Source organism: Clostridium muellerianum, from assembly GCF_012926525.1.
Taxonomy (GTDB): Bacteria; Bacillota; Clostridia; order Clostridiales; family Clostridiaceae; genus Clostridium_AM; species Clostridium_AM muellerianum.
Map to the genome: position 1 here is coordinate 346,028 of NZ_JABBNI010000014.1, position 43,187 is coordinate 389,214.

At 28.5% G+C, this 43,187-nt stretch carries 34 protein-coding genes (1 of these 34 cut by a window edge); 7 read left to right on the top strand and 27 right to left on the bottom strand.

Translation table 11 applies throughout. The annotated features are described in order from the left end of the window. The 5 genes from HBE96_RS08910 to HBE96_RS08930 all read right to left on the bottom strand — a co-directional run. Positions 1 to 647 carry the 5' portion of a lantibiotic immunity ABC transporter MutG family permease subunit gene (locus tag HBE96_RS08910; protein ID WP_169297409.1) on the bottom strand. It extends 124 nt beyond the left edge of the window, so the window shows 647 of its 771 coding nt (coding positions 1-647); its start codon is at positions 645 to 647; the stop codon falls past the left edge of the window. Between the two features lies 1 nt (position 648). Next, positions 649 to 1,410 (bottom strand): lantibiotic immunity ABC transporter MutE/EpiE family permease subunit, encoded by a 762-nt coding sequence (locus HBE96_RS08915; RefSeq protein WP_169297410.1) that lies wholly within the window; start codon positions 1,408 to 1,410, stop codon positions 649 to 651. Between the two features lie 5 nt (positions 1,411 to 1,415). Further along, positions 1,416 to 2,123: a lantibiotic protection ABC transporter ATP-binding protein gene (locus tag HBE96_RS08920; RefSeq protein ID WP_169297411.1), complete on the bottom strand. Its 708-nt coding sequence runs from the start codon at positions 2,121 to 2,123 to the stop codon at positions 1,416 to 1,418. A 158-nt stretch (positions 2,124 to 2,281) separates the two neighbouring features. Next, complete coding sequence (locus tag HBE96_RS08925) at positions 2,282 to 3,430, bottom strand: DEAD/DEAH box helicase (RefSeq protein WP_169297412.1); 1,149 nt, start codon at positions 3,428 to 3,430, stop codon at positions 2,282 to 2,284. Positions 3,431 to 3,447: 17 nt separating this feature from the next. Then, positions 3,448 to 4,890: a DEAD/DEAH box helicase gene (locus tag HBE96_RS08930; protein ID WP_169297413.1), complete on the bottom strand. Its 1,443-nt coding sequence runs from the start codon at positions 4,888 to 4,890 to the stop codon at positions 3,448 to 3,450. A 253-nt stretch (positions 4,891 to 5,143) separates the two neighbouring features. Between HBE96_RS08930 and cooS the strand changes: the two genes are divergently transcribed. From cooS to HBE96_RS08945, 3 genes are read left to right on the top strand one after another with little or no spacing between them, the layout of a single operon-like run. After that, entirely contained in the window at positions 5,144 to 7,021 is a 1,878-nt protein-coding gene (gene cooS / locus HBE96_RS08935) for an anaerobic carbon-monoxide dehydrogenase catalytic subunit (RefSeq protein WP_169297414.1), read from the top strand. A 22-nt stretch (positions 7,022 to 7,043) separates the two neighbouring features. After that, positions 7,044 to 7,508, top strand: coding sequence for a 4Fe-4S dicluster domain-containing protein (locus HBE96_RS08940; RefSeq protein ID WP_169297415.1), 465 nt, complete (start codon positions 7,044 to 7,046; stop codon positions 7,506 to 7,508). After that, positions 7,496 to 8,731 carry an NAD(P)/FAD-dependent oxidoreductase gene (locus tag HBE96_RS08945; protein WP_169297416.1) on the top strand — a complete coding sequence of 412 codons (1,236 nt, stop codon included), beginning with the start codon at positions 7,496 to 7,498 and terminating at the stop codon, positions 8,729 to 8,731. The genes HBE96_RS08940 and HBE96_RS08945 overlap by 13 nt, the downstream gene beginning before the upstream one ends. A gap of 374 nt (positions 8,732 to 9,105) precedes the next feature. Here HBE96_RS08945 and HBE96_RS08950 read toward each other — a convergent pair whose 3' ends face one another. After that, positions 9,106 to 9,303: an alpha/beta-type small acid-soluble spore protein gene (locus tag HBE96_RS08950; protein ID WP_169297417.1), complete on the bottom strand. Its 198-nt coding sequence runs from the start codon at positions 9,301 to 9,303 to the stop codon at positions 9,106 to 9,108. A gap of 600 nt (positions 9,304 to 9,903) precedes the next feature. On the opposite strand from HBE96_RS08950, the gene HBE96_RS08955 reads away from it, so the two are divergent. Continuing rightward, on the top strand, positions 9,904 to 10,368 hold the full coding sequence (locus tag HBE96_RS08955; RefSeq protein WP_169297418.1) for a CBS domain-containing protein: 465 nt from the start codon (positions 9,904 to 9,906) through the stop codon (positions 10,366 to 10,368). Positions 10,369 to 10,476: 108 nt separating this feature from the next. Here the strand turns inward: HBE96_RS08955 and pglX are convergent, their stop codons facing one another. From pglX to HBE96_RS08980, 5 genes are all read right to left on the bottom strand, one after another. Further along, entirely contained in the window at positions 10,477 to 14,382 is a 3,906-nt protein-coding gene (pglX, locus tag HBE96_RS08960; protein WP_169297419.1) for a BREX-1 system adenine-specific DNA-methyltransferase PglX, read from the bottom strand. 46 nt (positions 14,383 to 14,428) lie between these two features. Then, positions 14,429 to 15,328: a hypothetical protein gene (locus tag HBE96_RS08965; protein ID WP_243186871.1), complete on the bottom strand. Its 900-nt coding sequence runs from the start codon at positions 15,326 to 15,328 to the stop codon at positions 14,429 to 14,431. Then, positions 15,315 to 16,541, bottom strand: coding sequence for an AAA family ATPase (locus tag HBE96_RS08970; protein WP_169297420.1), 1,227 nt, complete (start codon positions 16,539 to 16,541; stop codon positions 15,315 to 15,317). Before HBE96_RS08970 ends, HBE96_RS08965 begins: the two co-directional genes overlap by 14 nt. Positions 16,542 to 16,543: 2 nt before the next feature. Continuing rightward, positions 16,544 to 17,572, bottom strand: a complete 1,029-nt coding sequence (locus HBE96_RS08975; RefSeq protein WP_169297421.1) for a DUF262 domain-containing protein — start codon at positions 17,570 to 17,572, stop codon at positions 16,544 to 16,546. 112 nt (positions 17,573 to 17,684) lie between these two features. Next, positions 17,685 to 18,236: an NUDIX hydrolase gene (locus tag HBE96_RS08980; RefSeq protein WP_169297455.1), complete on the bottom strand. Its 552-nt coding sequence runs from the start codon at positions 18,234 to 18,236 to the stop codon at positions 17,685 to 17,687. 264 nt (positions 18,237 to 18,500) lie between these two features. Here HBE96_RS08980 and HBE96_RS08985 point away from each other — a divergent pair, with 264 nt between their 5' ends. Continuing rightward, positions 18,501 to 19,229 carry a YetF domain-containing protein gene (locus HBE96_RS08985; protein WP_169297422.1) on the top strand — a complete coding sequence of 243 codons (729 nt, stop codon included), beginning with the start codon at positions 18,501 to 18,503 and terminating at the stop codon, positions 19,227 to 19,229. Positions 19,230 to 19,280: 51 nt separating this feature from the next. Here the strand turns inward: HBE96_RS08985 and mnmA are convergent, their stop codons facing one another. The 8 genes from mnmA to pepF all read right to left on the bottom strand — a co-directional run bounded on the left by mnmA (position 19,281) and on the right by pepF (position 30,944). Beyond that, positions 19,281 to 20,357 carry a tRNA 2-thiouridine(34) synthase MnmA gene (gene mnmA, locus HBE96_RS08990; protein WP_169297423.1) on the bottom strand — a complete coding sequence of 359 codons (1,077 nt, stop codon included), beginning with the start codon at positions 20,355 to 20,357 and terminating at the stop codon, positions 19,281 to 19,283. Between the two features lie 228 nt (positions 20,358 to 20,585). Then, entirely contained in the window at positions 20,586 to 21,746 is a 1,161-nt protein-coding gene (gene nifS, locus HBE96_RS08995; RefSeq protein ID WP_169297424.1) for a cysteine desulfurase NifS, read from the bottom strand. Between the two features lie 393 nt (positions 21,747 to 22,139). After that, positions 22,140 to 23,429: an APC family permease gene (locus HBE96_RS09000; RefSeq protein ID WP_169297425.1), complete on the bottom strand. Its 1,290-nt coding sequence runs from the start codon at positions 23,427 to 23,429 to the stop codon at positions 22,140 to 22,142. Between the two features lie 2 nt (positions 23,430 to 23,431). Then, entirely contained in the window at positions 23,432 to 24,163 is a 732-nt protein-coding gene (locus tag HBE96_RS09005; RefSeq protein WP_169297426.1) for a gamma-glutamyl-gamma-aminobutyrate hydrolase family protein, read from the bottom strand. A 332-nt stretch (positions 24,164 to 24,495) separates the two neighbouring features. Continuing rightward, complete coding sequence (locus HBE96_RS09010) at positions 24,496 to 26,517, bottom strand: sigma-54 interaction domain-containing protein (RefSeq protein WP_169297427.1); 2,022 nt, start codon at positions 26,515 to 26,517, stop codon at positions 24,496 to 24,498. 53 nt (positions 26,518 to 26,570) lie between these two features. Further along, positions 26,571 to 27,671 carry a dipeptide epimerase gene (locus tag HBE96_RS09015; protein WP_169297428.1) on the bottom strand — a complete coding sequence of 367 codons (1,101 nt, stop codon included), beginning with the start codon at positions 27,669 to 27,671 and terminating at the stop codon, positions 26,571 to 26,573. 20 nt (positions 27,672 to 27,691) lie between these two features. Further along, on the bottom strand, positions 27,692 to 28,471 hold the full coding sequence (locus HBE96_RS09020; RefSeq protein WP_169297429.1) for a serine hydrolase: 780 nt from the start codon (positions 28,469 to 28,471) through the stop codon (positions 27,692 to 27,694). A 685-nt stretch (positions 28,472 to 29,156) separates the two neighbouring features. Beyond that, positions 29,157 to 30,944, bottom strand: a complete 1,788-nt coding sequence (pepF, locus tag HBE96_RS09025) for an oligoendopeptidase F (RefSeq protein ID WP_169297430.1) — start codon at positions 30,942 to 30,944, stop codon at positions 29,157 to 29,159. Between the two features lie 294 nt (positions 30,945 to 31,238). Between pepF and HBE96_RS09030 the strand changes: the two genes are divergently transcribed. Then, positions 31,239 to 32,975: a DUF4153 domain-containing protein gene (locus tag HBE96_RS09030; protein ID WP_169297431.1), complete on the top strand. Its 1,737-nt coding sequence runs from the start codon at positions 31,239 to 31,241 to the stop codon at positions 32,973 to 32,975. A gap of 549 nt (positions 32,976 to 33,524) precedes the next feature. Here the strand turns inward: HBE96_RS09030 and HBE96_RS09035 are convergent. The 8 genes from HBE96_RS09035 to HBE96_RS09070 all read right to left on the bottom strand — a co-directional run bounded on the left by HBE96_RS09035 (position 33,525) and on the right by HBE96_RS09070 (position 41,593). Continuing rightward, positions 33,525 to 34,943 (bottom strand): cell wall-binding repeat-containing protein, encoded by a 1,419-nt coding sequence (locus HBE96_RS09035; protein ID WP_169297432.1) that lies wholly within the window; start codon positions 34,941 to 34,943, stop codon positions 33,525 to 33,527. Positions 34,944 to 35,229: 286 nt separating this feature from the next. Next, positions 35,230 to 35,997 (bottom strand): GGDEF domain-containing protein, encoded by a 768-nt coding sequence (locus HBE96_RS09040; protein ID WP_243186873.1) that lies wholly within the window; start codon positions 35,995 to 35,997, stop codon positions 35,230 to 35,232. Between the two features lie 216 nt (positions 35,998 to 36,213). Beyond that, positions 36,214 to 36,609 carry a carboxymuconolactone decarboxylase family protein gene (locus HBE96_RS09045; RefSeq protein WP_169297434.1) on the bottom strand — a complete coding sequence of 132 codons (396 nt, stop codon included), beginning with the start codon at positions 36,607 to 36,609 and terminating at the stop codon, positions 36,214 to 36,216. A 40-nt stretch (positions 36,610 to 36,649) separates the two neighbouring features. Next, complete coding sequence (locus tag HBE96_RS09050) at positions 36,650 to 37,297, bottom strand: HD domain-containing protein (RefSeq protein ID WP_169297435.1); 648 nt, start codon at positions 37,295 to 37,297, stop codon at positions 36,650 to 36,652. A gap of 90 nt (positions 37,298 to 37,387) precedes the next feature. Further along, a complete protein-coding gene (locus tag HBE96_RS09055; protein WP_169297436.1) occupies positions 37,388 to 38,626 on the bottom strand; it encodes an MFS transporter in 1,239 nt (412 codons plus the stop codon). Between the two features lie 202 nt (positions 38,627 to 38,828). After that, positions 38,829 to 39,395, bottom strand: a complete 567-nt coding sequence (locus tag HBE96_RS09060) for an HAD-IIIA family hydrolase (RefSeq protein WP_169297437.1) — start codon at positions 39,393 to 39,395, stop codon at positions 38,829 to 38,831. Between the two features lie 29 nt (positions 39,396 to 39,424). Next, entirely contained in the window at positions 39,425 to 39,916 is a 492-nt protein-coding gene (locus tag HBE96_RS09065) for a GNAT family N-acetyltransferase (protein ID WP_169297438.1), read from the bottom strand. A 483-nt stretch (positions 39,917 to 40,399) separates the two neighbouring features. Continuing rightward, entirely contained in the window at positions 40,400 to 41,593 is a 1,194-nt protein-coding gene (locus HBE96_RS09070) for a metallophosphoesterase (RefSeq protein ID WP_169297439.1), read from the bottom strand. A gap of 332 nt (positions 41,594 to 41,925) precedes the next feature. Here HBE96_RS09070 and HBE96_RS09075 point away from each other — a divergent pair, with 332 nt between their 5' ends. After that, positions 41,926 to 43,005 carry an XdhC family protein gene (locus tag HBE96_RS09075; RefSeq protein ID WP_169297440.1) on the top strand — a complete coding sequence of 360 codons (1,080 nt, stop codon included), beginning with the start codon at positions 41,926 to 41,928 and terminating at the stop codon, positions 43,003 to 43,005. The last annotated feature ends 182 nt before the right edge of the window (positions 43,006 to 43,187 follow it).

Sequence of the window (43,187 nt, forward strand, 5' to 3'; positions counted from 1 at the left end):
TCCTTATGCATTGCTGCAGCCATAAAATTTAAAGCAGCAAAATCACAAAATCTTACACTCCATGCCCATGGAAGATACATCCAACATCTATCTCCCAATCCTGTAATCATTAGAGCAGCAATAAGCATTCCTGCAATTCCAAGAAAAATAGATGCACCTCTGCCAAACTTCAAGCTAACCCAAAAACTCAATATATAAATAAATATATTACCAAAAGCAATCCATGCAAATGCTTGAAAATATAATGAATATGGAATATTGGATACATGCAAAAACAATTTTAATCCTAAAAGTACTATACCAAGGGCTAAAAATAGTGAAAACATTCCCATAAGAATCAAAGTAAGCAGCTTACTTAAGCATGTGGTAATCCTTGATTTTGTACTTAGCAATACTTGAAATTGACCTGCTTGTTCTTCCTGAGAAACAACTATACCGCAAATTATTCCAATTAATAGTGGAAACAACATACTAAGAGATTCAAAATAAAGCACATGTTTTTCTATGGTTTCTACATTGTTAAATAAATTGTAACACATTAAAAAAAGCAATGCACCCAATACAGGAATTACAATATGAATCCAAAATGTTTGGGTATGTTTTAACTTTTGAAAGTCAGCCCTTAAAGCTCTAAATAACGATACCATATTATATCACCTCCTGATTTTTAAACCAACGTGATGTAGCAATAAGTATTACAACAAATAGCATAATAGACAACATAATTCCTATAGGAACTACACCCGGATTAAGCATATAATCTTTTGCTGCTGGCATCTGCCCATTGGGAAGTATTCCAAGTATAGGACACATAAGACGGCTAGTCCAGCTGTAAGGACATATCCACCATATAGATTTTACAGCCATCATACTGTTAAGAGTTATACCTACTGCAACATTTAAGATAACTGGTACAAAAAATCCAAATTTCTTAGCTAAAAATAGACAAATAGGAATTTGCCATAATGATGTTATTGCAATGACAATAGCTGCTGTTATTGCATGTACAATTGGAATGACAACTATATATTTTAAAGCAGAACTTGAAATAATCCTTGGTAAAATAAATTTTCCTACTAAGGCTGCTCCTAATGGCAAAATAATGCAACAAAATAAAACATAAATAGCTATGAGCATAACTTTTGAATTCCAAACTTTTTTTAAGTCAATAGGCATAGAAAAAATAGCTCTATATTTAATTTTCTTTTCTTCTTTTTGATTTACAAGTGCACAGAGAAGTGCAATATTTCCTGGCAGCATTATCATGTACCACCAATTAAATGTATTTAACTCATAATAAACTCCTGACATAACACCAAAAAGCAATGTAATAAGTGGAAAAATCAAAACAAGTTTTTTTGTCATTGTCTTTTTTAACTTTAAATTTTCTGCTTTTAAATATGAACTCATTTTAATTACCTCATTTCCCTTTTACTTTTTTTAACTACTTCCATAAAGAGAGTTTCTAAGTCTTCACCTTGATTAATTTTTCCTTCATAGCCTAAAATACCATTGCTTATAATACCAATATGATCTGCAATAAGTTCTACTTCTGACAGTATGTGGCTGGATAAAATAACCGTTATCCCCTGTTCTGGAAATGAACGAATAAGCGTTCTCAAATCTTGAATGCCTATAGGATCTAATCCATTAGTAGGTTCATCTAAAATCAATAATTTAGGATGATTAAGTAGTGCAATGGCAATTCCAAGCCTCTGTTTCATTCCCATAGAAAACTGTCCTGCACGTTTTTTCCCTGTGTTTGTTAAATCAACAGTTTGTAACACTTCATCAATACGGAATTCCTTAAGTCCTAAAAGTGTGGTTCTCACTTTTAAATTCTCTCTTGCAGTTAAATTTTCATATAGCGGAGGTGATTCAATTAGTGTACCAATATCATTTAAATCCTTTCTGCTCCATGGGTGTCCCTGAAAAGTGATTTCTCCTGAAGTTTGGTGAAGCATTCCTGTAATCATCTTTAATGTAGTGGATTTTCCTGCACCATTAGGCCCTAGTAGACCATAAATTGAGTTCTCTTTAATAGCAAGTGAAATATTATTTACTGCTCGCTGCCCTTTAAAATTTTTACATAGATTCTCTGTTTTTAAAATATACTTTTCCATTATTATCAATCCTCTCATTTACTAACAATACATTATTTTCTAAGATATCTTAATTCATGATTTATTATAAACATCAATTTTAAGGATTTTATAAGGATTTAAAAAAATAATCCCAGTGACTTTTTTTCATCACTGAGATTATTTAACCAAAATTATTTTTATCTACGTTCTATTATTTTCCCTTTGTACATGTCTTTTAGATTTATTTTTATATTAAAAGTCTTCTCATATTGCTTAATTAACCCTTTCTCTCTATCTGTAAATATACATATAGATTTACCAGCCTTACCAGCTCTAGCTGTTCTTCCTGCTCTATGTAGATAGTTATCAGTATCTTCTGGTATATCGTAGCTAAAAATGCACTCCACATCCTGTATATCAAGACCTCTAGCTGCTATATCAGAAGCTACAAGTAAATTAATTTTACCTGCCTTGAAGTCTTCTAAAGCTCTTTTACGTACTTCCTTATCTGCAGTTCCATATATAGCTTCTGATTTTATTCCATGATAATTTAACTTTTCCGTAAGTATTTCTATTTCATCAGGTTTATTTACAAATACAATAGCCTTTTTAGGATTTAATATGTGAAAGACCTTTCTTAAAATTAGTATTTTATCTCTTTGCTCACATTTAAAACACATATGCTCTATATTTTCATTCATAGAAGTTTTTCCCTGTGTTCTTATAACTTCATATTCTTTCATTAAAGTTTTTGCTATATCCAAAGTTCTTTCATCTATAGTTGCTGAAAAAAACATTAATTGTCTATCCTTTAATGTAGTTTTTATTATAGCCTTAACATCTTCTACATTGTTTTTATCTAAAAGTTTATCCGCCTCATCAACTACAATGATTTTTATCATATGTGCTTTCATTTTTTTAAGCTTAATAAGTTGAAGTATTCTACCTGTAGATCCAACAACTATATGAGGTTTATTGTTTTTTAAATTTTCTATTTGTTTTTTTATATTTATATTTCCTATTATAGCTGCTGATTTAACTAGTATTTCTGAATCCAAAGCTAAAGTTTTTATCACATCATTTACCTGAATTGCAAGTTCATGTGTAGGTGTAAGTATAAATGCCTGCACTGCCTTACTACTTGTATCTATATTTTGAAATATAGGAGCTAAATAAGCTAAAGTTTTTCCGCTGCCTGTTTCTGCTTCCCCTACTATATCCTTGTTTAAAATAGCCTGTGGAATTGCTTCTACTTGTATTTCTGTTGCATATTCAATGCCTTCTTTTTTTAAACCTTCTATTATTTTTTCATTTATACCTAATTCTTTAAATAAAGTTTTTGTCATGTGTTTTTAACTCCTTTTTATTTACTAGCTAATTCTACTCTAACTTTTTTTCCTTTAATAGTGCCCTCACTAAGAGCCTTTAATACCTTTGGACCTTTTCCATCTAATATATCAATATAAGAATGAGTATCATGAATATCTATAACTCCTATTATTTCCGCACTAAGTCCAGTAGAATTTGAAATAGCTCCTACTATATCTCCTGGTCTAATTTTCTTTTTCTTTCCTGCATTTATGTATATCTTTGTTATCTCACTGTTTAAATCTGCAGTTTTTCCCTTTTTAAGCGGTTTCATTTTGTTTTTACTTAAAAAAGCTTCTTTATTTTGATTTGCGTCTTTTTCTGTTGGAAGTTCACATTTTGGTATTTCCATTTGTATATAATCTTCTATTTCACTTAAAAATCTATCTTCATTAGGAGTAGAAAATGTTATAGCAGTACCTTTATTTCCTGCTCTACCTGTTCTTCCTATTCTGTGAATATAGCTTTCTTTCTCCATAGGCAAATCATAATTTATTACATGAGTAACATTATCTATATCTATACCCCTAGCAGCTACATCTGTAGCTATAAGAAATCTAAATTCTCCTCTTTTAAAACTATTCATTGTATCTAATCTTTCATTTTGAAGCATTCCACCATGTATTTTATCACAGGAGTATTTTTCTGCTTTCATTCTGCTTGCAACGTAATCCACATTATTCTTTGTTCTACAAAATACTATTGCAGTATCTGGATTCTCCATATAAAGCAAATTTCTAAGTAAAGAAAATTTGTTTTTCTCTTCTATAATATAACATTTTTGTTCTATGTTATCTACTGTAAGTTTTTCTGGAGTTATTTCTACTTTAGCTGGATTTTTCATATATTTTTTTGATAAATTTTCTATAGCCTCAGGCATAGTAGCTGAAAAGAGCATATTTTGTCTGCTTACAGGAATGTTTTCTATAATTTCACTTACTTCCTCTATGAATCCCATATTGAGCATTTCATCAGCTTCATCTAAAATTAAAAACTTTATATTTTCTAGATTCATATTTCCTCTTTTTATGTGATCTAAAGTTCTTCCTGGAGTCCCAACTATTATATGTACCCTCTGCTTTAATTCTTTCTTTTGTGTGTCCATAGGCTGTTTACCAAAAATAGCTGCACATCTAATTCTTTTAAATCTTCCTATGTTACTTATGTCTTCTTTTATCTGAACTGCCAGCTCCCTAGTTGGAGTTAGTATTAAAGCTTGAGCTTCATTTTCTTCTATTTCCATATGTTCACATATAGGAATAGCGAAAGCAGCAGTTTTTCCACTTCCAGTTTGAGACTTTACTATAACATCTTTTCCCTGCAGAATTAAAGGTATTACTTGTTGTTGGACCTTCGAAGGTTTCTTATATCCTATATTTTTAATGGATTTTAGTATATCCTGCCCTAATCTAAAATCTTCAAATTTTATTTCACTCATATTAGCATTTTCCTTTCTTATTATATCCACTTTTAAAATTCTTTCACATATAACTTTACTATTATAGCACACAATCATATTATATGTAATTTTATCTAATATTTACGTTATTTAATAATATTATATTGACAAAAATCAGTAAATCGTTTATATTTAATTTATGGATAAAGATTATTTGTAAATTAATCGTATTCTGAAAGAAATTATATTAAAAGATAATAAATGTTAATAATTTATATTTGGAGGTTTTATAATGACAAACAACAAAACTTGTAAATCAGCAGATACTGTCCTAGAAAATTTTATATGCTCTTTAGATGTAGAAACTTCTCATCATAGAGTGGAAAAGCAAAAAGTTAAATGTGGCTTTGGACAACTTGGAGTTTGCTGTAGATTATGCTCTAATGGTCCCTGTAGAATAACTCCTAACTCTCCAAACGGAATTTGTGGTGCTAATGCTGATACAATAGTAGCTAGAAACTTATTAAGAGCTGTAGCTGCAGGTTCTGGATGTTATATCCATGTAGTAGAAACTACGGCTAGAAATGTAAAATCCGTAGGTGAAACTGGCGGAGAAATAAAAGGAATTAATGCACTTAATACTTTAGCAGAACATCTTGGCATAACAGAGACTGATATTTATAAAAAAGCAGTACTTGTAGCTGATGAAGTGCTTAAAGATTTATATAAACCAAAGTTTGAAAAAATGGAAATAGTAAATAAAATAGGATATGAACCTAGACTTAAATATTGGGAGAAGTTAAATATAATGCCAGGAGGAGCTAAATCAGAAGTTTTTGATGCAATTGTAAAAACTTCTACAAATTTAAATAGTGATCCTGTAGATATGCTTTTAAACTGTTTAAAACTTGGAATATCCACTGGTGTATACGGACTTACTTTAACTAATTTATTAAATGATATAGTTTTAGGCGAACCAGCTATAAGATCTGCAAAAGTTGGTTTTAAAGTTGTGGATACAGATTATATAAACTTAATGATAACAGGACATCAACAATCAATAATATCACATTTAGAAGAAGAACTTATAAAACATGAGGTAGTTCAAAAAGCTAAAGAAGTTGGAGCTAAAGGCTTCAAATTAGTTGGCTGCACTTGCGTTGGACAGGATTTACAGCTTAGAGGAAAACATTATGATGATGTCTTTTCAGGACATGCTGGAAATAACTTTACAAGTGAAGCTTTAATAGCTACTGGTGGTATTGATGCAATAGTATCTGAATTTAACTGTACTCTTCCTGGAATTGAACCTATAGCAGATAAATTCATGGTTAAAATGATATGCCTAGATGACGTTGCTAAAAAGGCTAATGCAGATTATTTTGAATACTCTTTTGAAGATAGAGAAGAAATAAGCAATTACATTATAGATAAAGCTCTTGAAAGTTATAAATCAAGAAGATCCCAAATTGAAATGAATGTTCCTGAAAATCATGGTTTTGATGATGTAATAACAGGTGTAAGTGAAAATTCCCTTAAAGCATTTTTAGGAGGAAACTGGAAAGCTTTAGTAGACTTAATTGCTGCTGGTAAAATAAAAGGAGTTGCAGGAATAGTAGGTTGTTCAAATTTAACAACTAAAGGTCATGATATATTTACAGTAGAACTTACAAAAGAACTTATAAAGAGAAATATAATTGTACTTTCTGCAGGATGCTCTAGTGGTGGTCTTGAAAACGTAGGACTTATGTCACCATCAGCAGCTGAACTTGCAGGTGATAGTTTGAAAGAAGTATGCAAAGCTCTTGGCATACCACCTGTTTTAAACTTTGGTCCATGTCTTGCTATAGGAAGATTAGAAATCGTAGCTAAAGAACTAGCAGAATATTTAAAAATAGATATACCTCAACTTCCACTTGTACTTTCTGCACCTCAGTGGCTTGAAGAACAAGCACTAGCAGATGGATGTTTTGGACTTGCTCTTGGACTTCCACTTCACCTTGGTTCATCTCCTTTTATAGGCGGAAGTAAAGTTGTAACAAAAGTACTTACAGAAGATATGGAAAACCTTACAGGTGGAAAATTAATAGTAGAGGATGACATACTAAAAGCTGCAGACGCGCTAGAGGAAATCGTACTTAAGCGCCGCAAAAGTTTAGGCCTTAGTTAAGTAAGATTGGAAGGTGTGCTTTATGAAAAGGATAATGATAAATAAAGACTTATGTACAGGGTGTTTAAATTGTACTTTAGCCTGTATGTCAGAACATAATGAAAATGGGAAATCATTTTTAGATTTGGATTTAGAAGATAACTGTCTTGAAAGTAGAAATCATATATCTTTAGATGAAAAAGGTAATAAATTTCCTATTTTCTGCCGCCATTGTGATGAACCCGAATGTGTTATGACCTGTATGAGCGGAGCCATGACTAAAGATCCCCAAAGTGGTATAGTATCCTATGATGAAAATAAATGTGCCAGCTGCTTTATGTGTGTCATGTCCTGCCCTTATGGAGTACTAAAACCTGATTCTAAGACTAAAAGTAAAGTAATAAAATGTGACCTCTGCCTTAATAGGGATATTCCAAGATGTGTTGAGAATTGTCCAACAGGTGCGATTTATTTAGAAAAGGAGGATGGCAATCTATGCAATATTTAATAATAGGTGCCAGTGCTGCTGGAATAAATGCTGCTAAAACTTTAAGAGAGCTTGATAAGTATAGTGCAATAACTCTTATTTCAAAGGATACAGCTGTTTATTCTAGATGTATCCTCCACAAAGCACTAGATGGAAGTAGAGACTTAAAAGGATTATCCTTTATAGAAGAAGATTTTTTCCAAAAATATAATATTAACTGGATAAAAGATGCTCACGTTTCAAATATTGATATAGAAAATAAAAAAGTGGTAATTGAAGATAACACAAGCTACAAATTTGATAAATTACTAATAGCTTCTGGAGCTTCTTCCTTCATTCCACCTGTTAAAAATTTAAGAGAAGGTAAAGGAGTATATTCTCTTAGAAATTTTGAAGATGTAACTTCTATAGAAAATGGACTTAAAAATGCAAAAAATGTGGTAATACTTGGTGCAGGTCTTGTAGGAGTAGATGCAGTATTAGGTCTTATAGAAAAAAACATTAAAATTTCAATTGTAGAAATGGGAGATAGACTTCTCCCTCTTCAATTAGATAAGAGAGCTTCCTCAATATATGAAAAACTTTTAAAAGAAAAGAATATTGAACTCTTTACTTCTGTTAAATTAGAAGAAGTTATCTTAAATGAAAATGGCAATGTAAGTAAAGCCGTATTATCTGATTTAACTGCTTTAAACTGTGATATGATAATAGTCGCAGCTGGAGTTAGACCTAATGTAAACTTTATAAAAGATACTAGAATAAAAGTAGAAAAAGGAATTGTAATAGATAAATGCTGTAAGACTACTGTAGATGATATATATGCTGCAGGTGATGTAACTTTTACTGCACCAATATGGCCTATAGCTGTAAAGCAAGGAATTACTGCAGCCTTTAATATGTTAGGTAAGAACAAAGAATTAAATGATACTTTCGGTATGAAAAATTCAATGAATTTACTTGGTTTAGAATGTGTATCTCTTGGAAATATAAATGCTTTAGATAACAGCTATAATGTAGATATTCTTGAAAGCGATAGAGTTTATAAAAAAATAATCCACAAAGATGGAGTAATTTATGGTGCACTACTTGTTGGAGATATATCATACTGTGGAGTTCTAGGACAACTAATAAAAAATAAAATAAATATAAAACATATTCATAAAGATATATTTGATATAGATTATTCTGATTTCTACAATGTAGATTCAAAAGGTCAATATAATTATGCAGTAAGTTCCACATAAAATGCAAAAATATATGTCCAAATGGTTATTTAATTTGATTTTCTAGTTTTTACACAATCGAATTAAACTAAATCTTAGCAGAACCTTAAGCATCTGGAAGAAAATAACAAGTCCAAATGTGAAGGATATTTTGCGTCGGCAAAAGGCAGGTTCCCGAGAATAGTAAACCTTATCTAAGGGTTCTGCCGACACCGCATGACACAAAATAGGATAGTAAATGGACTTATTATTCTTTAAGATGTCTTATAGCATATAATAACAAATTTAAGGGTTTAATACTGAAATTTATTTTCAGTATTAAACCCTTTATTGGTATTAACTATTGAAAATCACACCATGAAATTTTTCTTAAATTTTTCATAAAACCTTTTTGCTTACTCTAGTCCTTTTTCGTATGCTTCTACCATTTTCTTAACCATGTTTCCACCTATTGAGCCTGCTTCTCTTGCTGTCAAATCTCCATTGTATCCTTGTTTTAGATCTACGCCTACTTCTCTAGCTGACTCCATTTTAAACTTGTTTAAACCTTCTTTAGCTTCTGGTACTAATACTTTATTACTATTGTTTGACATAGAAAAACATCTCCTTTATAAAAAATTTAATATATTTATGTGTGTAATATAAGTTTGCTCAATTTCAGTATTATTAATCTATTAAACTTTATGCAAATATAGAAAACTTTTTCATAAAAGGACACATTAATATTTTTATGTATAAAAAATATTAACATGGTTAAACTTTACTATATATTCATTATGTAATAACTCCTTTGTAAAGTTGTTCTTAGACTTAGGTGAAGTTTATTTACAAATAAGAATATATTCACCTATTTCTTAGAATAACTTATACAATAGATAAATTTTTAATTTTATTCTTGTATTTAATTTGGATTTTGTTTTGAAATAGTATTCTTAATCATGAATTTTTGAGCAAAATCAGCTGTTGACCTTTCTTAATCAGCAGCATAAAAAATTTACATATTCCTTTCTTGTGTTTCCTGTATTTTATTTTTTTTGTGATCCAATATCAAAATTCTATGCAAATTTAGCATAAATCCTTTTCTCATTTATTGCTTCTATTACAGCTTTGAAAATATTGACTAATTATACTTAAAATATTATTATATAATAAACAATATTTATTCCTTATAAATAAGAAAGGATGATTTAACTATGAAGGTAAAAGATTTTATGATTACTGATGTAATTACTGCAAATGAAAATAGTACTATTAAAGATGTTATGAAAACTTTAGTTATTAATAAAATTGGAGGTGTACCTATAGTAAATGAAGAAAATAAACTTATAGGTATTGTAAGTGACGGAGACTTAATAAGAAATTTAAAGCCTCAAAATGAAATGCTTTACAACATATACACATTTTTGCTTTACGTTGGAAAAGAAGAATTAGAAGATTCTGTACAATCCATAAAGGATCAAAATATTATGACTATAGCCAAAAAGAAAGGTATCTATTCTGTTAACCCAGAAGATTCAATAGAAGATGTCTTATCTATTTTATCAAAATATCACTTTAAAAAAATACCTGTTATCGATAATGATAAAAAAGTGGTAGGTGTTATAAGTAGAGGAGATGTAATTCGATATATTCAGAAAAAAATTATAGACAAGCTATAAAAATTATTAAGAACCAAAGGTTGCTTCTCTCCCTTGGTTCCTCATTGATAAATGTAATTTCTTGGTATGACCTTTAGCCCAAATAAAAAATTAAGATTAAATACAAATCTATTTTATTTTATAAAACAAATCCTTTTTAACTTCTTTTCCATGAAAATTAATAAATTTAACCGCTTGAAATCTTTCATAATTAGATTTAACACCATTATCCAAATTAATAGATATTTTTTTACCTGCTAAGTATTTTAAAACTTTTTCATACTCTATGCATTCTTCCATTTCTTTAGAAACTTTTTCAACATTTTTTTTGAGAATATTTATATCTTTGGCCGAATAATTTTCTAAGCAAGCTGTACTTTTTAAACTATTTATTTGTTCTGCATATTTTTCTATAATCAAATGAAGATAATTTATCCTAACATTTTCTATAGTATGTTCATTATATCTATGCATATATGTTAATGCACTGAAGCCTTCATTTTTACCTGATTTAAACAGCCAGTAGATAGGTTTATTCTTATACATCTTTAAATGATCTTTATAAAAATCTTTTAGAAAGTATCTTCTTATACATTGCCTTGAAGTTTCAAATGACTTCTTTCCAATACAATCTGAAATAAAACTTAAATTTTCCTCTAAGGTTTCTTCACCATATAAAATTTTAACAAAATCAATAAATTTTAAAGTTATATCATTCTCAAAGTACTCATTCTCTGTAATAGGAATGATATTATCTATATTTTGTTCACTTCCTGAAGATTTACATGACTCAAACTTTGTGTAGTTATTGTTTATGTTTCCACTAATTGCTGCTTCTTTTCCTCCTGCATATACAATACCTTTTGAATCAATGGAATATCTTCCAAACATACAACCTACTGCGAAAGATATAAAAGATTTAATATCTCTTTGCTTATCTGCTTTCCTAATGGTTATATCCCTATCACAAACCTGGTAAGTTAATTCATCTTTCATTCCATATATATCAATAAATATTCTATTTAACTCTTCCTCATTATCCTTCAACCGTTGAAATTGTTTATCCATAAATGTTTTCCAAACATTAAATCCATAAGATATATACTTATTGTATAAAATGCTGTTTCCCTTATGGCTGTCCCCTTTAATTTCACCATTCTTCACCAATAAAAATGGATGGCATTTAAAATTCCAGGAAGTTTCCAGTGAATCCCATTCTTTTTTACTTATATCTATATTCTCTTGAACTAAATTCTTAATTTTATAACTTATGTTTTTGGAAAATAATTTTTTACTTACAGGAATATTCTTTATATCTCCTACCTGGATATTATAAGTTGGATTCATTATATCTAAAAACATTTTAGATATCTTGCTGCATAACAGTGCTAAAATTATATTAGATTGTTCTTCATCCTTAAAAAAAATTGATGAGCCTGCTACATCAAATATAAAACCATTTTGGGAATACCTTGCACCCATATCCTCTGATATAAAGGTATATGTTAATCCACTTTTAAAATAGAACTTTTCATTTTTTATAGTTCTGCTGTAAGATTTATATAGCTTGGCAGCATATTCCTTTACTTCTTCACCATTATTTTCCCAATTGATTATAAATTCATTATTTCCATACCACTTTCTGTATTCTCCACCCTTATTATACGGAAACCACTTTCTTCCTGAATTTTCTGCTTCTTCTGAGTTATGAGCATCAAATTTAATTTTGTTAATATTAACTTCAAACCAATGTCTTAAAAATCTTTTATTATCCGAAGTTGCCATACCCTGCCTTGGTTTTGCAATCTCACTTAAGGGCTGAAAAGAAGAAAATATGTTGAGTATGTTTTCATTAACCCAATAAGCAAATGGTTTCCCTGGAATTATAAATAGCTTATTTAATGTTAGTTCATATATTCCTTTATTTGAAGTATTGTTGCATATCTTTTTAAATTCAACTTTTTTTTCTTCACTGCTATTTTCACCTGTAAGATTTATTACTTTAGTCTTATATGAATAATTGCAATAATTTCTGCTCACATAAGCTGCATTTTGAACTATAGTTCCAACATTTTCTTCAAAAGTTCTAGCTCCTAAATGCAGTATATTTATAAAGGTGGATTTATTCAAAAGCCACTGTCTAAATTCTATAAAGCTTGATAGAAACATCCATGAATGCTGGTTAATTAAAGACACCATGCCATATTTTTTACTGTATCTTAAACACACTTCCATATAAACAGAAAACAGATCATATTTGGATATTGGAAAATTACAAATTAAAAAATCTGCTAATTTAGCATTTATTCCTCTAAGTCCCATGTAAGGCGGATTAGTAATAACAACATCATATTTCATACTCATTATTTTTCCCTGCTTAATAAGTAGTGGCATTTTATCTAATATTAACTTTCTATAGTCTGCAAATATAAAATTATCCTCTTTTTTTATTTCCTCTATCCTATCCTCTAATGCTTGAAAATTGATTTTCCTAACTTCAAGTATGGAACCATATTCCTTAGCATCTTTAAATATATTTATTAAATAATGAACATCTTCTGTGAAACTATCATCTTCCACTTTCAATTTGTTTTCGCCTGCTGAAATCTTTGATACTTTTACTATATTTTGTAAAGTTTGCACTTTCTGTTTTTTATCTTTTTTAGCAATCTGAGATCTACAAAAGTAATCTATTGCTTCGCTAGTCATTTCATTACTTTCTTCTATTGAACAAATATTTAATGTTATTTGATCTTTTTCTAAGACTGTAAATAATTCCTTATCATAATATCTTGCTTTCATTTTTAATGCAAATGAAGCTAATTTAGCTACTTTACTATCTATATCTAAACCATATATATTATTTTTAAGTATAAGTCTTGGTATTTCTCTTTCAATATAACCTGCGCTTATGTATATTTCATAAAGTAAATCAAAGGCATAAACTAATATGTGTCCACTTCCCATACAGGGATCTAATACTTTTATATTCTCTGGTGATAAATTATTTTCATATTTTCTTGTTTCACCTAAGTCTTCTACTTCTTGCTCCTCATTAGATTCTTCTAAATAGTATTTCCACTTTTCTTTTAATAACTTTAAATTTACATTACTATTTTTACTACTAGAATTCTCATTTTCATTAACTGAATACTGTATATTACTACCTTTAAACTTATCAAGCCACAATCTTCCTAATGAATTTTCCACCATATACTTTACAATCCATTTTGGAGTAAATAGTTGTGTAGCTGCAGGTATATTTTCTTTTTCTATCTTTATATTTTCCTTCAAGCCTGCAAAAACTTCATCCTTCTTTTCCGATATGTAATATTGATACATCCATCCTATAATTTCTATTTTGCCTATTCCTTTTTCTTCCTTTAAATATTGTTCTTCAATATTCTCTACCAATTTTCTAATTATAGAATCTTCTTGCAAAAGATTGTCTGGAAGTAAAATTTCGCTGTAATCATTGTTAATTTGAAATATTTCAGGAATTATTCTCCCTAATTTATTGCATTCTTTAATTAAAATATATTTATATAACTTTATTATATCTTCCTTATTTTTTATAGAATCTTCTTCTATACTATCTTTAGTATTAGAACCTATTAGTGTATCAACCTTTTCCATATTTAGATGAAGTTCTTCACTTAAATCATATACCTTACTTAAAACATCAGGTTCTATTTTCCCAGGTACTTTTGATGAAAGGACTCTTACTTTTCCAGGAAGATAGTTATTAACTTCCATATATCTTAAAACAACAAATCTAAAAAACCATATACAAGCAACTTCTTCCATTACTTCTTCAAAGCCTTTTTTTTCTATTTCCTCAATTAAAGATTTTCTGTATCTAACCGGAAATTCAATTATTTCTTCTTTTTCTTTTAGTTTGAAACCACCTTTAACTTCTTCTATTTCTTTAATGCTATCTTTTTCTATACCTATTTTAAAAGCTCTATAAACTGTTTCCTTTATTAAGTTTCTTCTAGCCCAAACTGAAAAAGATTTTACTTTAGTTTTGTTCATATAAGTTACCTTTCTCTAAGTGATATTTTTGTAATTAATATATTATCTAATCTGCTGTTTGCAAATGTTCTCCGCTATGTCCAATATAAATACAATCGTCCTTCTTATCATAAATAAAGTAAATTCTGTTATCACTAAGTTTTATGTGATAATCCATTTTTAATTTTCTTCCTTTAACTGTAACTTCTCTCTTTTTTCCATATTTATTCATGGTTGAATCAGATTCATGTGAAAACTCCACTCCATTAGTTTGTTTTTTAAATTCCACCTCTATACTGTCCTCAGAAAATCCCTGTAATTCTCCTTTTAAAAAAGGATATATTAGCTGTTCTAATATTTTAAAAACATTTAAAAGCTTTGTAAAGCCATATTGCTTATATATGTCTTCCCTGGAATTTGCCGTTTTATATGCTTTGTCTGTGAATTTTATATGTGAAAATTCTGATTCTGCCTTTTGAAAAACTTCATCTATATTCTTAGGAGCAGGATTAAAAATTAAATATTCTTCTAATTTACTTTTTCCTAGGATATTTTTTACTATTTCTTCTTTTTCATTAATATTAATCTTATATTCTGGATGTATTATTTCATTTTCATTAGCTGATGATAACATTACATTATTATTATATTTATGACATAAACTAATTAACTCAATGAAATAGTAATTATCTATGAATGGATCAATTTTATCACTTTCTACTGTATTAACTCCATATGTTTCTATAGAATTTAGGTATTTTAAAAACGCTAATAAAATACTAATTGACTTATTAGTATTTAAGTTTTTATAATCTAAATCCAAATTATCTTTAATACATAGTTTGTAATTTTTAGCTTTTAATAAATCATAAAATTGCTTTATTTCTTTCAAATTTTCTACTATATTTTCTTTATCTACAATCAAATGGTTTTCATTAAGATAAAAATCCATGTTATAATAATCCAAAGTTATCCTCTATAGTTACTTTATCTACAAAGTCATCTGGCCATAAATCTAAATTTCCTGTATCTTCTATTTCTATCTTTTGTATACTAGATTTTAAGCCATGATTTTCAAAGAAATAAAGCGATGTTTTATCTTTTAATGTATTATCATTTTTAACAAATAATCTTACTCTATTAACAATTTCCAGGCTTTGAGTTTCAATTAATATATTAACTCCAAACTTAACAGCATAATAAAATAATTCAACTAAATTAGTTTTCCACTTAGGATGCAAATGAACTTCTGGATTTTCGATTATAACTAAATCTCCCTTTTTAGCAGTTAAAATAGTTATCAAAATAGGTAATATCTGACTATTGCCAAATCCTATCTGTAATAAATCAAATTCTATATTATTTTCCAAAGCTATAATTTTTCGTCTGTTATCTTCTATTTTTAATCTAAATTCTGAATTTAATATTTTATTTGTCCATATATAAAATGCATCTATTAACTTTGTTTTACCATCAAAAATTGTACTATCTTTAAAGTTATCAAGAATATCAGCCGTATTTCCATTATTCCTTAATGCAGGTACATATTTTATTGAACTTTCATTAATGTTGCCTAAATGTGAGTTTATTACTAATAATTCTTTAAAGCCCTCTTCTATTGTTTGAGGAATAAAATTAGGATATATTCCTTTAACTAAAATTCCTTTTTGTAATAAAATTCTTTTTTCCTTTACATCATTTAAAATAATTTCATTTAAATCATAAGTTATTGGATTACTTATATCCATATTCATAACAAACTCATAATTTTTTACAAGATCCTTACTATTCTTAAAATAGATATCTATTCTTTTTAATATTGCTGCATCTGTCATGTCATTAAAATTTAATTTGTAATTATATATAGAGTCAAATTCAAGCTCTACATTACAAAATTTCAAGTCTTCTATTTTAAGAGATAATTTATACTTTATACTTTCCCTTCTGCTTACATCCTTATTTAAAGTCCTTCTAAAGTCTCCTAGTTCTGGTACTTGTTCAAATGGTAACTTTGTATAACTAAATGAATTTCTGTTTATTTTTGAAAGCAGTCTTAAACTTTGAGTTAATGATGATTTTCCAGAATTATTAGTTCCAGTTAAAATTATTAATCCATTTAAATTAAATATATAACCTAATTTATGAATTTTAAAATTACTAATTGAATATTTATTAATCATTACTATTCCCCCAAAATTTCTTTCATACAGTTATCCCATATTTTAAATCTTTCATAGGTTTTGACTTTTGTAGTAGTTGATGCACCTGCAATAGATTCCATGAAAGATTCATTATTTTCTAAAAGCTCATCTAGTTTAACTTTTATAGTTTCTCTATTGTTTTTTATATCTTCAAAGCCATATTTTGAAAATGAAATCATAAGTATTTCAAATAGTGCCACACTAAGCTTGCCTTTTTTATTTTTATTCTTTATTAGAAATGCATCTTTTCCAAAAACATTATATATGCTTTTCAGTGTTTTTAAAAAAGTACCCTTAAATTCAGTTTCTCTATTTCTGTACTCATCATAATTATCTAAAGTCTCATTGAGAAATTTTTTTAAATTTCCTTCGTATGATTTAACTCCTCTATAATAAAATGCCATAAATCTCAATACTAATTCTTGATCCTGCATTGAATTCACATTAACTTTCTTATCTTTTATTAGCTTTTTGTAATCAATTTCTTTAACTAATTCTTTTATAAAAGGAATCCCTTTATTTCTATAAATACAATTTCTTAATTCTTGAGAATTTAACCTTACTGCTCCAGTATTAATTCTTTCAAAAATTTCAAACTTTACATTTGGATTATTATCTTTTTTCACAACAAAAATAACAAGCTGAAAATCTTCAATCTTTCTTTGAATGCTTGGTTCTAAATCTTTAAATAACTTATTTTCCTTAAAAAGTATTGTGTTTTGTAATTTAAATTTATTGTTAACAAATTCTGTTATTGTCCTTATTCGTTGCTGTCCATCTATTATTTCATATCTATATTCATTATCCTCTGATAAATAAATTGCTTGAATAGGAATATCTAAAATAATAGATTCTATTAGCTTAGACTTTTTATCTGGTAACCATTTAAAGTTTCTTTGAAACTCCGCTTCTAATTGAATATCTCCTCTTTCAACCTTTCGCACTGTTTCAAAAACTGAAAATGTTAGTTGTGCTATATTTATATTTTGAGGTTTTAAATTTTCTTTCATCTCTGTAATTATAACCTCCATTTCTATGATTTAAACATGACAATATTATATCACAATGGAACTTTAATATGTATTATTCCAGCTTCGTACATATTAAGTAAACTCAATTGTATTATTGGACTTTTGATATTAGTTTTTTATATACCTTCTGCATATGAGGTTCACTGCTGTATGAGTTTACTTCTTCTATAGGAATCCATTTAACAGCACTATTTTCATCTTCTTTAACAATAAGTGACTCATTTTCATCAGCTTCTACTAAATAAGCAATTGATAAATGTAAGTGGGGAGACACATATTTCCTTTTTTTTACATGACCTAATACAGTTAATACATCTATAGAAAATATATTTGAAGACAACGCTTTAAGTTTTTTAACTCCAGTTTCTTCTTTTACTTCTCTAATTGCAACAAATAATAAATCATCTTCACCATCTGCATGACCTCCTGTCCAGGACCATGAATTATATATATTATGATATACCATTAGAACTTTATCTCTATTTTTATTTATCACGAAAGCTGAACTTGTTATATGTGCAATTTCATTTTCTCTAGTTAAAATATCATCAAATTTATTAATACATTTTAAAATCAACTCTTTATCCTTTTCTTCCTGTTCATTATAAGGAACATACTTTTTTACAGCTTCAATCCAATCCATATTTTTATCCTTTCTATAATAGTACATATATTTATACACTATCTGATTTATTTAATAAAACTTAGAGCTACCTAGTCGTTATTTTTATAAAGATGACTCTGATGCTTAATATGTATTATTATATCATAATAAAAATATAATTATTTTTCATTTTTGATTATTAAAAAATGTCTCATTAAATGATAAAATCCCATAATTCTGTACATGAATTTTTGTCTATAACATTGGAATAATAATTAATAACTTTTATTAATATAAAGGGAGATGAGAGTAATTAAATTCTTAAAGCTAGGCTTTGAAATTTTTATTAGAAATGCAATTTCACTAATATTACTTTTTTCACTTACAAGATTTATGGGTAAAAAGCAAGTTTCTCAGCTTACTTTTTTTGACTACTGCGTTGGAATAAGCATAGGTTCTATAGCTGCATCTTTTTCTGTAGATGAAAATATTCCTTATTTCGAAGTAATAGAATCCTTGATTATATGGGGAGTTTTCCCTATACTTGTGTCTTATTTTTCCCTTAAATGTATGTTTATAAGAAGAAAAGTTGAAGATACACCAACTATTCTTATTCAAAATGGTAAAATCATAGAAAGAAATCTTAGAAGGGAACGTTTTAATATAAATGATCTCCTTGAAGAACTCAGGTTAAATGGCGTATTTAATATAAAAGATGTAGAATTTGCCATACTTGAAACCACTGGAAAAGTAAGTGTTCAATTAAAACGAGAAAAACTACCATTAACTCCTTCTGATTTAAATATTAAAGTACAATATGAAGGATTATGTGCTAGTATAATCATAGATGGTAAAGTAATGCATTCAAATTTAAAACTTATGAATCTTAATGAATCATGGCTAAAAAATGAATTAAAAAAGAGAAAAATAAAATCTTTAGAAGAAGTGTTTTTTGCTTCTGTGGATACTAGCAAAAATTTGTATGTAAGTTTAAAAAATAATGATACTAAGGATAAAAATATAATGGATTAGAGCATAATAATTGCACTCTAATCCATTAGTATACTAAAAAATCACTATATTCTATAATATCTCATCAATAACTCCGCCGCCTACTAATAAATCATCATTATAAAATACAACAGATTGACCTTTAGTTATAGCACGTTGTTTATTTTCAAATTCAACTTTTACTCTTCCATTATCTAAAGCAGTTATCCATGCCCTTGAAGGTTTTGCAGAATATCTAACCTTAGCTTGAATCTCCATTGTACCTTGAAGATTGTCAAAAGGTATAAAGTTCATATCTTTTGCAATTAGATCTGTCTTAAATATGTCCTTTTCACTACCTAATACCACTTCATTTCTTAAAGGATTTATGTCTGTTACATACATTGGTACACCAAAAGCTATGCCAAGTCCCTTTCTCTGTCCTATAGTATAATAAACTATTCCTTTATGCCTTCCTAATACATTTCCAGCTTTGTCTACGAAATTTCCTGGTTTAACCTTATTTGGAACTTGTTTTTTTATGTATCTCCCGTGGTCATTATCTGGAATAAAGCAAATTTCTTCACTATCTTTTTTATTATGAACTAATAATCCTATTTCTTTTGCTATTTCTCTTATTTTTTCCTTCTTATAAACACCACAAGGCATAAGAGTATGCTCTAATTGAAATTGAGTGAGGTTATATAAAGCATAAGTTTGATCCTTTTTATCATCTTCAGATCTCCTTAAAACGTATCTATTATCATGTTTTTCTACTACAGCATAATGTCCTGTAGCCACATAATCAGCACCTAACTCCATAGCCTTTTTTAATAACGCATCGAATTTTATAAATTTATTACAAGCTACACATGGGTTAGGCGTTCTTCCATTCATATATTCATCAATAAAATAATCTATAACATTTTTTTTAAATATATCTTTAAAGTTCATAACATAAAAAGGTATATCTAATTTATATGCTACCCTTCTAGCATCTTCTACTGCACTTAAAGAACAGCAGCCTCCTTCTACAGCCTCATATTCTTCATCTTCTTGCCACACCTGCATGGTCACTCCTATAACATCATAACCCTGCTGTTTTAAAAGATATGCTGCAACAGAACTATCTACTCCTCCGCTCATACCAATTACAACTTTTTTATTCATATTTATCACCTTTTTCTAATATAATTACATTGCTAAAAAAACGCTACATTTGAATATTATGTGACTAATATATAATTATAGTAACGTAATACAGTTAAAAGTTGATTCAGTTACTTATGCCACATTATGCATTATTATATAAAAAATTCAAACAGCTATTTAAAATAACACATTTACTTACAATACTACATTTTATACTATAATCTATAGAATTCCAAGTAATTTTTTCTATTGCCACTTTTTCTTGTTATCTCTAATTTTATTTACTGCTTCTTTTATTATATTTACTACATATTCTACATCCTCTTCTGTAGTTTTATAACCTAAAGTAAGTCTTAAAGAACCTTTTGCTAAATCCTTATTTAATCCTATAGCCATTAAAACATGTGAAGGCTCCAAAGCGCCTGCAGAACATGCACTACCACTAGAGGCACATATTCCTTCACTATCTAGCAGCATAAGCAGTGTATCACCATCTACAAGATCAAAACTTACATTTATGTTCCCTGGTAATCTATTTTCTCCTTCTGCTCCATTTAACTTAGTTTTAGGTATATTTAAAAGCTCTTTTATCATTTTATCCCTTAAATAAGTTAATCTTCTTCTTTCCTCTTTCATGTTTTTCTCCGCTAATTCTATAGCCTTTCCCATGCCAACGATACCCATAACATTCTCTGTACCAGCTCTTTTAGCTCTTTCTTGTGCTCCACCATGAATTAAATTATCTACTTTTATGCCTTTTCTCATATAAAGTGCACCTATTCCCTTTGGACCATAAAACTTGTGTGAAGCCATGGAAAGTAAATCTATATTCATCTTTTTTACATCTATAGGTATGCTGCCTACTGCTTGAACCCCATCTGTATGAAAAATAATTCCTTTATCTCTGCATATACTTCCTATCGCCTCTATAGGCTGTATACTTCCTATTTCATTATTAGCAAACATTATAGATACTAATATAGTTTTATTTGTAATAGCATTTTTAACATCTTCTACCTTTACTATTCCAAATTCATCTACAGGTAAATAAGTAATTTCAAAACCTAATTTTTCTAAATACTCACAACTATGAAGTATGGCATGATGTTCAATAGCTGTAGTTATTATATGATTTCCTTTATTTTTATTGGCTAAAGCAACACCTTTTAAAGCCCAGTTATCAGCTTCAGAACCTCCTGCAGTAAAATATATTTCCTCTGCATTGGCATTTATGGCATGAGCTATTCTCATTCTACTTTCATCTATAGCCATTTTAGTTTTTCTAGATATTTTATATATAGATGAAGGATTGCCAAAATAATCTGTTAAATAAGGCTTCATCTCTTCAATAACTTCTTCTTTCATATAAGTTGTAGCTGCATGATCCATGTAAACTTCTCTAGACATAAATTTATCGTCTCCCTAAACTTTTATTTAATATAGTAACAATTTCCAAAAACAATTCAGAGTAAATTACTATGATATTACTATTTTATTTTTAAAATTACCTTTTGTCAATATAAAACGTATTAAGTCTATTTAGGCATATGAAAGAAAATAGCAAGTCAAAGATGTTAGTATATTTTGTGTCAGACAAGGAAACAGGTTCCGCTGATAGTTGTTCTATCAAAGGGTTCTGTTGACGCAGTATGACGCAAAATATACTAACATACTGACTTGTTATTTTTTTGAATATGCCTTATTCTAGATTTACAAGAAATACTGCATATAAAAATAATGCGAAGTTTTGCTCCGCATTATTTTTATTAAGTTCAACATTGATAGTTTTACACAAAACTATCAATTACTTGATTTATCAATTTTCTTATCACTACTCTTCATAATAAAGTACAATGGAATTCCTATTACCATTGCTCCAAGTCCCCATGTAATCTGAATTTTAGTTGCTTGAGTTAAAAGCCAACAACTAACACCTACAGATAATATAGGAAGAACTGGTCCAAAAGGTACTTTAAAAGTAGATTTCATTCCTTTCTTTCTAAAAATTATAACAGCAAGACAAGTTGGTATGTATTGTGTAAATCTTGAAATTGCACTTATTGCTGCAAGTTGTGTAAAACTTCCTGATAAAGCAATAGGAATAGTTAAAACTGCAGTTACTATACTTGCTATATAAGGAGTACCCGCTTTATTTTTTTTAGCTATAATTCTAGGTAAAAGTCCATCTTCAGCTAAAGCCACAGCTGATCTTGGAAGTATAAAAGATTCTGCTATATTTATACCACCTATGGATACTAAAGTACCAACTGTAACTAAAAGTCCTCCAAAGCCTCCTAAAAATGTAGCTGCTGATTGTGCTACTGGAGTGCTACTTGCTGCAAGTTTTGCGCCTAATGTTCCTATAGATACTGCTTGAATTAGTATATATATTATTGATACCAAAACCATAGTTATCATAATTGCTATAGGTAAGTTCTTTTTAGGATTTTCCATATCCTCAGCTGCTACTGCTATACCTTCAAAACCAGTAAAAGCAAAGAATATTAATATTGCTGTAGCACCAAAACTTGATGGAGTTACTTTAGTTGGAAACATAGGTACAAAGTTTCCTCCTTTTATAAAGAAAATACCTACTGCTATAAATAACACTAGTGGCACAAGTTTTGCTATAGTCATTATATTATTTAAATTTTTTGCAAAATTTACTCCTAAGATGTTTATAATTGATAAAACTAAAATTATACCTATTTCTATTGAATTTTTAATTAAAGGATTAGATGCTGCTGGCCAAATATTAGATAGTGCGGTAGTAAATCCCACTGCAAAAGTAGCCCAAGCTATCATACCTACTACCAATTTCATAATTCCTACTTCAAAACCTACAAATTCACCAAAAGCTTCTTTAGCATAAACATAAGGTCCTCCATTTTTATTAAATAAACCTGAAACTTCTGCAAAACACAATGCCATGGACATTACTAAAATCATATCGAAAACGTATATCCATATACTACCAGGTCCCATAAGCTTCATCGCTTTTCCTGGAAGTAAAAATATGCCTGTACCTATTACACCATTGATACCAAGAAGTATTATACTCCATAAACCTAATTTTTTATTATCTCCCATTTTTAATCCCCCTTATTTGATATTTGTACTAATTTTTTAAATAAACCAAGCATTATTTCATTGCCTTTTCTAGCCATCATTTCTGGATGCCATTGAATACCTATGACAAAGTCTTCCTCCTTTTCTATAGCTTCTATAACTCCATCTTTTGCTTTAGCTGCTACTCTAAATCCTGGTGCTAAATCCTTTATTGCTTGATGATGAAAACTATTTGTTGTCACTTTTTCTCCTAAAATATCATATAATTTTGTTCCCTTTACAATTTCTACACTGTGCCCAGCAACTTCTGGTCTGGATTCCTGTACATGTTTAATATAGCAGCCCTCTATTTGAGATAAATCTTGATAAATGGTTCCACCTAAAGCTGCATTTAAAATTTGTAATCCTCTACAAATACCTAATATAGGTTTATTTAGCTCCACAGCTGCTTTAATGACCATGAGATCGTATTCATCACGCTCAGGACATAAAAATCCCTGCTTTTGTGAAGGTTCATCACCATAAATTAATGGATTAACATCATATCCTCCAGATATTATTATGGAATCCACAGCTTCTATTTGTGTTTTTACTCCTTCATAATCTGAAATTAATGGTAATATTACGGGTGAGCCTCCTGCTCTTGCAACTGATTGAACATAGTCATTATTTACATAAGCTCTTTCATATCCAGGAAACATTCCTCCTTGATCAATTAGTAAATTTCCTACTATTCCTATAAGTGGTTTTTTCATAATGTCATCCCTCCAAATTTCTTATGTAATATTCTATAGCAACTTTTATGCCATAATAAAACGTAATCAATCTTTGTAAATTAATTTTTTAATTAAGAAAAACTATAAAAAGTTACTTTAAACTGAGAATTGCACAGAAAAGCTTTATTTATTCAAAGATTAATTTAGTTTTAATTTTAGTTCAAAACTAAATTTTCTCAATTATCAATTAGTAAAACCTGCAGTATTTTTATATTAAAACCTTTTTTATTTGGAAGATTAAATATATTTTCTATATAAAAAAGGAAGCAAAACTTAATTCCGCCTCCTTTTTTAGGTTAAATAGGATATTATTATATCCTATTTTTAACCCATTCAATAAATTTTTTCCCCTTTACTGTTATCTCACTACCTTTTCTTCCTACACTAGAAGTGATTAAATTTAATCCATTTAATATGGTTAATATTCTCCTTATTTCTGCTTCTGTTACTGATATATATCTTTCCTTCAAAATTGTTTCAATGTTTTTTCTCCCAACTCCCTCATTTAAAAGATTTTTTTCTTCTATTATTCTCATAATTTGAACGGAATTTGTTAAGCTGCATTTACTTTTTATCATTTCAAATTCCTTTTGAAAATCCATGTTTCTATTTAAAATATAGAAAGGTAAATTTTCTAATTTTACTGTTATATCACTCATAAGTTCTATATATGCAGATACATTTTGAAGTTCTCTAACATTACCAGGCCATCTATAGTTTAGAAGAACATTTTTTACTTCATCAGAAATCTCTAACTTTTTCTTTGTTATAAAACCTTCCATTATACTTATAATATCATCTTTTCTTTCTCTAAGTGGAGGTATATTTATTGGAAGTACATTAAGCCTATAAAACAAATCTTCTCTAAACTTACCCTGCTGCACCATTTCCATAAGCTTTCTGTTAGTAGCAGATATTACCCTAACATTTATATCTATGACACTTTGAGAGCCTATCCTCATAACCTGTCTTTCTTGAAGAACTCTAAGTATTCTAGCTTGAAGCGACAGAGGCATATCTCCTATTTCATCTAAAAAAATAGTGCCATTATTAGCCTGTTCAAATAAGCCTATCTTTCCTTCTTTTAAAGCCCCTGTAAAAGCTCCTCCTTCATATCCAAAAAGTTCACTTTCCAAAAGATTTTCTGGAAGTGCAGCACAATTTATAGCTACAAAAGGCTGTTTAGCTCTAGGTGATGCATTATGTATTGACTGAGCTAATAATTCTTTTCCTGTACCGCTTTCTCCAATAATTAATGCTGTAAGGTCTGAAGATGCAATTTTTCTAGCTAAATTAATACATTCCTTCATACTAGTAGAGCAAGTTTTTATATAATCAAAATTATACTTAGCCACTAAACCTTTATTTCTAAGCTTTTTACTTAAATTTTGCTCTAACTGTTTAATATATGTAACTTCCTGCAAATTAAAACAAAATCCTATATTTTCTGACAATGATTGTACTACTTGTTTATTAGCATTTATCTTTTTATCTCTAAATTCCAAAATCTCATCCCTTAAAATTTCACCTCTAAATGCCTCCATAAGATTTATATCTAAAACTGATGCTAATTTTTTACCTTTTATATCTCCATATATATTAAAAATATTTTTAAAAGCATTATTGCAAAATATAATGGTTTCCTCATTATTTATAAGTAGTACTCCCTCTTTAGATATATTTAACACCATATCCAGCTCTTCTTTTTTTACAAATAACTCCTTGTAGCTTTCCTTTATTCCTGCATTTAAATTTATTAAGTTATCTGAATATTTTATAAGTCTTTCGCTTACATTTTTATCCTCTATATTAAGCTTATTCATTATTTTTAGGAAAGTTGATATATCTATATGTCTATTCCCTACATTGATTATAGTTTGTATATAATCTGGCACATATTTTTCTTCATCTGGAGTTATAGCTATTTTTATATCTTCATAATGTTTATCCTCTTCATAAGGAATAAGTTCTAAATTATTTACACCTATATGCTGAAGTGAATATGCCATTTCTATGGTAGTTTCCCTATTATCATTTACCACTAGTACTTTTGTATCCTTTGGAAGGGTAAATATCTTATAAATTTCACTGCCTTTTAATGTTCTTTCTATTACTATTATGTTTTCTTTATTTAAAACATTTTTTTCACATTGAAAACTCTTTTCTTTTGCCATAAATAAAACTATATCATCTTTTATAATATAGTCATCTTTCAAATCACTTATGTAATAGTTATTTATTTTTATAATATTTTTAAATATATCTTCTAAATTTTTCTTTAAAAAACTTGCTACAGATGATTTACTATTTGTTACAATACCAATAGTTTTCATGAAATTTCTCCTTATATCCTAAGTATTCATAAATTAAACTTTTCCTTATAATTTTAAATATAATTGGTTATCCACTTGATTCCATTGACATTCTTTATTCCAAGACCATATTCATCACCCAATGTAATTTTTCTTTCATCAAATATAGCTCCACCTTCTACCGGATCTTCACTACAAAGTACCGGTCCATCTAAATCTATTTTTGTTATAATACTTTTAGCTGCTGCCAAGTGAACTGCTGCAGTGACACTTACTTTAGCTTCCAACATACACCCTATCATGCATTGTACTCCATAGATTTCTGCCATTGAACAAATTTTTAAAGCATTATATATTCCTCCTGTTTTCATAAGCTTTATGTTCACTAAGTCTGCTGCTCTCATCTGCATTATCTTTAAAGCATCCTCTGGAGAAAATACGCTTTCATCTGCCATTACAGGTATGGGCACATTATCTGTAACAAATTTTAACCCTTCAATATCATGAGCTTTTACAGGCTGCTCCACAAATTCTATTTGGAGGCCTGCATCCTCCATTTTTCTCAAAGTGTAAACAGCTTCTTTAGGCTTCCATCCTTGATTGGCATCTATTCTTATTCTAACATCATATCCTACTGCTTCTCTTATAGTCTTCATTCTTTTTATATCTATTGAAGAATCTACTCCAACTTTTATTTTTAAAGTATCATATCCTCTTTTTACTGCTTTTAAACTGTCACTGGCCATTTCTTCAGGACTATTTACACTTATAGTTATATCTGTTTCTATTTCTTTTCTGTATCCTCCAAGAAGCTTGTATAAAGGTGCATTATATTTTTGACCATATAAATCATATAGTGCTATATCCACTGCTGCTTTTGCACTGGTATTTTTTATCACACAATTGTTTAAAGTCATCATAATATCTTCAAAATTTTCTATATCCTTACCTACAAGAGATTTCTTTATATTATCTTCTATAGCTCCTATTATAGCTCCTGTAGTATCCCCTGTTATCACTCCTGTAGGTGGTGCTTCTCCATAGCCTACCCTACCAGTATCAGTTATTATTTTTACTATTATATCTTCTACACTATTTACAGTTCTAAGTGCCGTTTTAAAAGATGTTTTTAACGGAACAGATATTCTTCCTATTTGTATATCCTTTATTTCCATAGTGAACTCCCCTCACTTTCTTAATTGTCATTTTCAAAATAATCATATACTTGCTTTGAAGTTCTACATATTAATTTTCTAGCATATCCATCACTTTTTGCTTCATAAGTAAACATTACAAAAATATAATCTCCTACTTTCTCACTGTAGACTATACCCGCATCATGCTTTAAACAATTTAAATCTCCAGTTTTATGAGCAATTTTTAAATCATCTAACATATCCATTCTCATCATGGAAAAATCAAGCTGATAACTCAACATATCTATCATAAGCTTATCCTCTTCTTCTCCTACTAAATTGTAATTATATAGTCTTTCCAATAATGAGAATACATCATAAACAGAAGTGTAATTATCTCTTCCACATGTAGCACCTTCAAAGTCCATCATTTTTCTATCTAATGTGGTATTTTTAAATCCTTTTTCGTTTATAAAATTGTTTATATTATTTATACCTAAAAAATCTATAAGTACATTAGTGGCAGTATTATCACTTTGAATCATCATGAGGGTAACTAAATCTTTAATACTGTATTCTTTCACAGAATTTAAAAGAGATACTATACTAAATGGTACTTTTTCAGTATTGTTTATCTTTATTTTATCATTTAAATTTAATCTTCCCATCTTATATTTATTAAAAGCTTCTGCCATTATAAAAAGCTTTATAATAGACGCAGAAGGTACTACTTCATGAATGTTTATATAACAAGTTTCCTTACTTCTTAAATTTTTTACTGCCAAACTATATTTAGCTTCTGAATTTTTTAAATTACTTTTCAATAAGTCCCCTAACATAAAATCCCCCTTTACAAAATGAACCGCCTGAAAAATATATTTCGCACATGTAATTTGGACTTAATATAAGCATAATGCAACGCAAATAACCGAAGAAACGTTAAGCTGTATTCCGGCTGATATATACTATTATCCCTATTATCTTAAAAGCGTAGCTTGCAAATAGTAGTGATTTCACTAATTGTATACTACATAAAAATACAAATTATTTTCAAGATATTTTTATCAGATCTTCTAGAATTAAAGATTTATGCATTTTGAAATTGCAGTTTAATACTGTTGAATTAAAATTAAATTTATTATATTGAACCATCAGGTTTCGTCCTAATTTTTAAGATCTAAATTATAAAATTATCAATATCAATGTGTACAACTGAAGTTACTAGTTTGGATTTTAACTTTTATGTAGTGATATATGGTAAGTGTTTCATCACATTAGCTAAATTGTTTTAGTATTATTCTTAGCTCAAAATTTTTGAAAGCCTTAGAACTTTAGTCTTGTTTGAGGGAACCGAGTTTGACAAAGTTCTTAGGCTTTCAAAAATTTCGAGCTTTAGAATATTTAAAACATTTAGCAGTGATGAAACACTTACCATATATCATGGAGTAAAAGTTAAAATCCAAACTGCTACTGCACCTTTGTGTCACATTATTTTTAAACTGTGAAAGTCGAATATGCTATTTATTACACAGTTTCCAGCATATCAAGTAACTCATCAAATCTCTTTATAGTATCCTCCAAAGGCTTAGGTGTAGTCATATCCACTCCTGCTCTTTTCAATACATTTATTGGATAATCACTGGACCCACTCTTCAAGAATCCTTTATAAGCCTCTACTGCTTTTTCTCCATTTTTCAATATTGAATTAGCAAAAGAATGCGCTGCTGCATAACCTGTAGCATACTGATATACATAAAAGTCCCAGTAGAAATGAGGAATTCTTGACCACTCCATATCTATTTCTTCATCTACAATCATATCTGGTCCAAAATATTTTACATTTAATTCTCTCCAAATTTTACATAGATCTTTTGCAGTAAGTGGTGTGCCATTTTCTATTTTTTCATGGGTTATTTTTTCAAACTCAGCAAACATAACCTGCCTGAATACAGTAGTTCTAATTTGCTCCAATTCTTGATTTATAAGATAAAGTTTTCTCTTTTCATCCTTTTCATTTTCAATTAAATGATGTATTAATAAGCTTTCATTAGTAGTTGAAGCCACTTCTGCACAGAAAAGAGAATAATCTGAGTATATATAAGGTTGATTTTTTCTTGAATAATAAGAATGTATAGAATGGCCCATTTCATGCGCTAAGGTAGAAACATCATTAAGCTTATAGTCATAGTTTAAAAGCACATAGGGCATAGTATCATAGTCACCTGTAGAATAAGCTCCTCCTCTTTTACCCTTGTTTGGATATATATCTACCCATCCATCATTTATTCCTTCATCAAATATATCTAAGTATTCTTTTCCTAAAGGTTTTAATCCTTCTTTTACTATTTTTACTGCTTCATTATATTCTATATGTTCCTGCACAGTATCTATTAAAGGCACATATAAATCATACATATGCATATCATCAAGTTTTAAAAGCTTCTTTTTAATACTTACATACCTGTGCAATGATTTTAAATTGTTATTTACAGTATCGACAGTATTATTATAAACATCTAAAGGTATATCATTAGGCTTTAATGAGCATTCCATTGAACTTTCATATTTTCTAGTTTTTGATATAAAAATAAAGTTCTTAATATTTGATGTAAGTGATGCTGCTAAGGTATTTTCATATTTTTTATAAGTGCCAAATAAAGCTTTAAATGCTTCCTTTCTAACAGTTCTCTTCTTAGATCGTATAAAGCTCGAATAATTTACATCTGTAAGTTCAACCTTTTTTCCCTTTTCATCTTTTATTTTTGGAAAAGTCATATCTGCATTGGATAACATACTATAAACTTTTTCTGGAGCATTTAAGCAATCTGATACTGAAGCTATAAGTTTTTCTTGCTCCACACTTAAAGTATGAGGCTTCTTTTTTAAGATTTTTTCTAATAAGAACTTATACATATTTAATTCTGGAACACTTTTTATGAATTTATCTATAGTTCCTTCTTCTAAACTTAATATTTCAGGAATGAAGAATGCTTGCATACTTTGTATTTCAGCATTATATTCAAATATTTTATCTTTTAAAACTTGAAAAGTAGGATTAGCAGTATCTTCATCGTTTTTCATATGTGCAAAAATAGCTAGTTTTCCTGCCAATCTTGAAACTTCTTCATCTAACTTGAAATACTCTAAAAGCTTTTCCCCATCTGATAATTTACCAGCATATTCACATAACTTTGGTGCAACGCCCTTTAACTTTTTAAAATCCGCTTCAAAGCTTTCTATATCTTTATATATTTTCTCCACTTTCCATTTATCTTCTTGTAATATCTCATCTCTTTTTTTAATCTGTGACATATTAAATTTTACTCCTTTTCTATAATTATTAATCTGGGAAATTTCATAATTAGTTTTCCCAAATTTTACTTTAATTATATCATTAACAACATTTTTACTCTACAAAAGGAGTACGCAAAATAACTTTCTTAATATTGAATAAAATATTAATTTAATATTAGAATACTAATTATATTAATATTAATTCTATTATAGAATTAATATTAACTTAAATTTATAAAGCTTACTATAAAACTAATAAATACTTGAAGCAAATTAGATACTCAAAAAAATAAAAATATTCAGGAGGATTTTATGAAATCTTTAAAGTATATTAAAAACATTTTAGCTGGTCTATATTTAAGTCTTAAGAGATTTCCTTTAACCATGATGTTCTCATTTTCCGTATTCTTAACACTTATACTAATATCTGAAACTAATTTTAAAGAAAATACCTTAACTAGATTAGCTATGGTACTTGCACTAGAAATTCCCATCTCTCTTTGCATAAAGTTATTCTTTGAGAAATTCAAAGAAAAAAACATATATAAACTCACATCAGCTTATTTATGTGGAATTTTACTTTTACCCCTTTATTACTTTTTATTTTTAAGAGACCTAGGTATGGTTTCTGTTACAAGATACGCTGCTATAAGTATTTCACTATATTTAGTTTTTTTATTCTTACCTTACTTTCTAAAAAAAGACCAATTTGAAATGTATGTTATAACTGTTTTTACAGGTTTCTTTATTACTGTAATTTACTCAATTGTACTATACTCTGGACTCTCCGCAATTTTATTTACAATAGATAAATTACTTGGAATAAGAATTTTAGGAAAAATTTATTATTACACATGGCTGTTTGTAGTTTTCATATTTTCTTTATCATACTTTCTTTCAGGAATACCAATTAAACATGAAGAAATATCCGTAAAATCTTATCCAAATCTTTTAAGAATACTCCTTTTATATATTGTAATGCCACTTTTAAGTGCATATACACTAATATTATATATATATTTTGTAAAAATAATAATTACAGCTAACTGGCCTATTGGTTTAGTTTCACACTTAGTTTTATGGTATTCAGTTATTGTTACAATAGTGTTGTTTTTTATTACTCCTATAAAAAATCATAATCCATGGCAGAATAATTTTTTGAAGATTTTTCCCAAAATTATCATACCTCTTATTATAATGATGTTTATTTCCATAGGTATACGTATAAATGCTTATGGATTGACAGAAAAAAGATATTTTGTACTTATATTAGGCATATGGTTGTTCTTTATAATGATATATTTAGCATTTAGTAAAACAATTAGAAACATATTAATTCCTTTTACTCTGTCCATAGTTGTTTTAATTTCAGTATTTGGGCCTTTAAGTAGTTATTCTATTTCAAAAATGAGCCAAAATAATAGATTTGAAAAAATTCTTTTAAAAGATAATATGATCAAAAACGGAAAAATACAAAGTTCTCCTAATATTTCTAAAGAAGATAAGTCTGAAATTAGCAGTGTACTTGATTATTTTAATAAAAATCATAATCTTGCAGAGGTGAGATATATTCCTAAAGGTTTTAAATTAGATGATATGAATAATGTATTTGGTTTTTCTTTCGTACCTCAAAGCTATGGTTCATACATGGGCTACTTTAATTTTATAAGAAATCAATCAGAAAAATGCATTGATATAACTGGATATGATTACCTTTTTAATATGAGAAGTTTAGAAGGTGGACCAAATACTTCAAATTCTTCTATAAATGCTTCATACAATTATGAAACCTCTGTTATAAAATTAAATTATAAAGGTAACCAAATTTACTCTAAAAATTTAAGTTCTTTTGCAAAAGATCTCATTGATAAATATGGTATGCTTTCAAAGGAAAATGAATTACCCCCCGAGGAAATGACACTAACCGAAGAAAATGAAAAAATAAAAGTTAAATTTATATTTTTAAATATATCTGGTAATAGAAATGATCCAAATAACAACATTAATGCTAAAGAAATCAACTTTTATATGCTTGTTAAAATTAAATAAAATTTACTATATTGTAATGTTTATTATTAACTCAACTTTTGTAGTTTAAAAATAATGCGACGCAAAGTGAAGTGAAAGTTTTGATTTTAACTTTTACTACATGATATAGAATAAGCGTTTACTCACTGCTAAATGTTTTCAATTAGTCTAAAGCTCAAAGTTCAGGAAAACCTAAGAACTTTGCCAAACTCGGTTCCCTCAAGCAAGGCTAAAGTTCTAAGGCTTTCCTGAACTTTTCGCTAAGACTAATAAGAAAACAATTTAGCTAATGTGAGCAAACGCTTATTCTATATCCCTACATAAAAGTTAAAATCAAAACTAGTAACTTCAGTTGTACACATTAATATTGATAATTTTATAATTTATCTCTTAAAAAATTTAGGCGAAAGCCTTCAGAATAAACATATATCAGCCGTAATACAGCTTAACATTTCTTCGGTTACTTGTGTCGCAATGTGCTTAATTTAAGTAACAATTTTATGTGTGTGAAAGTTGAATTATCAATACCACACCTCTTTTTATATTTGAAAACCTTAAATTAACATTATATTATTTTACCATTAACCCCTGCCAATAATTTACAAGCCATTTTCCACTTTCATACATAAATACTGCTTTATATTGGTCTATACTACCATCACTTAAATCTTTAGCTGCTATAACTACTTCCATTCTATTATTAGAACTTGTTTTGCTTACAACTTTAGCATTTAGTATATCAGGAGGATAACACCCTAGCTGTCCAACCTTTTTACAATATGCTCCATCTATTTCTCTTAATTCTAGCATGTTCATAATTCTATTACTACCTAATTCAGTATAATATTCATTTAAATAAGAAAAAAGCTTTTCTTTACTATTAAACTTATCTTCCAATCTTTGATAATATTTTCCGTCCTTAGTATGAATTACAGGCATATGGTTAGCTTCTACTACTGGATAACCTAACTTATCCGCATTATTTATGAGAGTTACTGCTTCGCTATCATTCAAATATTCAATGCCCTGTACAATACTATTTGCTGATTCTTCTGAAACTACTCCACTTCCCCCCAAAACTATTACACTTTTATATTTGTCATGTTGATCTTTCACTGAAGACATTACAGAAGAATCAACGGAAGTTCCTACTAAAATTAATGGAGAGTTACTTGATGCTGCAAGTACACTGCCAGATAGTGCATCTGGATAGTTCTCACCAGATGCTACATAAACTTTATCATAATTAAATTTATCAGCGAAATGATTTAATATAGCTGAATTTGTAGCATATCTACTATTTCCTCCGAGTCTTGTATTATTCTTTAATTGTGAAGCAATTTTATCATTTACAACACCAGTTCCACCAACTACATAACTCTCAGTATAAGATTTACTGTCTAAAAAATTTTTAACTGGTAATGATAAATCCTCCTTATCTGTTAGTAGTATTGCCATTCCTTTTTGCGCTGCAATTGGAGCTATAGATAATGCATCTGCAAAGCCATAGCCGTTAGTTACTACTACACCTGTTGAACTTTTTAAATTTTTAGCTACTTTTACAGCTGTTTCAAACCTATCTTTCCCACATATTCTGGTAGTTTTAATATTCATATTTTCTAATTTGGATTTTACATTATCAGATACAACTCCAGTTCCACCAATAATAAATACGTTTTTTACTTTGAGATTTGATAATTGTTTTTGGGCTCCCGAACTTAAATTATATTTTTCAGTTAAAAGTATAGGCGCATTATACTGCTTAGCTAAAGGAGCAGCACACAGTACATCTGCAAAACCTTCCCCACTTGCTATTACCGCATACTCAGATGATGTCCAGCCTGAGTCTACAATTTTAAAATTAGTTTCATACCTATCATTTCCCCATATCCTGCTTTGCAGAGAAGCTGCTCCTACAGCATTTGATGCAAAAAATACTGCACAGGATATAGCTGCCGCGGAAACAATGATTAGTAATCTTTTTCTCATATTTGTCCCCCTTATTATAATTTGTTATAAACACTAATATATAATAATTATCTCCATGTTTAATATATGTTCAAAATTCAAATTTGATAAACATTTTTGTTATAAATAAGTGTAATTTTTAAGACACAAAAAGGAGTTTTCCAAAATGCATATGTATGCCTTTTGGAAAACTCCTTTTTCATAACATAACTAAAACTAAGACTTTGTTTTCAAAAATGTTATGTGTAACTATTGCTTTCAGATAATATACACCTATATTAAAAATTTTTGTGTGCTTTAACTCTTATTATAATTTATCATTTCTATGTCTTTTTGAACTCTTTTTATCTTCATACATTTTTTCATCTGCAACTTTTATTAATTCTTCTAAAGTAACTCCATCATCAGGAAATAATGAATACCCACAGCTTATTCCAGTATTTTTCTCTGGTACTAGTTTAGAAATTAAACATTTTATTTTTGAAATAATTTGTTGTAATTCCTGAATATCTACATAACTTAAAAGTATAATGAATTCATCTCCCCCAATTCTAGCAACATTTCCTTTTAATCCTATTGTATCTGTTATAATTTTAGTTGCATGATTAATATATTTATCTCCCTGTAAATGACCAAAATTATCATTAACTCTTTTTGTACCATCAAGATCACAAAGAACAACATAAAAATAATCATCTGATTTTGAAACTATGTTATACCTATTTTCTATTCCCTTTCTGTTAAGCGTACCTGTCATAGGATCAGTTAATGCGATTTCCTCAAACTTTTCGATTGTTTTCTTCGTATAGTCACTCCACAATATCACACCTAATACATATATAATTGCGCCCAAAGTAAAGCTTATTTTTATTATTATATATGCAAAATGAGAATTACTAAAATTATTAATCATATCAACAAAAGTTGCAATATTAATTAAGCTTAACCCACCAATTAATATAATGAATGTATATGTTCTAAATTTCCACCTTTTCTTTGTAAAAATTAGTAATCTTATCATATAAAAAAGAAGTATTGTGGTAACTAAATAAACTAAAATTTTTTGAAGCTCCATCATAAAAGACCTCCAACTTTTTACATTCGTTTTCCATTTAACTCATATATATTCATGATTTCTTATTATACTCCTTTATATTATGTTAAATTTTATAGTAAAATTTAATATGCTATTATATCATGAATACCTGCTCTAATACTACCATTAACTTCAAAGTCGAAGTAAAAAACATCTACATCACTAGATAAGCTAATATTTAAATTTATATAAATATTAATCCAAATCAAGTTTAATTTGATTATTGTTTATCTCTTTATACCTAATTTCAGCAGCTTCTATGGCTTCCACTCCCGTTTTGCATAAAACGTTTATACCTTTAACTATTGTTACAATAACAAATGCTTCTACCAATTCTTCCACAGTAAGTCCTGCATCTATTGCTGCTACTGCATGTGCTTTTGCACCACTTACTTCATCATCTAAAGAATCTAATATTGTAAAAATTAACTCTTTAATTTTATTTGGTAGGTAACCATTTTGTACTGATTCTCTCATTGTCAAATATCCTTCCAGTCCTTGCTTGGAATACTTTGATAATATTTCTGCAAATGGTGGATTCCATTTTAACTCTTCTTTATAATATTTAAGCAAATCATCTGTCTTACTCAATCTTTTCACTCCCCTATTTTATATACCCTATATCTATTCTTTACATATTCCACTCTTTTAAAAACTGTTCTAAATAATTTTCCATAAATTTATGTCTTTCTTCAGCAATACTTTTTCCCGTTTTAGTATTCATTAAATCTTTTAATAATAAAAGTTTTTCATAAAAATGATTAATAGTAGTATCCTCACTATTTTTATATTCTTCAAAGCTGCCGTAAACCATAGGTTTAATATCAGGATTATATATTTCTCTACCTTTAAATCCACCATAGGCAAATGTTCTTGCAATTCCTACTGCTCCTATAGCATCTAACCTATCTGCATCCTGTACTACCTTTCCTTCAATTGATTCTTGATTAGAATTAGTTGTTCCACCTTTAAAAGACATTGTTCTTATTATTTTAGCAACTTTATTAATAACATCTTCTTGAACTTTTAGATCTTTTAACCATTGTTCAGATAACTCAGCTCCAAGGTCAACATTATCTTTATTAAACTTCCAATCTGCAATATCATGCAGTAATGCTGCTAATCCCACTATAAATAAATCAGCATTTTCTTTTTCACCTATATATTTAGCAGTTCTGTAAACTCTAAGTGTATGCCACCAATCATGTCCTGTAGCTTCTTTTTTTAACTTGTTTTTTACATATTCTTTTGTCTTATCTATAATTATTTCTTTATCCATTTTTCCTCCAAAGCTTATTTAAAATTAGGCTATCCTAAAGTTAAAACTATTTTGTTATATTTACATAATATAATTTCAAGACCAAATTCATTACTTTTTTTGAAGAGTGCTTTTAAAATTTATGTTTAAATGGGAATTCTTTTTTATATTATGAAACATTATTGCTAAAACCGCTAAGGCTGAAAACAATAAAAATATAGGTATAAAAAGCAATACAGCTTTGGTAGAATACTTTATTGAAATTAGCCCTCCCATTAAAGGTGCAACAGCAAAACCAATACTTCCCACAGTCCCTTGAACTCCAAATAGTAATCCTCTCCTATTAACAGGAGTATCTTCTGTTGTAATTGACATTATTACAGGCTCAACCCCTCCTGTAATAAAAAATACAATACCAAAAATACCTGTAAATAACCATAGTTTATTTGTATATGCAAGAGGTAGTGCAAATATGGCGCCCAGCATTAAATATATCACTAATAATTTCATTTTATCATATTTATCCCCTAACCTGCTTAAGGTTAGTCCAGCCAAAGCTGTTGTTAAAGCTAAAAAACCATTTATCAATCCTGTAATTCCTGCTATACCCTTGGTAGTATTTTTAATTTCTTGTACATATATTGGAATATACGGATTAAATATAGTACGTCCTATTCTTATAAAAAGAAGCACTACTAACATTGAAATAGCTGTAGCTGTAAAAATTGAAAGCAACGGTACTTTTTCTTTTTCCTTATTTTCTTCAACTTCAATAGTAGATTTCTTATCTTCTTTTACAAGAAACAGAACCAGTAAAAAGTCTAAAAACATAAGAATCCCACCAACTATAAAACTTACACGATATCCAACACATTCTGCTACAAAACCTCCTATTACAGGTCCAACAGATTGTCCAATAAATGTTGAAGAAGACAAAAAACCAAGTGCAAAAGAAAGTCTACTTTTGGGTGTATTAGCTGCAACTAAAACTATAGCCGCAGTAACCGTTCCAGTAAATATCCCCTGTAAAAGCCTTAAAATTATTAGTTGATTTACATTAACAACCATTCCTGTACCTGCAATTATAAATGAAGCAAACAACATAGCTCTTATAAGCATAAGTTTTCTACCGTATTTGTCCGAGATAATTCCCCAAATTGGTGACATAACGGCCATAGTTACTGCTGGTGCTGCATTTAAAATCCCTGAATACAATTTAACATCATTTGGCGACGTAATTCCTAGCTGTTGTATATAAAATGGTAGAAATGGCATTCCAAAATTGAAGCTCATTATAGATAAAATTTGTGAAAACCAAACAGTATAAAGATTTATTTTCCAACGTTTCATTATTATTTATCACCTGATTTTCAAATTATAGCAAATAGTAATATATTAATATCAAAACTTTAATATTGCCTTCTTATTTGCCTAATGTCATCAGGATCTCACTTCCCTTCCTATTATTACAATTTTTAGCTTATATATTAATTATTATAGCATCAACCATATGTGTTTAAAAGTTTTGGAAGTGGCAAGATTTTTATTAACACTATATATATTTTTCATTTTCTAACCATCTAACTGCCTCTAAAATATTTGTTGCTATAAATTCTGCATTACAATTATTCCATTTATGTCTATATTTTTCTAGTGCATCTTTTCCTGCCCCAGTTAGTACTAAAATTTTAATAGAATCTACCTTTGAAGCTGCCAACATATCGCTCCATCTATCCCCAATAACTAAACATTTTTTTAAATTCAAGTTATGTTTTACAGCTGCTTTTTCTAACATAGCAGTTTTGGGTTTTCTACAAATACATCCTTCACTTTCATCATGTGGACATATACAACAATCATCAAAACCAAAACCAGTAAGTTCTTTAATAAAATCTTCTTTTGTCGCTTTTCCTTTTGAAATTCCTGGTTGATTAGTAAATGAAATTATTTTTATCCCCTTTGCCTTTAATATTTTAATTGCTTCTACCACAAATGAAAACAATTGAAATTCTCCTGGATAAACTACTTCATCAGTACCTCCTATAGTTCCATCCCTATCTATAAAAATAGCTTCTAGTTTCTTGTTAGATATTTTAGAATTATAATCTTTTATATTCATATAAAATTCCTTTCATTTAACTTACTAAACTAAAACAACTTTTCCATCAAAAAAGTTTTAAACTCATCACCTTTAAGTTCATATTCATTTCTTTTTACTATATTGAAACCGCATTTTTTATAGAACTTTAATGCTTTATCATTATTTTCTTCAACCTCCAAATGAATACTTTTCATATTCTTAAATCTATTAACAATATTTATTAGTATGTTTTTTCCTATTCCCTGGCTTTGATAACTTGGATGAATATATAGCCTTTGTATAAATACATCTTTATCTTTATCTTTATTCTTTACTGTAGCTAACCCAATTATCTTTTTCAAGTCATTTTTTGCAACAATAAATAATATATTAGTATCCTCAATTTCTTTTTTTAAATTTTCATAAGTTTGTCCTTTTTCTGTAATATACTTAATAGTTTCTTTAGAAAAAATTGACCCATGTGCAGTACTCCACACATAATTTAACAATTGTTTAATTTCTTTTGTTTCTGAAACATCCGCTTCACTTATGTTTATCATTTTATATTTTCCTTTCCTCATACGAAGTTTGCTAAAGCATTTTACATGCTATTTAGGTTACCTTTTTATCTATGGTATGTTTTTATAATAATCTCAATTAAATGAATCACTAGTTTATTTTACCATAATTATTGTATAAAAAATAAAATTTCTATCAACTAGGATAGAAATTTTTCAGATCTTACTTAGGCACATTTAATAAAATAACTAGTCAAAGATGTTAGTCTATTTTGTATCAGACAAGGAAGCAGGTTCCGCGGATAGTTGTTCTATCAAAGGGTTCTGCTGACGCAGTATGATGCAAAATAGGCTAACATACTGACTAGTTATTTTATTGAATGTGCCTTAAGGTATCTTCAAAAAAATAACAATTCCAAATGTTAGTCTATTTTTTGTAATACTGTGTCCACAGAACTCTTATATAGCTTAAGCTTCTGCGGTACCAATCTTCTTGTCTTACAAAAACATCCGTCACATATAGGACTAATTATTTTCTTTCAGATGCCTAAATTTAATTTTAACATTAACTATTTCAGCTTTTGTTCCTATCCTTATCGGAGGTCCCCATGTTCCATAGCCAGAAGTAACTATTAAATTAAAGTTATTTCTTTTAAGGTATCCATAATCATCTTCATACACCATTTTTGTAATAAAGTTATTTGGAAAAAATTGTCCTTTGTGAGTATGTCCAGAAAGCTGAATATCCACCTTTTCTTTTTCATCTTCCTCCAAATTAGTTGGTCTATGATTAAGCACTATAATTGGGAGCTCCCTATTAGAATCTTTTAATATTTTACTAAGTGGTTTAATCCCTTCTTTTTCTCTATCAATTCCTGCCGGGTCATTTCTTCCAACCACATAAAAGCTGTTATCAATTTTTACTGCAGTATCTTGAAGCATCTTAACATTGCCATTCTTCAAATAATAAAGAGTTTCTGGTAAATTCTTTTCTATATATTCATGATTTCCTGTAACACCATACACTCCATACTTGGATTTTATGTTTTTAAAAGCATTTGATGCATAACTTTTTAATTTTGTAGTACTGCTTTCATCCATTATATCTCCGCAAAAGAAAACTATATCAGGATTTAATGCATTTATTGAATTTACCATTTTATCAATGCCTTTTTCTTTAATACCAATTCCCATATGTACATCTGCAATCATTACAACATTAAGTGATGTAACTTTTCCAGCCTTTTTATTAATAGTCAGGTCATAGTTTGTTATCATAACATGATTGGCATTCCATAATCCAAAACCTATTATAATAAACACTACTAAAAAAACTGATAATCCGTTGCCATATAACCTACTTAAATAGTTCCTAACCTTTCCCTTATATCCTATTTTCCTTAATATAAATTTCATAATATCTACTATAGGAAATACTATAATAAGGTAAAATGTAATCGCAAGACAAATTACTCCAACAGCTGTAAATATTGAAGTAAATAAATTATTTACAGATAAAAAACTTCTAAGTAAAACACTTATAATATATGAAAGTGCTAAAGTCCAAAATATAAACCAGTACAATTTACTTCTTATCTTTTTATTCTTATATGAAAGTACACCTTTACCTTTTATTCCAATGTAGTAACACGACATTATATATAAAAACAAAAAAAACAAAAGCAAAAGAATTGTTCCAATAAATATTAATATACGCATTTAATAGTCCTCCGTCTTTAATTTGTGCTATTTTATCTAATAACACTAGCTATATGGATACATTTTGCTGTTGCATCTACATAGTACACTGAAACTGTAGTATAGTCAATAATAAAGTTTATACTGCAACATATTAAAAACTTTTAGTCGAAGTTTCATATTTTTTGCAATATTCAGTAATACTAGTGTACCTTGTTGGCACTTTGTGTTAAAATCATAAAAAAGATATTTAATCCATACTATTTTAAATATTAATTAATAATAATATTGTTTACAGAAATAATATGTAAATTTCACTTTACTAAAATTAACTTTACAGGAGGTATGTTATCATGAATTCAAGTAGTTATGAATCCTTATTAAACCAACTAAATGAAGGTAAAAAGGCCGCTATTGTTACAATAATTAATAATGAAAATAGTGAAAACTCAAATTTCCCTAGAAAATTTCTTTTTACTGAAGAAGGTTTACTAACTGATAATAATGACTATAATTTTCCCGATGCATTTTATGAAAAAGTTCAGTATGCTTTAGAATCCGGCATGCTTCAGTTTGGATCCTCTGAAAAAGAAATATATTTAATAGAACCTTACTTTCCTGAACCAAAACTAATAGTTTTAGGTGGTGGTCACATCGCCAAACCTTTAGTTGAATTTGGATCAAAGTTAGGATTTTCAGTTACTGTAGTTGATGATAGACCATCATTCGCTAACAGTAAAAGATTTCCAGATGCTAAAAATGTAATTTGTGAAAGCTTCGATAAATGTTTTGATTTAATTAACTTAAATCCATCCACTTTTGTAGTAATTGTCACTAGAGGTCATAGACATGATATGGATTGTTTAAAGCAAGTATTAAAGCATAATACAGCATATACTGGAATGATTGGCTCTAAACGAAGAGTTAGAGGTGTTATGGATCAATTAGTTAAAGAAGGCTATTCTAAAGAAAAACTCGACAAAGTTAATTCCCCTATAGGTCTTGATATAGGTGCAGTTACCCCTGAAGAAATAGCTGTTTCCATTATATCTCAAGTTGTTAGTTATAGAAGACTTGTTAATACCAAAAATGGCAGAAAAAAAATTATAAAGTCTAATTGGCCTGAATTTGATCGTGATGTACTTCTTGCGCTAAGTAAAGAAGAAAAAGAACCTAAAGCTATTATTACAATCATCTCTACTAAAGGATCAGTTCCAAGAAAAGAAGGAGCAAAAATGCTAGTTTATCCACATGGTAAGATTTTAGGAAGTATTGGTGGTGGCTGTAGTGAAGGTTCAGTAATCAATAGTGCTCGTTACATACTAAGAAATGGTGGTCATCAAATTCAAACCATAGATATGACAGGTTATGTTGCTGAAGAAGAAGGTATGGTATGTGGTGGAATAATGGATGTACTTATAGAACTATTTTAAAATTAAATAGTTCTATATAAAAATTTACTGTTAAATAAGCTTGTTTCAACAATTTAAGCATATTGCGACGTAAGTAACCGAAGAAACGTTAAGCTGTATTACGTCTGATATATGTTGTGCAGGAACACTCGCTTCATTTAAGAAGTTCTAATGCCTGAGATATTAAAAAATGCCTACCTCCT

What these genes read in the sequence shown, in the direction of transcription:
- HBE96_RS08915 (WP_169297410.1), bottom strand. Translation starts at nt 1,410, where the DNA reads ATGAGTTCATATTTAAAAGCAGAAAATTTAAAGTTAAAAAAGACAATG.
- HBE96_RS08920 (WP_169297411.1), bottom strand. Translation starts at nt 2,123, where the DNA reads ATGGAAAAGTATATTTTAAAAACAGAGAATCTATGTAAAAATTTTAAA.
- HBE96_RS08925 (WP_169297412.1), bottom strand. Translation starts at nt 3,430, where the DNA reads ATGACAAAAACTTTATTTAAAGAATTAGGTATAAATGAAAAAATAATA.
- HBE96_RS08930 (WP_169297413.1), bottom strand. Translation starts at nt 4,890, where the DNA reads ATGAGTGAAATAAAATTTGAAGATTTTAGATTAGGGCAGGATATACTA.
- cooS (WP_169297414.1), top strand. Translation starts at nt 5,144, where the DNA reads ATGACAAACAACAAAACTTGTAAATCAGCAGATACTGTCCTAGAAAAT.
- HBE96_RS08940 (WP_169297415.1), top strand. Translation starts at nt 7,044, where the DNA reads ATGAAAAGGATAATGATAAATAAAGACTTATGTACAGGGTGTTTAAAT.
- HBE96_RS08945 (WP_169297416.1), top strand. Translation starts at nt 7,496, where the DNA reads ATGCAATATTTAATAATAGGTGCCAGTGCTGCTGGAATAAATGCTGCT.
- HBE96_RS08950 (WP_169297417.1), bottom strand. Translation starts at nt 9,303, where the DNA reads ATGTCAAACAATAGTAATAAAGTATTAGTACCAGAAGCTAAAGAAGGT.
- HBE96_RS08955 (WP_169297418.1), top strand. Translation starts at nt 9,904, where the DNA reads ATGAAGGTAAAAGATTTTATGATTACTGATGTAATTACTGCAAATGAA.
- pglX (WP_169297419.1), bottom strand. Translation starts at nt 14,382, where the DNA reads ATGAACAAAACTAAAGTAAAATCTTTTTCAGTTTGGGCTAGAAGAAAC.
- HBE96_RS08970 (WP_169297420.1), bottom strand. Translation starts at nt 16,541, where the DNA reads ATGATTAATAAATATTCAATTAGTAATTTTAAAATTCATAAATTAGGT.
- HBE96_RS08975 (WP_169297421.1), bottom strand. Translation starts at nt 17,572, where the DNA reads ATGAAAGAAAATTTAAAACCTCAAAATATAAATATAGCACAACTAACA.
- HBE96_RS08980 (WP_169297455.1), bottom strand. Translation starts at nt 18,236, where the DNA reads ATGGATTGGATTGAAGCTGTAAAAAAGTATGTTCCTTATAATGAACAG.
- HBE96_RS08985 (WP_169297422.1), top strand. Translation starts at nt 18,501, where the DNA reads ATGAGAGTAATTAAATTCTTAAAGCTAGGCTTTGAAATTTTTATTAGA.
- mnmA (WP_169297423.1), bottom strand. Translation starts at nt 20,357, where the DNA reads ATGAATAAAAAAGTTGTAATTGGTATGAGCGGAGGAGTAGATAGTTCT.
- nifS (WP_169297424.1), bottom strand. Translation starts at nt 21,746, where the DNA reads ATGTCTAGAGAAGTTTACATGGATCATGCAGCTACAACTTATATGAAA.
- HBE96_RS09000 (WP_169297425.1), bottom strand. Translation starts at nt 23,429, where the DNA reads ATGGGAGATAATAAAAAATTAGGTTTATGGAGTATAATACTTCTTGGT.
- HBE96_RS09005 (WP_169297426.1), bottom strand. Translation starts at nt 24,163, where the DNA reads ATGAAAAAACCACTTATAGGAATAGTAGGAAATTTACTAATTGATCAA.
- HBE96_RS09010 (WP_169297427.1), bottom strand. Translation starts at nt 26,517, where the DNA reads ATGAAAACTATTGGTATTGTAACAAATAGTAAATCATCTGTAGCAAGT.
- HBE96_RS09015 (WP_169297428.1), bottom strand. Translation starts at nt 27,671, where the DNA reads ATGGAAATAAAGGATATACAAATAGGAAGAATATCTGTTCCGTTAAAA.
- HBE96_RS09020 (WP_169297429.1), bottom strand. Translation starts at nt 28,471, where the DNA reads ATGTTAGGGGACTTATTGAAAAGTAATTTAAAAAATTCAGAAGCTAAA.
- pepF (WP_169297430.1), bottom strand. Translation starts at nt 30,944, where the DNA reads ATGTCACAGATTAAAAAAAGAGATGAGATATTACAAGAAGATAAATGG.
- HBE96_RS09030 (WP_169297431.1), top strand. Translation starts at nt 31,239, where the DNA reads ATGAAATCTTTAAAGTATATTAAAAACATTTTAGCTGGTCTATATTTA.
- HBE96_RS09035 (WP_169297432.1), bottom strand. Translation starts at nt 34,943, where the DNA reads ATGAGAAAAAGATTACTAATCATTGTTTCCGCGGCAGCTATATCCTGT.
- HBE96_RS09040 (WP_243186873.1), bottom strand. Translation starts at nt 35,997, where the DNA reads ATGGAGCTTCAAAAAATTTTAGTTTATTTAGTTACCACAATACTTCTT.
- HBE96_RS09050 (WP_169297435.1), bottom strand. Translation starts at nt 37,297, where the DNA reads ATGGATAAAGAAATAATTATAGATAAGACAAAAGAATATGTAAAAAAC.
- HBE96_RS09055 (WP_169297436.1), bottom strand. Translation starts at nt 38,626, where the DNA reads ATGAAACGTTGGAAAATAAATCTTTATACTGTTTGGTTTTCACAAATT.
- HBE96_RS09060 (WP_169297437.1), bottom strand. Translation starts at nt 39,395, where the DNA reads ATGAATATAAAAGATTATAATTCTAAAATATCTAACAAGAAACTAGAA.
- HBE96_RS09065 (WP_169297438.1), bottom strand. Translation starts at nt 39,916, where the DNA reads ATGATAAACATAAGTGAAGCGGATGTTTCAGAAACAAAAGAAATTAAA.
- HBE96_RS09070 (WP_169297439.1), bottom strand. Translation starts at nt 41,593, where the DNA reads ATGCGTATATTAATATTTATTGGAACAATTCTTTTGCTTTTGTTTTTT.
- HBE96_RS09075 (WP_169297440.1), top strand. Translation starts at nt 41,926, where the DNA reads ATGAATTCAAGTAGTTATGAATCCTTATTAAACCAACTAAATGAAGGT.